A 57671-nucleotide genomic window follows, 5' to 3' on the forward strand; every position below is an offset into this window, starting at 1 on the left:
CCCGACGGGTTCGGGCTCCGGGGCGACGGGCTTCCGGCGCCACGGCACATGCCGCCTCGCCTTCGCCACGCCCCCGGGCTCAGCCCCGTCCCCGTCCCCGTCCTCGTCCTCGTCCACGGACCCCGCCTCGGGCTCGACCAAGGACCCGGCCCCGGCCCCGGCCCCGGCCCCGGCCCCGGACACAGGCTGCGAAACGGCCCCGCCCCCCGGCCCGCCCGCAGACGCGAGCGCGGCAACAGGCGCGGACACGCCCCGGCGCCCACGCCACCACCCCACGACCAACGCCACCGGCAGCCCCACCACACCCACCCACGCCGTCGCCGCGAGCCCGGTCAGCCAGCCGACCGGCCCGAAGGTGGCAAGGACCTCCACGCCGAGCGCACCGCCCGCCGCCACCCCGAGCACGGCGAGAGCCACTCCGCACAGCGCGGCCGCGACGGCGGTCCCGTAGGCCATGCGCCCGCGCGACCACGCGGACCGCTCGCCCCCGATCACCACGAACCAGGCCACGGCGACCGCCGCCACGCCGGGCACCGCCCCGACCGCCCAGGTCAGCGGCGTTCCCTCGCCCTCCGGTGGCACCGCCGCGAGCAGCGGTACGGCCGGCAGCAGCGGACCGGCCGTGCTCCCCAGCGGCCCCACGACGTGCCCGGCCCCGACGGCGAACCCGGGTCCCAGCGCGTACGCGGCGCCCCAGACCGCCGCGTTCGGGACCAGGGCGAGGCAGAGCAGCAGGACTCCGACGCGTCCCGTCCACGCCGCCGTGAGCTGGGTGAACGCCTCCCGCGCCGCGCCCCCGTGCCAGACGAGCCCGACGGCCACCAGGAGCGCTCCCCCGGCGATCAGGACGAGCACTCCGGCGGCCGCGGCCCGCGCGGCGACGGGGAGGATCTCCCGTACGAGCACCTGCGGCAGCACCTCCAGTGACCTGCGCAGCGCTTGCGGCAGGGGCCCGTACGGCCTGCCGTGCGCGGTCCACACCCCGGCCCCGGACGCCGCCACGGTGACCAGGACGAGATGGGCGGCGCAGCTGATCCAGGAGGGCCGCAGTTCGCCGCCGGAGGCGTAGAGCGCGGCGGCGGCGCCGATCAGCAGGTAGCCGAGCGCGACCCCGCCCCACACCCCGGCGGCGGGCGCGGGCGGCGCGTCGGCCTCTTCCTCCGGGGGCTCGGCCGCGTCCCGCCCCGCCCGGAAGACCAGCCACACCGGCAGCGCGAGCAGCAGCAGCGGACTCAGGCCGACCGGGGCCGGGGTGCCGGACAGCGTGTCCGTCCTGACGATCTCGGCGCCGTGCGCGAGCAGCCACAGCGCGGCGGCGGTGTGCAGAGCGCCGTCGGGGCCGCTGTCCGGGTAGGGCGAGCTGATCCACATGGCGATGACCAGGACCGCGAAGAGGCCGAGCCCGAGCCCCGCCGCGACGAACCCGCCGAACACTCCGGCGGCGGGCCCCGGCGAGCGTTCCCGCACGCGGGTCAGGAGCACGGGCATCGACGGTCCACGGCCGGTCATCTGCGTCACGGGCCCATGCTGCCAAGGACACCCGCTTTCCCCGCGTAACGCGCGAAGTACGGATGTGTCGCTCAAGATACGCTTATGTACTTTTTGGCGCGAAAGGGTGTGTGGGTTTCGTCATGACGCAGAGCGCCGCCACCCCACTGCCGACGCCGAAGGAGCGCCGCAGGCTCCGCGAGGCGAAGTCCCTGACCCAGGCCCAGCTCGCCGCGAGGATCGGCGTGACGCGCGAGACGCTCCGCGCGTGGGAGTCGGGCCGTACCACGCCCGGGGGAACGAGGCGGGAGAAGTACGCGGAGCTTCTGCTGGCCCCGCTACCGGAACGACCGGCGCCCCGGAAGACGCCCTCGGAGCCCGCCGCGAAGCCCACCGCTGAGCCCGCCGCGAAACCCGCCGCGGGCGGTCCGGCGTCCGCGCCCGAACAGACCGTCACCCGGCCCCCGGCCCAGGCCTTCGACGCCCTGTACGCGTACGCCGCCCCCCTCCTGGTACGCCACACCTATCTGCTCTGCGGCCGTCGGGGCCTCGCCCGCGAGGCGGTCGAGCGGGCGTTCCAGCTGGCCTGGCAGCGCTGGCCCGAGGTCGCCGTCGACCCCGACCCGGCGGGCTGGGTGCGCGCGGCGGCGTACGAGTACGCGATGTCGCCCTGGCACCGGCTGCGCCCCGGTTTCCGCCGTCCGGACGCGCCGCCCGCCGATCCCGCGGACCGCGAGCTCCTCGACGTCCTCCTGAGCCTGCCGCCCGTGTACCGGCGCACGCTGCTGCTCTACGACTGGGTCGGCCTCGATCTTCCGGAGACGGCCGCCGAGACGGAGGCCAGCACACCGGCCGCCGCCAACCGCATCCTGCACGCGCGCGAGGCCGTCGCCGAGCGGCTGCCGGAGCTGGCCGTGCCCGAGCGGCTGCACCGGCGGCTGACCGAGCTGGCGGGCGCGGAGAAGCTGGACGCGCCGAAGCCGACGCTGGTCCGGGAGGTCGGCGAGCGCCGCACCCGGTTCTGGACGCGGGCCGCGATCGCCGTCACCACCCTGATCGTCGGGGCGACGGTGCTGACACTGCGGGTGGCCCCGACGCACTACGAGCCGGTGCCCGCACCCGGCGCACCGATCAGCGGCGTGCCCGCACCGGCCGGCCCGGGACCGCTGTCGGAGCAGGAGCGGGAGTTGCGCGAGCATCTGCGGGCGGAGCTGAGCGGCGGCCCGGAGCGACTCGTGCCCGCCACGGAGTGATCGGTCCCCGCACACATGAGTGGGCCCGCACCGTCACCGGTGCGGGCCCACTCATTCACGTACGCGAAAAACGTACGACCGCCGACTACGAACTACGAAAGCAGCTCGCGCGCCAGCTTCGCCGTCTCGGTCGGGGTCTTGCCGACCTTGACGCCGGCGGCCTCGAGGGCCTCCTTCTTCGCCTGGGCGGTGCCGGACGAACCGGAGACGATGGCACCGGCGTGGCCCATGGTCTTGCCCTCGGGGGCGGTGAAGCCCGCGACGTAGCCGACGACCGGCTTGGTCACGTTGGCCTTGATGAAGTCGGCCGCGCGCTCCTCGGCGTCGCCGCCGATCTCGCCGATCATGACGATGAGGTCGGTCTCGGGGTCGGCCTCGAACGCGGCGAGCGCGTCGATGTGCGTCGTGCCGATGACCGGGTCGCCACCGATGCCGACGGCGGACGAGAAGCCGATGTCACGCAGCTCGTACATCATCTGGTACGTCAGCGTGCCGGACTTCGAGACCAGGCCGATGCGGCCCGGCTTCGTGATGTCGCCCGGGATGATGCCGGCGTTCGACTGGCCCGGCGTGATGAGGCCGGGGCAGTTCGGGCCGATGATGCGGGTCTTGTCGCCCTTGGACTTCGCGTACGCGTAGAACGCGGCGGAGTCGTGGACGGCGATGCCCTCGGTGATGACGACGGCGAGGGGGATCTCGGCGTCGATCGCCTCGACCACGGCGGCCTTGGAGAAGGCCGGGGGCACGAAGAGGACGGAGACGTTGGCGCCCGTCTTCTCGATCGCCTCGGCGACGGAGCCGAAGACGGGGATCGACGTGCCGTCGAAGTCGACCTCGGTGCCGGCCTTGCGCGGGTTCACGCCGCCGACGATGTTCGTGCCGTCGGCCAGCATGAGCTTGGTGTGCTTCATGCCCGTGGCACCGGTCATGCCCTGGACGATGACCTTGCTGTCCTTGTTGAGGAAGATAGCCATGGCTGTTCTGTCCCTCGTCCCTTACTTCGCGGCCGCGAGCTCGGCGGCCTTGTCGGCCGCGCCGTCCATGGTGTCCACGCGCTGCACCAGCGGGTGGTTGGCGTCGGAGAGGATCTTGCGACCCAGCTCGGCGTTGTTGCCGTCGAGACGCACGACGAGGGGCTTCTCGACCTTCTCGCCCTTCTCCTCGAGCAGCGCGAGCGCCTGGACGATGCCGTTGGCGACCTCGTCGCAGGCGGTGATGCCACCGAAGACGTTGACGAAGACGGACTTGACGTCCGAGTCGCCGAGGATGATCTCCAGGCCGTTCGCCATCACCTGGGCGGAGGCGCCGCCACCGATGTCGAGGAAGTTGGCCGGCTTCACGCCGCCGTGCTTCTCACCGGCGTACGCGACGACGTCCAGGGTCGACATGACCAGGCCCGCGCCGTTGCCGATGATGCCGACCTCGCCGTCGAGCTTGACGTAGTTGAGGCCCTTCTCCTTGGCAGCGGCCTCGAGCGGGTCGGCCGCGTCCTTGTCCTGGAGCGCCTCGTGGTCGGGGTGGCGGAAGTCCGCGTTCTCGTCCAGGGACACCTTGCCGTCGAGGGCGAGGATGTCACCGGAGGCGACCTTGGCCAGCGGGTTGACCTCGACGAGGAGGGCGTCCTCCTCGATGAAGGTCTTCCAGAGCGTGACCAGCACGTCGGCGACCTTGTCGGCCACCTCGGCCGGGAACTTCGCGTCCGCGACGATCTGGCGCGCGACCTCGGGGGTCACGCCCTCGTTGGCGTCGATCGGCGTCTTGGCGACGGCCTCCGGGCGGGTGGCCGCCACCTCCTCGATCTCCATGCCGCCCTCGACGGACGCGATGGAGAGGAAGGTGCGGTTGGTGCGGTCCAGGAGGAAGGAGACGTAGTACTCCTCCACGATCTCCGGGGCCGTCTCGGCGATCATCACCTTGTGGACCGTGTGGCCCTTGATGTCCATCCCGAGGATGTTGGTCGCGTGCTGCACGGCCTCGTCGGTCGAGGCGGCCAGCTTCACGCCGCCGGCCTTGCCGCGGCCACCGACCTTCACCTGCGCCTTGACGACGGACTTGCCGCCCAGGCGCTCGGTCGCCTCGCGGGCTGCCTCAGGCGTGTCGATGACTTCACCGGCCAGCACCGGTACACCGTGCTTGGCGAAGAGGTCCCTCGCCTGGTACTCGAACAGGTCCACGCGCGTCCGTCCCTATCAGTGATCTCGCGGTTCGATCTTCCTGCGTGGGCGTGCCGCGATGGGCAACGTGACTCCGCTGTCACAAGGGAGGCGTACGAGGCGTACACAGTGGCCGGGTACGCGGCATGTCCGTCTCGCAGGTTATCGCCGCTCAGCTACGGCTTCTAAATCGCAGATCACACATGAGCGGTGATACCTGTCACAGAGCGCGTCCTTCCGGCCCCTTTTCAGGTGATCGTTCGCGGCCTCACCGCGCGGGGGTACGCACGGTGAGGCCACCCGAGGAGCCCCGGCACGGCAGGCAGGGGCTCCGAACGGGCGGCCCGTCCCCAACGGGTCCGCCCGCACGCCGGAAGTAGGCCAGGTCTCGCCGACGGATTCGGCTGACGGGGCGCTCCGGCGTCGGTCAGATGCCGGGCTGTCTAGCCAGGGGGTACGGGAACGGCGCGATGCCGGTCGGTCACCGGCGCGGCGGTGACGTACGCGACGGCGCCGGGCGGCAGCAGCACGGCCACCCGGCGACTGCCGAACGCGGCGGCGTGCAGATCGCCGTGGCGCGAGCCGCCGCCGTCACCCGCGGACGCGCCGGCCACCGGTACGCCGTCCGGGTGCACCGGGGCACCGGGCGCGGCCGGCCGGGGCGCGGCGATGTGCCGGGAGGCGGAGGAGTGGTGCGGGTGCGCGTCCGCGCGGTTCCGCTGTACGACGCCGGTTCCGGCGGGGTCGTACGCCGTCGGGCCGACGGGCGGGAAGGCGTACGGGTTGCTGCGCGCGGCGCGGTCCTTGGTCACGGGGGTGGAGAAGGCGGCGGAGGCGGCGGAGGCGGCGGAGCCGGTGGAGCCGGTGGTGTTCGCGTCGGCTTCGGCGTCGGGCGCGGCGTCGGTGGATCCGGCGGGCCGGGCCGGGCCGGCCGGGTTGGCGGGGGTCGCCGGTGACGTGGGGGCTGGGGGTGCCGTGGGCGTCGTGGGTTCGGACGGTGCGGGCAGCGGAAGGGTGTCACCCGGCGCGCCCGGCAGCCCGGGGAGCACCGGCGGTCCGTCGGGCAACGGTCGCGGGGCCGCCGACTCAAGCCCGTCCACGACCTGCCCGACCAGCTCACCGACCGGCTCCGTCACGCCCCGCACGGTGTCGCGCACGGTGTCGCGCACGGTGTCGTGCACCGTGTTCCGCACGGTTCTCCGCACAGTTCTCTGCGTGGTGTCGAGGACCGGCAGCAGGACCGAGTCCCGTACGGTCCCGACGACGCCCGTGCTTTCGGGCGCTTCGTCCCGCCCGAGCAGGCCGTGCCGGTCCGGGCCGCCGACGGTCGCCTGCTCTTCCGCCGTGTGCCGAGGGGCGCCCGAGGCGTCCTCCGCGTGAGCCTGGCCGCCGCACAGGAATCCGAGGCCGATCAGCCCGCCCAGCAGCAGCGCCAGTTGCAGCGCGCGGCGTCTCGCCACCGGGCGCGGCAGGCGCTCGGCAGGGGCGGGAGACACGGTCGCATAGATCACGGTGCGCGAATCCTCGCACGGCACTCGGGCGCCTGCGCAAGCCCTGTGTTACCGATGGGTACTCAATTCCGGTTTGCCGCTGCGGCCCCGCTTTCGGCCGCCGCGTCGGGTATGGGCAGCGGGCGCTTCTCGATGGCCGCGGCCATGACCTCGGGGAACAGATCGGGGGTACAGGCGAACGCCGGTGCGCCCAGTGCGGCGAGCGCCGCCGCGTGCTCCCGGTCGTAGGCGGGCGCCCCCTCGTCGGAGAGCGCGAGCAGCGTCACGAACTGCACGCCGGACGCCTTCATCGCGGCGACCCGCTTCAGCATCTCGTCGCGGATGCCGCCCTCGTAGAGGTCGGAGATGAGGACGACGACGGTCTCGGCCGGGCGGGTGATCTGCGACTGGCAGTAGGCGAGCGCGCGGTTGATGTCGGTGCCGCCGCCGAGCTGGGTGCCGAAGAGGACGTCGACCGGGTCGTCGAGCTGGTCGGTGAGGTCCACGACGGCCGTGTCGAAGACGACGAGCCGGGTCTGGATCGACCGCATGGACGCCAGCACCGCGCCGAACACGGAGGCGTACACGACGGACGCGGCCATCGAGCCCGACTGGTCGATGCAGAGGACGACCTCCTTCTTCACGGACTGCGAGGCCCGCCCGTACCCGATGAGCCGCTCGGGCACGATCGTGCGGTACTCCGGCAGGTAGTGCTTGAGGTTGGCCGCGATCGTGCGGTTCCAGTCGATGTCGTGGTGGCGGGGCCGGCTGATGCGGGCGCTGCGGTCGAGGGCGCCGGTGAGGGTGGCGCGGGTGCGCGTCGCGAGCTTCTTCTCCAGCTCCTCGACGACCTTGCGGACCACCGCGCGGGCCGTCTCCTTCGTCGTCTCCGGCATCGCCTTGTTCAGGGAGAGCAAGGTGCCGACGAGGTGCACGTCGGCCTCCACGGCCTCCAGCATCTCCGGTTCGAGCAGCAGCGTGGACAGGCCGAGGCGGTCGATCGCGTCGCGCTGCATGACCTGGACGACGGAGGACGGGAAGTACGTGCGGATGTCTCCGAGCCAGCGTGCGACGGAGGGGGCGGAGGCCCCGAGACCCGCGCTCCTGCTGCCGCCGCCGTTCTGTTGCCGGGTGCCTCCTCCTCCGCCGCCGTACAGGGCGGTGAGGGCGCCGTCCATCGCGGCGTCCCGCCCCGTCAGCCGGCACCCCGTGCCCTCGGCGGCGTCACCGCCCAGCACCAGCCGCCATCGCCGCATCCGCTCGTCACCGGTGGTCGTGGTCTCCGTCATGTCGCCGCCCTTGTCGTGTGCCGCCGGTTCGTCTGCGTGGTGAGGTGTGTGCGCGACCGCGGGTGCGTCGTGGCTGGTCGCGCAGTTCCCCGCGCCCCTGAAGGCACACTCCGTGCGCCCCAGGGGACGGGGGCGGAGCCCGCCGCTGTCTGAGATGGCGCACGGAGTGCGCATCTCAGGGGCGCGGGGAACTGCGCGCTCAGCCCCGACGCGAGCCGCACCCGGCAACGCAAGGGAGCCACCCCACCCGGAAGCCACACCGCAACCGCACCCCCACTCATCCCCCCGCCCCCAACAACATCCGCACCACGGCCCCCACCGCATCCGCCCGCTCCCCATCGAGCTCATCCCCGAACCCGGGCGGCAAGCCCCCCGCGGCGGCCGGGGCCGACGGACCGCGGCGGACCAGTTCGCCGAGCGTGCGCCGCACTCCGGACTCGTAGGCCGAGAACGTCCGGCGGAGAAGGGGCAGCACATCGGTGAAGGCGTCGGCCGGGACGCCGGCCAGCCACGCGTCGACGAGGCCGAGCAGACGCTCGTCGTGGACGAGGAGAAGCCCCCCGCCGGAACCGCCGCCGACGAAGCCCTCGATCCAGGCGGCCGCCTCACCGGGCGGGGTGCCGGGTGAGAGGGCGAGCCCCATGAGCCGGGCCGCGCCCTCGTCCTCCAGGGCGCCTTCGTCGAGCAGGACGCGAGCGCAGCGCCCGCGCACCACCCCGGCCACACTGTCCCGCGCGGCGAGGGTGCTGAGCACGGAGCGCCAGCGGACGCGCAGCTCGGCGTCGTCGAGGAGGCCGATGGCGGAGTGCACCGCGTCGACGTGGCCGCGCATCTCCTCGGCGGCGTCGTTGTCGAGGTTGGCGCAGGCCGGGGGCAGCCCGACGAAGATCCGCCGAGCGAGCCCGGTGGCGACCCCGGCGAGGGCCCCGGTGCCGGTGCCGCGCACGTCGCCGTAGCGCAGGGCGCGGACCAGGGCGGGCAGGGCCTGGGCGAGGTGGCCGACGTCGGCGTCCAGGGCGGCACGGTCGGCGAGGACCCGCATGACGACCGGCAACGCGTCCGGCAGCTCCGCGAGGAGGCACCGCTCGGCGAGCGCCGTCACGTCGGCGAGCGCGGTGGCGGCGACGGCGTCCGCGGCGGCCTTGGCACCGGCCGCGTCGAGAACGGTCGTCCCCCAGATCCCGGCCTCGGCGACCCGGACGGACAGCTCGGGCTCCCACCGCAGCCGCCAGGTCTCGCGGAAGGTGCCGGTGGAGCCGCGGGCCGACCTGGCGGGCTCACCCCAGGGAACGCCGAGCAGCCGGAGCCGGTGCAGCAGACGGCTCCGCGCGACGTCCGTGTCCCCGCGCAGATCGAGGTCGAGCTCCTTCTCCGCGGCAGTGGGCTTGAGCCGCAGACTGCGCTGGAGGCGGCTGAGGTCACGCTGCAACGGCACGGCGGGCGCGGCGTCGGGCACCTCTCCGAGCACGTCACCGACGACGAGCTTGTCGTGGATGAGCGCGAGCGGGACGTCGGACCCCTCGCACAGCACGGCCCGCACCGCGTCGGTGGTCTCCGTGAGCCCGGCCAGCGGCCGTCCGCGCATGGCCGCCAGGCTCTCCGCGAGCCGCACCGCCTCGATGACGTGGGCGGACGACACGATGCGGTCCTCGTCGCGAAGCAGCCCGGCGACCTTGGTCAGCCACCGCTCCACGGGCCGGTCGGGGGCGCTGAACAGATGCCCGTACCAGCCCGGCGACTCGATCCCGGCGCCGTACCCGCCCGCACGGGCGAGCCTGCGGTGGGTCCACGGCACCCAGGTCATGTCGACCTTGGCCTTGGGCAGCCCTTTGAGCAGCGCCCGGTCGGCGGCGACGGTGGTCTTCTGCCGCAGCGCGGGCACGTGCCAGGCCCCGCACACCACGGCGACATCGTCCCCGAACTCCCGTACCGCAGCGCGCACTTGCAGCCGCATATAGGCCTCGCGCACAAGGTCACGCCCGTGTCCGCCGTCCCCGAGCGTCTCCCGCAACGCCCCCATGGCCTCGCCGAGCGCGGCGAAGGCGTCGCCTTCCCGGTGCTCGACGACGTCCTCCCACCACCGCTCCGCGTCGTCGTACCCGGCGGTCTCGGCAAGGACGCGCAGCGGATCGACGCGCATGTCCTCTGCGGCGCCCTCCGCATCCTCCGCGCCCTCCGCACCCTCCTCCTTCTCCTCCGCCTCCTCGCTGTCCCGTATCGCCAGGGTGTGCGCGGCGGGCAGATCGATGAAGCGGACCGGCGCCTGGTGCTCCAGGGCCCAGCGGATGGCGACCCACTCGGGCGAGAACTCGGCGAACGGCCAGAACGCCGACTTCCCCGGCTCGTCGACCACGTGCGCGAGCAGGGCGACCGGCGGCCGCATGTCCTCCTCGGCGGCGAGCGGCACCAGTGCGTCGGCCTCGGGCGGCCCCTCGATGAGCACGACTTGCGGCCCGGCCGCGTCCAGGGCACGGCGCACGGCGCGCGCGGAGCCGGGCCCGTGGTGCCGGACGCCGAGCAGCAGCGGCCCTGTCATGCGCTCACCTCGCGGCAGGCCCGGTAGAAGTCCTTCCACCCGTCTCGCTCGCGGACCACGGCCTCCAGATACTCCTGCCAGACGACCCGGTCGGCCGCCGGATCACGGACGACGGCCCCCAGAATCCCGGCGGCGACGTCCGAGGACCGCAGCACCCCGTCCCCGAAGTGAGTGGACAGCGCGAGCCCGTTGGTGACGACGGAGATCGCCTCAGCCGTGGAGAGAGTCCCGCTGGGCGACTTCACCTTCGTACGCCCGTCCGCGGTGACCCCGTCCCGCAGCTCGCGGAAGACGGTGACGACTCGCCGGATCTCGTCGATGCCGCTAGGCGCACCAGGCAGCCCCAGCCCACGCCCCACCTGCTCGACTCGGCGCGAGACGATGTCGACCTCGTCCTCCACACTCGCCGGCAGCGGCAGCACCACGGTGTTGAACCGCCGCCGCAACGCGCTCGAAAGATCATTGACGCCCCGGTCCCGGTCATTGGCGGTGGCGATCAGATTGAACCCGCGTACGGCCTGCACCTCCTGCCCCAACTCCGGTATCGGCAGCGTCTTCTCGGACAGGATGGTGATGAGCGTGTCCTGTACATCGGCGGGGATCCGGGTCAGCTCCTCGACCCGCGCCGTCATGCCGTCGGCCATGGCCCGCATGACGGGGCTCGGCACCAGCGCGTCCCGGCTGGGCCCGTTGGCCAGCAGCTGCGCGTAGTTCCACCCGTACCGAATGGCTTCTTCGGGCGTGCCGGCCGTGCCCTGCACAAGGAGCGTGGAGTCCCCGCTGACAGCGGCGGCGAGGTGCTCGGACACCCAGGTCTTGGCGGTCCCGGGCACTCCCAGCAGCAGCAGCGCGCGGTCGGTCGCCAGCGTCGTCACGGCGACCTCGACGATGCGCCGGGGCCCCACGTACTTGGGCGTGATCACCGTCCCGTCCGCCAGCGTGCCGCCGAGCAGATACGTGGCGACGGCCCAGGGCGAAAGGCGCCAGCGGGCCGGCCGGGGCCGGTCGTCCTGGGCGGCCAGCGCCGCGAGTTCACCGGCGAACGCGTCCTCGGCGTGCGCCCGCAGCACCTCTCCCCCGGCCTGCTCGCCGGCCCGGTCCTCGACGGAAACGGTCATGGCTTCCCACCCCTCGATTCAGCCCAACTCGAACCATTCACGACGAGCTCCGAACCCCTCGCCGCGCAACTGGTCCCACGGTGCACCACGCCACTGACAATCGCCGTGGAGCCCACCATCACCGCAGGTCAGACGAGTTGCCCGCTGGATTGTCAGTGGCGGGACCTACCGTCGAAGACATGACTCAGCAGGGGGTGCGCTGGACGACGGACCAGGTGCTGGCACTGGCGCCTGACGCCTCGTCACGCAAGGCGGGAAGCAGGCTAGGAGTGGCCGGACCCTGGTCGGAGACCGGGAGTTCGGACGAGGGGCGGTATGGGGACTGTGCAAGGGCAGCGGCAGCAAGCCGTACCAGACGATCGTGGACACAGGCGGGACGGGCCCGGCGTACAAGTGCTCGTGCCCGAGCCGGAAGTTCCCGTGCAAGCACGCACTGGGCCTGCTCCTGCTCTGGGCGGCGGACGAACACCGCGTACCGCCGGCACAGACACCACCGGAGTGGACGGCCCAGTGGCTGGAGTCCCGCAAAAAAAGAGCACAGCCAAAACAACAGCTCTCCGAAACAGACCCCACGCCCACCACAACCACCAACCATGAAGCGGCACGACGCAGGGCGGAACGCCGCGCCGAACGAATCACCGCAGGCGCCACAGAGCTGGAACAACGCCTGACGGACCTGCTCCGCGGCGGGCTGGCACAAGCGGAGCAAGCGGGCTACGCCCTGTGGGAGGAGACGGCGGCCCGCATGGTGGACGCGCAAGCACCGGGCTTGGCAGCACGCGTACGCGAATTGGGCGCGATCCCGGCCTCGGGCCCCGGCTGGCCGATGCGACTTCTGGAGGAATGTGCCCTGCTCCACCTGCTCACTCAGGCCTGGCAGAACCGATCAGCACTCCCCGTGGACCTGGCGACAACGGTCCGCACCCACATAGGCCTGCAGCCACCAACTGCACAGACAACACCTCTACGGGACAACTGGCTGATCTTGTCCCAGTACGACACGACTGACGGCCACCTCACCACTCGCCGCATCTGGCTGCACGGCGAGAGGACACACCACACAGCGCTGCTCCTCTCCTTCGGAGCAGCGGGCCGGGCCCCGTCCCTGGCACTCCCGACGGGCCTGACCCTGGACGCTGACCTCACCCCCCACCCCGGATCAGGAGCCCTCCGCGCAGACCTGGGCACGCGCTACACACCCCCCGCACAGACCACCACCCGCCCAGAAGGCACCCACATGGCCCAAGCCCTGACGGCCTACGGCCGGGCCCTGACGTCGGACCCGTGGCTGGACTCCTGGCCAACAACGCTGACGAACGTCATACCGACCAGGGCGGACGAGGGACAGGCCTGGCAACTGATGGACGCGACGGACAAGTCGGCCCTCCCGGTCCACACCCGCACCCCGTCACCCCCCGACCTCTGGCGCCTGATGGCGCTCTCGGGCGGCGCCCCGCTGACGGTGTTCGGAGAATGCGGCCACAAGGGCTTCACCCCGTTGTCGGCCTGGACACACCAGTCCCCCGAGGTCATACCCCTGCACTGAGGACCGAGTACACCCACGTTCCCGCACACGCACGACGACGGGAGGGGACGTGTCGGTGTGCCCCCGCAGGACACCGCAGGAACCCAGCGCGGGACGACGCGCCTACGGCGGTCAGCGGGCGGCAAGACCGATCCGGCCGAGGAGGCACACCGACACGGCCCCGCCCCACGCCACGACGAGGGGCGCACGACAACGCGGAGGTTGGACCGATGCCCGAACCGACAACAGCCACCCACACCCCCACCCCCACCCTCACCTGGGACGACCTGGTGACGACAGCCCTGCTCGGCACGGACCGCCGCCCGTCCACCACCCCGAAACACCTCCTGGACGAGGCAGCGCTCCAGACCGTACGACGCCGAGCGGGCCTGCTCCCGTCCCAGGCCGCCACCCCGCCCACCCCGGCGGCACCGGACCCGCGCCCCCCGCTGCCGCCCCTGGCCCGCAACCGCCTGGCCCTGCTCCTGACCGACCGCCCGGGCACCGGCACCACCCGCCGCGGCGCCACCCCCGACCTCCTCGAACTGCTCCCCCAGTGGCTGACCACAGCGAACGGCCACGGCTACGCCGCACCCCCCGAACTGCTCCCGGCCCTCCTGGACGCGGCCCGCGGCCGCACGGACCTCCGCCCCGGCGTCCTCACCTTCGCGGGCCCCCGCGCGTTATGGCTGGCCCGCCTCAACCCGGACTGGAAGTTCGCCCTGCGAGCGACCCCGGGCTCCAGCACGACGCTGCCCCCGCCGGACGAGCCCGATCAGATACAACGCCTGTGGCAGGAGGGCCTGTTCGCGGAGCGGGTCGCCCTTCTCGCCGCGGTCCGCGCGCACACCCCCGAAGCGGCCCGCACCCTCCTGGAGAGCACGTGGAGCACGGAGCGCGCCGAGGACCGCCTCATGTTCCTGGACTCACTGCGCACGGGGTTGGCCGACGCGGACGAACCCTTCCTCGAGCGAGCCCTGACGGACCGCAGCCGCAACGTCCGGGCGACGGCCGCAGAACTGCTCTCCGCGCTGCCGCACTCGGCGCTCGCCGGCCGCATGGCGGACAGGGCGCTGTCCTGCGTGGCACTGGACCGTACGACGGGCACGATCGTCGTCGAGGCTCCGCACGAGTGCGACGCGGCGATGGAGCGCGACGGCATGGTGGCCAAACCCCCGGCGGGCCGGGGCGAACGCTCGTGGTGGCTCGGCCAGCTGATCGAGGCCGCGCCGTTGGACCGCTGGCAGGGAAGGCTGGGCGGCCGCACCCCGGAGGAGATCGTGGCGCTGCCGGTGGCGGACGACTGGCGGGGCGAGTTGCACGCGGCGTGGTGCAGAGCGGCGGTGCGCCAGCGCGACATCGGCTGGTCACGGGCGCTGCTCGGCATGCCGACGGCGCCGGACGCGGCGGGCCCGGGCGCGGTGTCACTGGCGGAGCGCGCGAAGCTGCTCGCGGCGCTGCCGGCGGCGGAGCGGGCGGAGTGGGTGGCGGGGTTCATCACGGCGCACGGCCTGTCCGAGGCGTTCCAGCTGCTCGGGGTGTGCGCCACGCCCTGGGCACACACGCTGGGCGGCGCCGTCGTGGACGCGCTGAACATCGCGCGGGACGCGGGCAGTTACCCGTGGAGTTTCAGCGGCGTCATGGGCCTGGCGGAGCGGTGCCTGGACCCGGAGGAGGCCGTACGCCTGGAGGCCCTGACGGCGACGGTGGAGGAGACGGAGGACGCGGCCCCCGGCGCGGGCAGCTACTGGTCGGAGGCGTTCCAGCGCCTCCTGGGCACGCTGCGCCTGCGCCGGACGATGCGAGAGGAGCTGCAACCGCGCAGACCCTGACCGGGAACTGGCTCCCCCTGCCCTCTCGCCCCCTCCCGGCGGCAGGGGCGGGGCTACGCCCCGGCAGGCTGCCGGACGTTGGCCCGGACCCAGTCCACGATGGAGGCGGTGGTGGCGCCGGGGGTGAAGATCTCGGCGACGCCCTGCTCCTTGAGCGGCGGGATGTCGGCCTCGGGGATGATGCCGCCGCCGAAGACCTGGATGTCGGCGGCGTCACGCTCCTTGAGCAGGTCGATGACGCGGGCGAAGAGGGTGTTGTGGGCGCCGGAGAGGATGGAGAGACCGATGGCGTCGGCGTCCTCCTGGATGGCGGTGTCCACGATCTGCTCGGGCGTCTGGTGCAGCCCGGTGTAGATGACCTCCATACCGGCGTCGCGCAGCGCCCGCGCGATCACCTTGGCCCCGCGATCGTGGCCGTCGAGCCCCGGCTTCGCGACGACCACGCGGATCGGACCGGCTGCCACACCCATCACTGCCTCCATGAAGTGACTGACCCCGAGCCCTGGTAACCGCTTGGTACCCGGGCCGACGGGTCCGGATACCCATCCGGGGCACCCGAAGTGAACGAACGTTATCGACAGCATCGCGCAAGCGCCCGTTTCACGGTGCACGGGGAGGGGGAAATCACACAAAGGGACATGTTCATTGCGCGCCGCAACCGTTCCGGTCGGCACATCGTCTTTTCCGGGACAGGCGCGAGGGGAGTCGCTCCGAGGTCGCCGCGCCATCGCGCCGCCATCCGTACGACACGCCCGCGGGAATCACTTCGCCCGGCTCCCCATCGAGTGCACACGGGGGACAGAGGCGCCCTCCGCGTTGCCGACGGGAGGCTGACCCATGCAGGTCACGAGGTATTCGCCCTTTCGCCCGCTCTGCCGGGTGCTGCCGGTAAGACTGGCCGGCCTTTCGATCGCCCTGCTGAAGGCGACCGCGCTCGAGCTGGCGATCCTCGCGGGCCATCTGCTCCTCTACCCCTCGGGCATCCTCCCGGAACGAAGGCACCCGGAACCCCTCGCCCCACTCGACCCGCAGCACGTGACACCCCCGGACGAGGACGCCCCGCAGACCGAAGCGGACGGCACAGGAGGCGGCGGCGACATAGCGGACCAGGACATGACCGGCCTGGCGGACGCACCACGGCTCCCCGCCGAGGCCAGGCCCCCGGTCCTCCTCCTGCACGGCTTCATCGACAACCGCTCCGTCTTCGTCCTGCTGCGCCGCAGCCTGGCCCAGCACGGCAGGCACCAGGTCGAGTCGCTCAACTACTCACCGCTGACCTGCGACATAAGGACGGCGGCGGCGCTCCTCGCCCGGCACGTGGAGGAGTTGTGCGAGCGGACGGGCCAGGAGCGGATCGACGTGGTGGGCCACAGCCTGGGCGGACTGATAGCGCGTTATTACGTGCAGCGGCTGGGCGGCGACGAGCGGATCCGCACGCTCGTCACGCTGGGTACGCCGCACGCGGGCACGCGGGTCGCACCGCTGGCGGACGCGCACCCGATCGTGCGGCAGATGCGCCCCGGCTCGTCGGTGATCGAGGAGTTGAAGAGGCCCGCGCCGGGCTGCCGTACGCGGTTCGTGAGCTTCTGGAGCGACCTCGACCAGTTGATGGTGCCGCTGGAGACGGCGTGCGTGGACCACGGGGACCTGCTCGCGCAGAACGTACGCGTGACGGGCATCGGGCACCTGGCCCTCCCGGTGCACCCGGCGGTGGCGACGGGCATCCGCCAAGCGCTCGACGCGGACCCGACACGGGAGGGGGGCCGTGCCGCCGACTCGATCGGCGGCCTGACGGTGGCCTGAAGGTGACGCGTTGACGACGCCTCTCCGGGCGGGCAAAACCGACGAATCGTCGAACGGAGCTCGAACTCAGAACCAACACTGCGCCCACAGTTCACCGAAAGGCGGCTGATTGCCCGATTACGCGGGGCATGAAACCTGCCGAAGATTGTCGTGCCCTCGTACCGCCGGGTACAGTCGCCGACACTGCTCTGGCAGCCCCTGTTGTCGAGGCGAAAGAGAAGTTGGTGAACGACCGTCATCCGTCGGCGACCGCGCACTACGCGGCGTTCGACGGGCACTCCACGACCAGCTTCGGCGCCGACCCCCTCTTCGGTGACCTCCCGGGCGACACCTCGTACAACGCGGCGTCGTACGACACGGGTTCCCACGAATCGGGTTTCTACAACACGGGTCAGTGGCCGACCTCCTCGTACGACACATCGACGTACGCCTACGGCACAAGCAGTTACGAAACGGGCAGCTTCGAGACCGGCAGCTTCGAGACGGGAAGCTACGACACGACCGCCATCTGGGCGGTGGGCGAACAGCAGCACACCGGTCAGTGGCCCGCGCAGTCCTACGACACACAGGCGTACGGCACGCAGGTCCACGGCGCGCAGCCGGACGCCACCCAGACCTTCGAGGCGCCGGTCTTCGGGACGACGGCCTACGACACGGGCGCGTACGACGCCACGGCGTGGAACTCGGCGGAGCCCGCCGGGCTCACCGACACCGCCACGCACGCCTACGTACCGGACCAGTACAGCCCCGCCGAGTACCCGCAGGCACACGACCAGACGCACGACCAGACGCACGACGAGCCGGAACCCGCGGCCGAGTCCGCCACGGAGCCAGAGCTTCAGCCGGCCCCGGACCCGGACCCGGACTTGGGCCCCGTCGCCCCGGAGCCGGAGTCCACACCCCGCGCCCGGACCCGCGCGGCGAACCGTTCAGCCACCCGTTCGAGGCGCCGCACCCCCGCCAAGCGCTCCGCGCTGCTGACGATCGCGGTGCCGTCGGTGTGCGTGGTCGGGGTCGCGGGCATCGCGGCGGCGTCGGTGGGCGGCGGCGGGGACGACGGGGGCCAGGCGCAGGCGGCGTCGGCACCGGACGCGACCGCGGTGAAGCCGTCGGTCGCCAACAACCAGCTGGACACGCAGCTGAAGGATCTCTCCGCGGACGCGGGCGACTTCGCCGACCGGGCGAGCCGCACGCAGGAGCGGATCGACCTGAAGGCGAAGCAGGAGCAGGACCGCAAGAACGCGGCCGAGGAGGCCGCGCGCAAGGAGGCGGCGCGCCCCAAGTTCGCGATGCCGGTGAAACGGCACGGGCTGAGCGCCTACTTCGGGCAGGCCGGCATCAACTGGATGTCCGTGCACAGCGGCATCGACTTCCCCGTCTGGTACGGGACGCCGGTGATGGCGGCGACCGACGGGACCGTGCGGACGCAGGTCAACTCCGCGTACGGGAACATGGCGATAGTCACCGCGAAGGACGGTACGGAGACGTGGTACTGCCACCTCTCCTCCTACACCGTGACGAACGGGCCGGTGAAGGCCGGTGACGTGATCGCGCACTCGGGCGACTCCGGCAACTCCACCGGACCGCACCTGCACTTCGAGGTGCGGCCGAACGGCGGCGCGGCGATCGACCCCCTGCCGTGGCTGCGCAGCCACGGCGTGAACCCGACGTAAAAACGGTCAAAGACCTTCACGACCGTCAAAGACCACCAGGAACCGTCAAAGACCGCCAGAGACCGTCAGAGATCGCTCACAACTTCTCGACCGGCGCGTACCGCAGCAGCAGCCGCTTCGGCTTGGGGTCGCCGAAGTCGATCGTCGCCTCCGCGTTGCCGCCCGAGCCGCCGACGCCGACGACCGTGCCGAGGCCGAACTGGTCGTGCGTGACACGGTCACCGACGGCCAGGGAGACGACCGGCTTCTCGTTGGCGCGGCGGGTGGCGAACGCCGGTGTCGTACGGGAGCGCGACGAGGACAGCGACGCGGCGATGCCGCCACCGATCCCCTTCGTCGAGGGCGCGGGCGCGGAGCCGCCCTTGCGCTTCCACTCCAGGTGCGTGTCCGGGATCTCCTCCAGGAAGCGCGAGGGCGGGTTGTACGAGGGCTGGCCCCAGGCGCTGCGCATGGAGGAGCGCGTCAGGTACAGCCGCTCCCGCGCGCGCGTGATGCCGACGTAGGCGAGGCGGCGCTCCTCCTCCAGCTCCTTGGTCTGGCCGAGGGAGCGCATGTGCGGGAAGACGCCGTCCTCCATGCCGGTGAGGAAGACGACGGGGAATTCGAGGCCCTTGGCGGTGTGCAGGGTCATCAGGGTGATGACGCCGCTGCCGTCGTCCTCCTCGTCGGGGATCTGGTCGGAGTCGGCGACGAGTGCGACGCGCTCCAGGAAGGCGGAGAGGTCGGCACCCCCGGTCTCACCCGCGCCCTCGCCGTCACCCGCGCCCTCGCCGTCGCCCGCGCCCTCCGCGTCCGCCTGCGCGGCCTCCTGCTCGAACTCCAGGGCGACGGCCGCGAGTTCCTGGAGGTTCTCGATGCGCGTCTCGTCCTGCGGGTCGGTGGAGGCCTGCAGTTCGGCGAGGTAGCCGGTGCGTTCGAGGACGGCCTCGAGGACCGTGGCCGGTCCGGCGCCGGACTCGACGATGGTCCGCAGGTCCTCCATGAGCGTGTTGAACCGCTTGACGGCGTTGGTCGAGCGGGCCGCCATGCCGTACGCCTCGTCGACGCGGCGCAGCGCCTGCGGGAAGGAGATCTTCTCGCGCTGGGAGAGCGCGTCGATCATGGCTTCGGCGCGGTCGCCGATGCCGCGCTTCGGCACGTTCAGGATGCGGCGCAGGGGGACGGAGTCCTCGGGGTTCGACAGGACCCGGAGGTACGCGAGGACGTCCCTGACCTCCTTGCGCTCGTAGAAGCGGACGCCGCCGACGACCTTGTAGGGCAGGCCGACGCGGATGAAGATCTCTTCGAAGACACGGGACTGCGCGTTGGTCCGGTAGAAGACGGCGACGTCGCCGGCCTTGGCCTCGCCCGCGTCGGTGAGCCGGTCGATCTCCTCGGCGACGAACTGCGCCTCGTCGTGCTCGGTGTCCGCGACGTAGCCGGTGATCTGGGAGCCCGCGCCCGCGTTGGTCCACAGGTTCTTGGGGCGGCGCGACTCGTTGCGCTCGATGACCGCGTTGGCCGCGCCGAGGATCGTCTGGGTGGAGCGGTAGTTCTGCTCCAGGAGGATCGTCGTCGCGTCCGTGTAGTCCTCCTCGAACTGGAGGATGTTGCGGATGGTGGCGCCGCGGAACGCGTAGATCGACTGGTCCGCGTCACCGACGACGCACAGCTCGGCGGGGTCGGCGTCCTCCCCCTCCGTGGGCCCGACCAGCTCGCGCACGAGGGCGTACTGCGCGTGGTTGGTGTCCTGGTACTCGTCGACCAGGACGTGGCGGAAGCGGCGGCGGTAGTGCTCGGCGACGTCGGGGAACGCGCGCAGCAGGTTGACCGTCGTCATGATCAGGTCGTCGAAGTCGAGGGCGTTGGCCTCACGAAGCCGCGACTGGTACATCGCGTACGCCTGGGCGACGGACTTCTCAAAGCCGTCGGCGGCGGTCTTGGCGAAGTCCTCCTCGTCGATCAGCTCGTTCTTCAGATTCGAGATCTTGGCGCTGAAGGACTTCGGCGGGAACTTCTTCGGGTCCAGCTCCAGGTCGCGGCAGACCAGGGCCATGAGCCGCTTGCTGTCGGCGGCGTCGTAGATCGAGAACGACGACGTGAAGCCGAGCTTCTTCGACTCGCAGCGCAGGATGCGCACGCAGGCGCTGTGGAAGGTGGAGACCCACATCGCGTTGGCCCGCGGGCCCACCAGGGACTCGACGCGCTCCTTCATCTCGCCCGCGGCCTTGTTGGTGAAGGTGATCGCGAGGATCTGGCCGGGGTGCACGCCGCGCTCGGCGAGGAGGTAGGCGATGCGGTGGGTGAGGACGCGGGTCTTGCCGGAACCGGCGCCCGCGACGATGAGCAGGGGCGAGCCGCCGTGCACGACGGCCGCCCGCTGGTTCTCGTTCAGCCCCTCGAGCAGCGCCGCCGGGTCGAGCGCCGGGCGGGGCGCGCCGCCGCGGTAGTACGCGTCCCTGGCCGGGGGCGCGTCGAACTTCCCGCCGAACAGGTCGTCCGGGATCGGCTCGGGCTCCGGTCCTTCGTGCTCGCTGTCGGGCGGCGGCGGGGGCCCATCGGTCCGGTTCTGGAGGCCCGCCAGGAAGCTGTCGTCAAAGAGGCTGCTCATCGCCGTACGAGTCTAGGCCGCCCCACTGACACGCCGCCCCCTCCTTCCGGACACCGCGCCCCGCTGTCGTCAACGTCACGGCGAAAGGCGGCTCCACGCGCGCGTGGAGCCACCCGCGTATGCCGAAGGTCACGAAAATGTATCGGGCATATCGAACAACGTCCTTCACAGCAGCAACACGAGTTGGCTACGGTGCTGCGCGGGCCGTCCGTCCCCACGACCGCGAGCGCCGCGGCGAGCGGGCAGCCCCCGCCGAGTCCCGTACGCCGTGAGGCAGGGAACCGGGGACCCACCGACCTTGGGGTGAATCGGCCCGAAGGCCCGTCGTCGATGTCAGCGGCATCGACAGCGGGCAGCAGGCCGTAGGGCAGCCTTCCGTACGCCCGAACCCGACAGCTAACCCGGTAGGCGGACCACGGAAGGAGTCGCCAGCCTTGGCGTCGCACCGCAAGCCGCGCACGCGCTCCCGGATGACCGGTGGCCTGCGCACCACCCCCGCGGTCGGGATCACGACCGCCGCCCTCACCTCGGTCGCCCTGCTCTCGCAGACCGCGCAGGCAGCGCCCGCGCCGGCGAGGCCGAGCCTCGAAGAGGTGCAGAAGAAGGTCGACAGCCTGTACCGGCAGGCCGAGACCGCCACGCAGAAGTACAACGCCGCCAAGGAGCAGGCCGACAGCAAGAAGCGGCAGGTCGACAGGCTCCTCGACGACATCGCGAAGCGGACCGACCAGATGAACACGGCCCGCCAGGAGCTGGGCCGGTTCGCCGCCGAGCAGTACCGGACGGGCGGGATGAGCGACACCGCGACGATGCTCCTCGCGGACGATCCCGAGGACTACTTCGCGCAGGACCGGCTGCTCAGCCGTATGACGGCCGACCAGAAAAAGGCCGTCGACGACTACCAGGAGCAGCAGCGGGCGACCGCGAAGAAACGCACCGAGGCGCAGGAGAACCTGCGTCAGCTCACCTCTTCGCAGACCGATCTCCGGACGTCGAAGCAGAGCGTGCAGTCGAAGCTCTCCGACGCGCGCGAGCTGCTCTCCAAGCTGACCGCGGAGGAGAAGCGGCGGCTCGCCGCGATCGAGAAGAAGAAGCAGGAGGCGGCCCGCAGACAGGCCGCCGAGCTGGCGGCGAAGCAGAAGGCCGAGGAGGAGCGCGAGCGCAAGGCGGCGGAGGAGGCGGCGGCCCAGGAGCAGGCCGACTCGGGCGCCGGGTCCACGGGGGCCACGGGGTCCACGGGATCGGGCTCGACGGGGTCGGACTCCTCCGGCAGCACCTCGTCCGGTTACGCGGCCAAGGCGGCGCAGGCGCTCGCCTTCGCCAAGGCCCAGGAGGGCAAGCCGTACGTGTGGGGGGCCACGGGCCCGGACTCGTACGACTGCTCGGGGCTCACCCAGGCGGCGTGGAAGGCCGCCGGGATCTCGCTGCCGCGCACCACCTGGGACCAGGTGGAGTTCGGCACGACGGTCGCGCTCTCCGACATCCAACCCGGTGACCTGGTCTTCTTCTACGACGACATCAGCCACGTCGGTCTCTACCTCGGCGACGGCATGATGATCCACGCGCCGAAGCCGGGCGCGTACGTCCGCGAGGAGTCGATCTACTACGACGGCACGTCCTCGATCCACAGCGTCGTGCGGCCCGCCTGACACCGGCCGGGCCGGGTTCGGGCGGTGCGGCACCGCCCGGCCCCCGGCCCCGGAGCACGTGCGGGGCTCAGGTCCAGAGCACGGCGATGAAGATGTTGGCGAGGGTGAGCCCGCCGACGGCCGCGAACAGGCCCTTCTCCGCCTTCTCCTCGTCCCGCTTCACGTAGACGATGCCGAGGATGACGACCAGGATCGCCAGCTTCACGCCGATCTTGATGTTGTTCACGGTGTTGTCGTCGGCCTGGTTGAGGCCGACGAGGGCGACACCGGTCACCAGCATGGTCAGGGCGCCGTGCAGCATCGCCTTGTTGAACCGGGCTTCGCCCCGGCCCAGCGCCGTCATCTGCGTGAGGAAGCCGCCGAGCAGCGCGGCGATGCCGATGATGTGCAGGCCGACGAAGAAATGGATGAGTACGTCCATGGTTGCGGAGCCTAATGGGGTGCTTGTCGCGCTCCGACAGCGGGCGGTGCCGGACAGCGGGCTGTCACTCTCCGCCACCACCCGCAACAAAGGGGGCAGTTGCGAACAATGCGCGGCCGACCCGTGACGCCGAGGTTTAGCGTCCTTGCTCAGGTGACCGGCTCCCCACCGCCGCCCGGGCCAGGGGCGGCAGCCGGACACCACCGCCGAGAAGAGGTCCGGCGGCGACCCGCTCCCCCTGTGCGGGTCGCCGCCGGACGTGCGAGCAGGCGGCAGTACGACCGGAAGGACGTGGCACTTCGTGCCGGCAGCGCATCGCAGGCCCCGCAAGCGTTCGCTCAATGGCAGTACGGTCCGCACCGCGGCCACCCTCGCCCTCGCCTCGGCGGCGTCCGTCACCGCCCTCGACGGCGGCGCGGCGCACGCGGAGCCGGACCTCACCCCCGCCCAGGTGAAGACGAAGGTGGACCGGCTCTACCAGGAGGCGGAGGTCGCCACCGAGAAGTACAACGGCGCGAAGGAGCGGGCCGGGCAGGCCCGCGAGCAGGTGTCCGCGCTGCAGGACGAGGCGTCGCGCAGGACCGACTCCCTGAACTCCCAGCGCCGGCGCCTCGGCGCGGTCGCGGCGGCCCAGTACCGCGCGGGCGGCGTGGACCCGTCCGTCCAGCTCCTCCTCTCCTCGAGCCCCGACCGCTACCTCGACCGGGCGTCGATGGCGGACCGCGTCGGCACACGGCAGGCGTCCACGATCGCGCGCGTCCGCAAGGAGCTGCGCGAGATCGACCAGCTGCGCACGCAGGCGGACGGATCGCTCGCCGTGCTCCGCGCCAAGCAGGCGGAGTTGAGGAAGCAGAAGAAGACGGTGACGGGGAAGCTGGCGGAGGCGCGTGCGCTGCTCGCCCGGCTGACACCGGCGGACCGGGCACGGGCGACGGGCGCCTCCGACCGGGCCTCGCGGTCGGACGTCCGGGGTGCGGCGAGCACGGCCGAGGCGGCCGGCTCCCGTGCGGCGGCGGCGATCTCGTTCGCGCGGGGCGCGCTCGGCAGCCCGTACGTATGGGGCGCCACGGGCCCGGACGCGTTCGACTGCTCGGGGCTCACGCAGGCCGCGTACCGGGCGGCGGGCGTCTCGCTGCCGCGCACGACCTACGCGCAGATCGACGCGGGCACGCGCGTACCGCGCTCTCAGCTCCGCCCCGGTGACCTGGTGTTCTTCTACTCCGGGATCAGCCATGTCGGCCTCTACATCGGCGACGGCCAGATGATCCACGCCCCGAACCCGAGTGCGCCGGTGCGGATCGCGCCGATCGACCAGATGCCGTTCGTGGGGGCAACGCGGGTGGCGTGAGGGCGGACCCGCCGCTTCAGCGACTGACGGGCGTCTCCCGCTCCACCCTCGACAGCTTCTCCGGGTTGCGGACGGCGTAGAGCCCCGTGACGAGACCGTCGTCGATGCGGATCGCGAGTGCGGCGACGAGTTCACCGCCGACGCGGAGCTTGAGGCCCGGGGCCCCGTTGATCCGGGTCGGTTCGGCAGAGACACCGGTGGCGGCGAACCTGCCGAGCACCTCCGTCACGTCCGGGACGCCGACGACCGGGGCGAGGGTGGCCTGTACGACGCCGCCGCCGTCGCCGAGGAAGACGACGTCCGGGGCGAGGATGTCGAGCAGGCCCTGCAAATCGCCGGTGTCGACGGCCCGTTGGAACGCGGCGAGGGCACCCCGGGTCTCGGCGGGCGACACGGGGCCGCGCGGCCGTCGTGCCGCGACGTGCGCGCGGGCCCGGTGCGCGATCTGCCGGACGGCGGCCGGGCTCTTGTCGACGGCCTCCGCGATCTCGTCGTAGCCGAGGGCGAACACCTCGCGCAGGACGAAGACCGCGCGCTCGGTCGGCGCCAGGGTCTCCAGGACGAGCAGCATCGCCATCGAGACGCTGTCGGCCAGTTCGACGTCCTCGGCGACGTCGGGCGCGGTGAGCAGCGGCTCCGGGAGCCAGGGCCCCACGTAGGACTCCTTGCGGCGGCCCAGCGTGCGGAGCCGGGTGAGGGCCTGGCGGGTGGTGATCCGCACGAGGTACGCGCGCTGGTTGACGACGGTCGCGAGGTCCACGCCGCTCCAGCGCAGCCAGGTCTCCTGGAGCACGTCCTCGGCGTCGGCGGCGGAGCCGAGCATCTCGTAGGCGACGGTGAAGAGGAGGTTGCGGTGCGCGACGAACGCCTCGGTGGCGGGGTCGGGGGTGGCGGCCATGGGTGCTCCTGTCCTGATCCACGTCTGATCGGCTCGCCCATGGGACTCCGGCCGGGGCCCGGCTGTGACACCCGCGCCACCGACGGCGCGGGTGTTTCAGGACACACGCCCCTGGGCCGGGGCGGATGCGCCAGGAGCAACGAGCACTTCCGCGTTCACGCCGTCACAGCGTCTTCAGCCCCGCCGCCGTAGCCGTGGCCAGCCGTTGCAGATAGCCCTTCGGCAGCCCCGAGTTCCGGACCACCACCGAGCGCCAGTAAAGCGGGCCCGAGATCAGGTCGAGGGCCAGGTTCTCGTCGAGGCCGGGGCGCAGTTCGCCGCGCGTGATCGCCGCCTGCACGATGCCGTTGGCCACTCCGTGCTGGCCCTCGCGGAGCGCCTTCTGCAGGGCTTCGGCGATCTCCGGATTGCGGGCCGCCTCCGCCTGGAGGTCGGGGAGGATCTGGCCGGCGACGGGGTGCTTCAGGGCACGGGACGTGACCTTGTAGAGGAGGAGGAGGTCCTCGTCGAGCGAGCCGGTGTCGGGGGCGGGCAGCCCCTGGACCGCTATCGCGGAGACCAGGTCGAGGACGAGGTGGAGCTTCGAGCGCCAGCGGCGGTAGACCGCCGTCTTCCCGACGCCCGCGCGGCGCGCGATGCCCTCGATGGACATCCGGGCGTAGCCGACGGCGGCGAGTTCCTCGAAGACGGCGGCCCGGATGGCGTCGGTCACGTCCTCGCGGAGGACGGCGGCCCCGGCCGGGGCCCGGCGCCGTGGCGGCGGCGTGGGGGCGGCGGCGTTGGTCGTCATGCGGCCAGCATAGTTCCGTGACGACGAAACGGTTGCGTTCCGACGTCCGGACGGCCTACGCTCACGTCACGACGATACGGGCCCGTCCCGACGTGAACGGCAGGCGAACAGCTGGTGCAGGCGAGCCCGGAAGTCCGGATGCCCCCGCAGGCCAGCAGCCCGGCCCCGACCGAAAGCAGCGGATGTGAGTCAGGTCCTGGAGACACCCCCCGCCCCGGCGACTTCCTCCCCCGGCGGCATCGCGGCGGAGCCGGACGCCGCCGCGCTCGCCGCCCGCTACGGGCTCACCGTCAGCGGCGCCCGCCCCTCGCTCCCCGCCTATGTGCGCCAGCTCTGGCAGCGGCGCCACTTCATCACGGCGTTCTCGACCGCCAAGCTGACCGCGCAGTACAGCCAGGCGAAGCTCGGCCAGGTCTGGCAGGTGGCGACGCCGCTGCTGAACGCGGCGGTCTACTACTTCATCTTCGGCGTCCTCATGGGCACCAGCCACGGCGTGCCGGACTTCGTCCCGTTCCTGGTCACGGGCGTGTTCGTATGGACGTTCACGCAGTCGTCGGTGATGGCGGGCACCCGCGCGATCTCCGGCAGCCTCGGCCTCGTACGGGCGCTGCACTTCCCGCGCGCCTCGCTGCCGATCTCGTACTGCCTGCAACAGCTCCAGCAGCTGCTGTTCTCGATGTGCGCGCTCGTCGTGATCCTGCTCTGCTTCGGCGTCCCGCCGACCGCGTCGTGGCTGCTCGTGATCCCGGCGCTGGTCCTGCAGTTCACCTTCAACACCGGGCTCGCCATGATCATGGCCAGGATCGGCGCGAACACCCCGGACATCGCACAGCTCATGCCGTTCCTGCTGCGGACGTGGATGTACCTGTCCGGCGTCATGTGGAGCCTGGACCACCTGATGAGCAAGACGGACCTGCCGCACTTCGTCACCGTGCTGCTCCGCGCCAATCCGGCCGCCGTCTACATCGACCTGATGCGGTTCGCGCTGATCGACAGCTTCACCGGCGCCCAGCTCCCGCCGCACGTGTGGGGCTGGGCCCTGGGCTGGGCGGTGCTCGTCGGCGCCGGCGGATTCATCTACTTCTGGAAGGCAGAGGAGACGTACGGCCGTGGCTGACAGCACCCGCACACCCGCACCCGCACCCGCACCCGCACCCGCACCCGCACAGGAACCCGTCCCCACCGTCATCGTCGACCACGTCGACATCGTCTACCGCGTCAACGGCACCGGCGCGGGCCGCGGCACCGCCACCGCCGCCCTCAACCGCATCGTCGGCGGCCGGAAGAAGGCCGAGAAGCGGTCCGGCGTACGGACGGTGCACGCGGTCCGCGACGTCTCCTTCACCGCCTACCGCGGCGAGGCCATCGGGCTCATCGGCACCAACGGGTCCGGCAAGTCGACCCTGCTCAAGGCCGTCGCCGGGCTCCTCCCCGCGGAGCGCGGCCGGATCTTCACCGACGGCCAGCCCTCGCTCCTCGGCGTCAACGCGGCCCTGATGAACGACCTCACCGGCGAGCGCAACGTCCGGCTCGGCGGTCTCGCCATGGGGATGAGCCGCGAGCAGGTCCGCGACCGCTACGACGACATCGTCGACTTCTCCGGAATCAACGAGAAGGGCGACTTCATCACCCTGCCCATGCGCACGTACTCCTCCGGCATGGCGGCCCGGCTCCGGTTCTCCATCGCCGCCGCCAAGGACCACGACGTGCTTTTGATCGACGAGGCGCTCGCCACCGGCGACCGCTCGTTCCAGAAGCGCTCCGAGGAACGCATCCGCGAGCTGCGCAAGCACGCGGGCACCGTCTTCCTGGTCAGCCACAGCAACAAGTCGATCCGTGACACCTGCGACCGGGTGCTCTGGCTGGAGCGCGGGGAGCTGCGGATGGACGGGCCGACGGACGAGGTCCTCAAGGAGTACGAAAAGTTCGCTAGGTGATTTATGTCCGCTTAGTGTGCGGGTATGCGTCGGACGCTGGAGATGAACGGGGGCGGCGCGTGAACGCACAGCTGAGCGTCATCGTGTACGGCCGCGACATACAGGGCCTGCTCGGCGGCTGCCTGGACGGCATCACGGGGCAGCTCCCGCCCGGCGCCGAACTGGTCACCGCTGCCGTCGGCGAGGCCGCGCGGGGCGTCGCCGAACGGTACGGCGGCACCGTCGTACCGCTGCCGCAGGGCACCTCCGACTCGGACGCGCGCGCGGCGGGCGCGGAGCGGGCGAGCGGTGACTGGCTCTGGTTCGTGCACGCCAAGGACCGGGTGCCGACGGGGGCGCTGCGGGCCGTGCTCGACCGGTTGGCGGAGCTGCCCGAGGACACCCCCGAGCCGTATGCGGCCCCTGGCCATGACCGTGGCCCTGGCCATGACCGTGGCCCTGGCCATGACCGTGGCCCTGGCCATGACCGTGGCCCCGGCCGTGGCCCCGGCCGTGACCGTGGCCGTGACCGTGGCCGTGACCGTGGCCGCGTCGATGTGATGGTCGGCGACCACATCCGTTCCACCTGGCGCGCCACCCTCGGCGCCGGCGGCGACGCCTGGCGCCTGGCCCGCGTCGGCCGCCGCGACCTGCCCCCGGGCCACGCCCCCGACCTGCTGCGCGCCGCCCCGCTGCTCGGCAACCGGGTCGTGCGCGCCGCGTTCTGGCACGCGCACCACGCCGAACTGACCGGAGCCGAAGAGGCGTCCGCCGAGATGTTCGCCGCCCGCGCCTGCCTCGTCCTCGCCGAGCGGATCGCCTGCCTGGAGCACGTGATCGTCGACGTACGGGAGCTGCGGCCCGAGAGCCTGCCCGCGGTGACGCCCGACGAGCGGTACGGATTCCTGGAGGCGTACGAGGAGTTGCAGCGGCTCATGGCGCGGCTCGGCACCCCGGCCCGGCCGCGCGCCGTCCTGTACGACCTGATGACGACGGAGTCGCTGCGGGTGGTGGCGCGAGCGGCGCTGCCGGACACGGTGGCGCGGGAGTTCTTCCGCCGGGCGTCGGCCGCGGCCGTGCGCTGGCGGCCTGAGGGGTACCGGCGCCCGGCCGGTCTTGAGGGCATCAGGCGCCGCCTCCTGGAGGAGGACGCGTACACGAAGTACCGGGCGTTCCAGAGCGCGAACCGCAAGCGGCGCGACGTGAAGGCGGCGGTGCGCGCCCGCAGGACGCGGATCGGCGCGAAGGTGCGCGACCTGCACTACCAGCGGGCCCTGCGCGAGCCGGTCGATCCCGGCCTGGCCGTCTTCTCCGCGTACTGGGACCGCGGCGTCGCCTGCAACCCGGGCGCCATCGCGGCGAAACTGGCCGAGCTGGCGCCGGACGTGCGTCAGGTGTGGGTCGTGTCGAAGCGGGCGGAGCCGCTGCTGCCGCCGGGCACGGAGCACGTCGTGCCCGGCACCCGCCGCTACGGGGAGGTGATGGCCCGCGCCAAGTACCTCGTCAACAACGTCAACTTCCCGAACGCCGTGGTCAAACGGCCCGGCGCGGTCCACCTCCAGACCCACCACGGCACCCCGCTGAAGAAGATGGGGCTCGACCAGCTCGACTACCCGACCGCGTCGAAGGGGCTCGACTTCGACGCGCTGCTCGCCCGCGTCGACAAGTGGGACTTCAGCGTCAGCTCCAACAGCCACTCGACCCGCATGTGGGAGCACGCCTATCCGTCCGGCTACGTCTCCCTGGACCACGGCTACCCGCGCAACGACGTGTACTACAGCGCCCGCGCCGCCGACATCCGCGCCGTCCGCGACCGCCTCGGCATCGCGCCGGGCCGCCGCGCCGTCCTCTACGCGCCGACGCACCGCGACTACGAGGCGCGCTGGACCCCGCGCCTCGACCTCGCCGCGCTCACGGAACACCTCGGCGACGGCACGGTCCTGCTCGTGCGCGGCCACTACTTCTACGGCGGCGCCGCCTCCCCGCTCGCCACGCTCCGCCGCAGCGGCCGCGTCATCGACGTCTCGGCGTACGACCCGGTCGAGGAGGTGGCGCTGGCCTCGGACGCGCTGATCACGGACTACTCGTCGATCATGTTCGACTACGCCAACCTGGACCGGCCGGTCATCGCCTACGCCGACGACTGGGAGACGTACGCGAGCACGCGCGGCGTCTACTTCGACCTGATGGCCGAGCCGCCGGGCCATGTCGCGCGCACGCAGGCCGAGTTGACGGAGATCCTCGCCACCGACGCCTGGCGCGACGAGGTGTCCGCGAGGGCGCGCGCGCACTTCCGGCGCCGGTTCTGCGAGTACGACGACGGGCTCGCCGCCGAGCGGGTCGTGCGCCGCGTCTTCCTCGGCGAACCGGAGGAGGCGCTGCCGCCGGTCGTGCCGGTCGAGAACCGCACGCCCGCGCCGACGCCCGAGGAGGCGGATTCCTGATGGCAGCCACCCCCGATGAGACGGTCCCCCCTGATGTGACGGCCACCCCCGATGCGACGGTCGCCCCCGATGCGACGGCGATCCCCGATGCGACGGTCGCCCCCGATGCGACGGCCATCCCCGATGCGACGGTCGCCCCCGATGCGACGGCCATCCCCGATGCGACGGTCGCCCCCGATGTGACGGTCACGGTGATCGTCTTCAACGACGCGGAGCGCCTTCCGCGCGCGGTCGCCTCGCTCCAGGCGCAGACCCACGCGAACATCGAGATCGTCATCAGCGACGACCACTCCACGGACGACACGCCGCGCGTGGCACGGGAGTTGGCGGCGTCCGACCCCCGCATCACCTATCTGCGCCTGCCCGAGAACTCGGGCGGGTGCAGCGCGCCGCGCAACCGGGCCCTCGACATCGCCCGCGCGCCGTACGCGATGTTCCTCGACAGCGACGACGAGCTGCCGCCGCGCGCGGTGGAGGTGCTGCTTGCGGCGCACCGCGAGGACCCGTCGATCGACTTCGCGATGGGCGTGGTCGAACGGGTCCGCGTCGACACGGGGCGCACCTCGGTCTGGATGCCGCACCTCGTCGCCGAGCGCCGCACGGTCGACGGCATCGAGGCCGAGCCCGGCTTCCTCTTCGAGCACCTGTCGACCAGCAAGATGTACGCCCGCGCCTTCCTCGACCGGCACGGCCTGCGCTTCCCCGAGGGCATCCACTACGAGGACCAGCTCTTCTCCGCGCAGGCATACTGCCTGGCCAAGTCCTTCGCGGTCGTGCCCGAGCCGGTGTACCGCTGGTACATCGCCCCGTACGCGGCTGAGTCCGCCGCCTCCATCTCCAACCAGCGGCACAAACTGAGCAACGTCCGCGACCGCGTCCACGTCCAGGAGCTCATCGACGCCTTCCTCGACGAGAGCGGCCACAGCGCGGCGCTCCGCGAGGCCAAGGACTACAAGTTCCTCAAGCACGACTTCCGTATGTACGCGAACGATCTGCCGTACCGCGACGCGGAGTGGCTGACGGGCTTCGCCGAGATCGTGAACCCGTACCTGGCCGGGCTCGCGCCCGGGGCGTACGCCCGTCTCCCGCGCGCCGAACGCATCGTCCTGCAACTGGTCCGCGACGGCCGTCTCGCCGACGCGCGGCTCGCCGCCCGCGGGCTCGGCCAGGGGGTCGCCCCGCGTACGGCGGTCGCGGACCCGGTCACCGGGGTTCTCTACTGGGGTTCGGACATCCCGGCGACGGAGGCCGCCCGCCGCGAGATGTCGCTGACCGACCTGGCTTTGGACGCCCGGCCGTTCCCCCGCGCCCTGTTCCGCCACGAGATCGTGCGCCTCGAACGGGGCCCTGGCCCGGCGTCGGTGCTGCTGCGGGTGCGCACCTACGACCCCGGTTTGCGCCTGCCGGTCGGCCCGCAGATCGCGTCCCTCGTCGTCTCCCCCGGCCGCAGACGCCTGACCGTCCGGTTCCGGCTCGACCCGGTGCGGCCCGGCGTCTTCGAGGGCCAGGTCCTTCTCGATCTGGCCGCGGCGGACCTCCCCCGTCAAGGCTTCGACGGCGTCCGCCACCCGGTGCTCCAGCTCCAGGCCCCGGAAGGCCTGCGCAACACGGGCCTGCTCCTCGCCCCGCTCGACTTCCCCGCGTTCACGGCAGAGCTCCCGCACCACCTGGTGACCGTGGAGCCCGAGGGGCGCGGGGCGGGCCGCATGCAGATCAGGTGGCGGACGACGGGGCTGACGGCGAGGGTCGTGCGACCGGTGGCACGCAGGGTGTCGAGCACGTCGCTGGCCCGGCGGGTACGTTGGGCGATCCGGCTGGTCCGGTTGTAGGGCGGGGCCCTTGGGGGCGGGGGCCTCGCGGGCGGGGCAGGCGATACAGCCGCCTCCTGCGGCCCCGCCGGTTGCAAGGCGGGTGTTGTGAGGCGGGGCTTTGGGGGCGGGTGCCTCGCGGGCGGGGCAGGCGATACAGCCGCCTCCTCCGCCCCCGGCCGGGCCAGGCGAAAAGCCTCCTCCTCCCACCCCGGCCCTCAGACGCGAGGCACCCGGTACAAGGTCTGGCCGCGCGGACCCGCCGCCGCCTTCTCCAGCCCCGCCCCGCCCTCCTCCCGGACCTCCCCCGGGTACGCCACCACCCACCCCACCCCGTACCGCCGCAGCACCTCCGCCCGCCGCCGCTCCGACGTGTCCGGCGCGAAGTACGTGCGGACCGCCGCCAGCCGTTCCTCCTCGTCGGCCAGGAAGAAGTCCGGGTAGCCGGGGGCCACCGTGTACGGGCCGTAGGCCGGGATCTGGCGGGCCGGCCACTTCTTGGCCAGGACCACGTCCCCGTACTTCACCCACGGCGTGATCCAGTGGTACCCGGCCCACGGCTCCCGGTACCTGTCGGCGACGACGGACGGCAGCGCCGAGCGCGGCAGGACGTAGCCGAGCACCCCGCACTGCGCCCACGCCCCGACGCACAGCGCCCCGGCGACGACCCAGCCGAGCGCCACCCGCACCGCCCGGCGCGGCGCGCAGAAGACCTCCAGACCCGCCGCGACCTGCGCGGGGATCAGCACCGCGGGCAGCACCCGGCCCCACGACCAGTGCCCGCCGACGCCGCCCGCCGCGAACACCAGGGCCCCGAGCACGCAGAACAGCACCAGCGGATCGCGCCGGTCACGCCACCAGCGGAGCGCGAGCGCGGCCCCGCCGACCAGCGCGACGAGCCAGAAGCGCCCGGGCAGACTCCGGTACAGGGAGCGGTGGATCTCCTCCAGGCCGCCGACGCCGAACAGGCCGAAGAAGGAGTAGTACGGCCAGAGCGCGAGCAGCCCCAGGCCCAGTGCCAGTCCGGCAGCGAGGCGGAGCCACACCGTCCGGCCGGGCCACGGGCGCGCCCCGAGCACCATCGCCAGCGCCCCGAGCGACGCGACCACCCCGGTGAACTGGTGGCTCAGCAGGATCACCGCCCACAGCACACCGGCCCACAGGAAGTGCGGCCAGGCAGTCGCCCGGCGCAGCAGCGCCCACAGCCAGAAGGCGGCGCCCAGCGCGAACGTACTCGGGTAGGAGACGGTCAGCGCGAGGGAGTTGAGGCCGAGGAACCCGCTCCAGTTGAACAGGGTCGTGCCCCACAGCAGCACCAGGGAGAGCAGGACGACGGCGACCACGGCGGCCCGCCGCCACCGCCCGGCCGCGCCCGCCTCCAGGAACGTACCGGTGAACGACCACACCCCCGACACCAGCACCGCGAGCGACACGAGCGCCGCGCCGCGCAGCACCACGAACACCCCGAGCCCGGTCACCTTCGCGGCGCAGCCGAGCAGCAGCGTCCAGGGCGTGTAGTACGGGCTCGGCGCGTCGGCCGCGACCAGCGGGTCGCCCGGGTCGAGCAGGTCGTGCCGCAGACGTTCGATCGTGGCGGCGTGCACGCCCAGGTCACCGGCCCACGGCAGCCGTACGACGACCGCGACGAGGAGCACGAGGAGCAGCAGCGCCGCGCCCCGCGCCGCCGCGCTACCGGCGACGCGCACTCGCGCGGAGCTTCCACGGCATCGCGACGGACTCCAGCTGCACCATCAGGTTCATCTTGGACTCGCCGACCGTACGGTCCTCGAAGTGGATCGGCACCTCCATCACCTCGAAGCCGCGCCGCACCGCCCGGTACTTCATCTCGACCTGGAAGCTGTAGCCCGCGCTGTCCACGGAGGCCAGGTCGATGGCGCGCAGCGCGTCCTCGCGCCACAGGTTGAAGCCGCCGGTGATGTCGCGGACGCGGGTGCCGAGGATGGTGCCCGCGTAGGCGTTGGCCCAGCGGGAGAGCAGCCGGCGGTGCGCGCCCCAGGCGTCGGAGAGGGTGCCGCCCTGGACGTAGCGGCTGCCGAGGGTGACGGCCGCGCCCGTCGAGAGGGCGACGCCGAGGAGCTGCGGGACCTTGGCGACGGGGTGGCTGCCGTCGGCGTCCATCTGGAGCACGTAGCGCGCGCCGTCCGCGACGGCCTGCCCCATGCCCGCGGCGTACGCGCGCCCCAGGCCCTCCTTGCCCGCCCGGTGCAGGACGCCGATGCGCTCGGGGCCGAACCGGCGCGCGTACGCGTCGGCGATCTCGCCGGTCCCGTCGGGGCTGGAGTCGTCGACGACGAGCAGCCGCAGCCCGGGCAGCCCGAGATCCATCAGCGCGTCGGCCATCCGGGGCAGGTTCCCCGCCTCGTTGTAGGTCGGCATGACGACGGTCAGCGGTGTCGCGGCCCAGTCGGCCGGCAGCGCGGCGGCCCGGCTCTCCGGCTGCGTGTCGGCCCCGGACGGCCCCGACGGGATCAACGGCATCGGCTCTCCCTGTGAACTGCGCCTTCGCACCTGCGCGCCTCCGCACATTTCCGCATCAGCACATCTGCTTACCTGTCGGACAATCAGCTCTACTTTAGATGGATTGCCCTATTTTGTGGCGTATCACGCAGTGTCCGCCCCGGTCGCGTCGCCCACCCGTAAGATACGGGGCCGAACTCGGCGGAAGGCAGGGGCAGATGGGCGGCGCCGCGGCGGACGGCAACGGCAACCGGCTCGGCCCGCTGCGCCCCGGCGTCCCGCGCGAGGTCGCCGGCTACCCCCTGCACGCCAGGATCGGGCAGGGCGGCATGGGCACCGTCTACCTCACGTGCACGCGGGGCGGCCGGCCCGTCGCCCTCAAGCTGGTCCGGCCCGAGTACGCGGACGACGCGGCGTTCCGCGAGCGGTTCGCCCGCGAAGTCGCGGCGGCGCGCCGGATCGCCGGGCCGCACCTCGTACCGGTCCTCGACCACGACGCGACCGCCCGCCGCCCCTGGCTCGCCACCCGCTACATACCGGGACTCCCGCTCGACGCCGCCCTGGCCGCGCACGGCCCGCTCCCGCTGCCCGCGGTCCTCCAGCTCACGGCCGCCGCCGCGCGGGCGCTCTCCGCCGTGCACGCGGCGGGCGTGGTCCACCGCGACCTGAAGCCCGCCAACCTCGTCCTGGCCGCAGACGGTCCCTGGCTGCTGGACTTCGGCATCGCCCGCGCCGTCGGCGCCGCCACCCTCACCACGGCGGGCCGCCTGCTCGGCACCCCGCGCTACATGTCCCCTGAACACGCACTCGGCCGCAAGGCCACGCCCGCCTCCGACATCTTCGCGCTCGGTGTCCTCGCCGCCGAGGCGGCGACCGGCCGCCACCCGTACGGCCGGGGCAACGCCCTCGCCGTCGCCGCGCGCATCGCGGGCACGGACCGCGAACCGCCCGCCCTGGCCGGTGTCCCGCGCCCGCTGCGCGACATCGTCGGCGCGTGCCTCGCCGCCGCGCCCGAGGCACGCCCGTCGCCGTCGGCGCTCACGGTCCTGTGCGCGGGCGCGGCCCGCAAAGACGTCACCGACTTCACGGACTGGCTGCCCCCGGGGCTCGTCGCACCCGTCTCCCTGGCCGACGCGGAGACCGTACGGGCGCTGCCGCCCACCGCGCCGCTCACGCTGAAGGACATCCGCGCCCGCCGGCGCGGGCAAACCGGTTCGGACGGCAACTCCCCCGTCACGTAGGATCGTTCCCCTTTCACACGTCACATCGGGGGATGCGTCATGACGTCCGGCACCGGGACGATACTCAGCCCGCTCGGCCCGCAGGACCCGCGCCAGACCTCCGGCTACCGGCTGGTGGCCCGGGTCGGCGAGGGCGGTATGGGCACCGTCTACCTCTCCTACACGCGCGGCAACCAGCCCGTCGCCCTCAAGGTCATCCGCCGCGAGTACGGGCAGGACCCCGACTTCCGCCGCCGCTTCGAGCAGGAGGTCCGGGCGGCCCGCCGCGTCCAGGGCTACCATCTCGTCCCGGTCGTCGACCACGACACCTCGGGCGAACTCCCGTGGCTGGCGTCAACGTTCATCCCCGGCGTCTCCCTGCACGACGCCCTCACCACCCTCGGCCCGCTTCCCGTCGACGCCACGCTGCAGCTCGTCGGCTGCGCGGCCCGCGCCCTCACCGCCATCCACGCGGCGGGGGTGATCCACCGCGACCTGAAGCCCAGCAACATCATGCTGAGCGGCACCGGCCCGTACGTCATCGACTTCGGCATCGCCCGCGCCGCCGACGCCACCCAGCTCACCCAGTCCGGCGCCCTCATCGGCACCCCGCAGTACATGTCGCCCGAACACGCGCTCGGCGACCCGGTCGGCCCCGCCACCGACGTGTTCTCGCTCGGCCTGATCGCCGCGGTCGCCGCGACCGGCCGCCATCCGTACGGGGACGGCGGCGCCATCACCGTCGCCGCGCAGATCGCCAACACGGCGCACCGCCCGCCGCGGCTCGACGGCCACGATCCGAAGCTGCGGCCCCTCCTTGAGCGCATGCTCACCGCGGACCCGGCCGAGCGCATCGGCACGGAGGAGCTGGCCGCGCTCTGCCAGGAGGCGTCCGGGCGTTCGCTGAGCGACTTCGAGGGGTGGCTGCCCGCGCCGTTCGCCACGGAGATCGCGCGGCGCGAGCAGGAGGCGCTGGCACCGCCCGCCCCGGCGCAGCCCACGGGCCCGGCGGTCGCCTACACCCCCACGCTCCAGCCGACGCCCGCCCCGAAGAAGCGCGGCGGGCGGGCCGCCCTGATCGCCACGGCCCTGGTGGTCGCGGTCGCCGCCGGCGCGGGCACGGCGGTGTACCTCCTCGGCAAGGACGACAACGGCGGCGGCACCAACGCGCACGGCGGCCGGTCCTCCCAGCCCGTGAATCCGCCCACCCACAAGAACACGAAAAGCGCGGACCCGACCCCGACGACGGACGACAAGGCGGACGACGCCGGGTACACGGCCGTCGTCGAGGCCCGCCCCTTCGCCCTGCGCTCACCCGGCGGAGCGCACGTCATCGGGGTCGATCTGGACGTGCCCAAGGTCAAGAGCCCCGGCGACATCTCGGGCGGCGACGACCTCGAACTGAGCGAAGTGTCGGGCGGCAGCTGGGAGTTCAAGACGCCCATGGGCAAGAGCGCGGGCACCACCGCCGCCCAGTGCCTGGAGGGCTCCCAGTCCGATGTCCTGCCGAGCCAGATCGACGCGGAGGATCTGCGCGAGACGCTGCCCGTCGGCACCGTGCTGTGCACGCAGACCGACGAGAAGCAGCTCGCCATGCTGGAGATCACCGGCATCAGCGGTCCGGACGCGGACCACGACCTGCCCGACGTCAGCACCGAGCTGACGCTCTGGAAGCGGGCATAAGGGGGGCGCCCCGGGCCGGAACACATCCGGCCCGGGGCGCCCTCTTCCACGTAACCGCTACGAGTGCACCCGCAGCAGCGTCCGCATCGTCCGCATGGCCACCGACAGGTTCGCCAGGTCGAAGGCGTCCGAGCCCTGGATCTCCTCCAGGGTCGTGCGCGCGCGGCCCAGGATCGGCGCGTTCTTCTCCTCCCACGCCTTGAACCGCTCCTCCGGCGTCGACGCCCCGTTCCCGACGGCCAGCACGTCCGCCGTCAGGGCGGCGTGCGCCGCGTAGAGGTCCTCGCGGATGGAGGCGCGGGCCATCGACTGCCAGCGGTCGGCCCGCGGGAGTTCGATGATGCGGTCCATGAGCTGGGTGATGGAGAGCCGGTCGGCGAGGTCGTAGTAGACCTCGGCGACGTCCGTCGCCTCCTTGCCCGTACGGTCCGCGATCTGCACGATGTCGAGCGTCGGGAAAGCGGACGAGAACCCGGCGACCTGACCGGCCAGCGCCTCCGGGACACCGCCACCCGTCAGCTCGTCGCAGATCGACTGGTACCACTCGGCGTCCGCGCCCTTGAGCATCTTCGGCATGGCGGCCCACACCTCGGCGACACGGTCCTTGAAGAAGGAGATCGTCTCGGCGAGCTGGAGCGGCTGCGGCCGGTTGTTGAGCAGCCAGCGCGTGCCGCGCTCGACGAGGCGGCGCGAGTGCAGCCGGATCCGGGTCTGGACGTCGGCGGCGACGACATTGTCGAGCGCCTCCACCGCGTCCCACACCTGGCCGAGCCCGAAGATCTCGCGTGCGGCGAGCTGCGCCCGCACGATCTCCTCCAGGGACGCCCCGGTCTCCTCGCGGAGGCGGTGCAGGAACGTCGAACCGCCGGTGTTCACCGTGTCGTTGACGAGGACCGTCGTGATGATCTCGCGGCGCAGCGGATGCGCGTCGATCGCGTCGGCGTACTTGTCGCGCAGCGCCTCCGGGAAGTAGGCGTGCAGCAGACGGCGCAGGTACTCGTCGTCGGGCAGGGTGGTGTGGATCAGCTCCTCGGCCGCCGTGATCTTCGTGTAGGCGAGGAGGACGGCCAGCTCGGGCTGGGAGAGCCCGCGCCCGGAGTTGAGGAGCTCCTTGATCTGCCGGTCGTTGGGCAGGAACTCCAGGGACCGGTCGAGGTGGCCCTGCTTGCCGAGGCGGCGCATGAACCGCTGGTGGGCGTGGAGCAGGGACGGCGACTGAGCGACGGCGTTGGCGAGCGCCACGTTCTGCGCGTAGTTGTTGCGCAGGACCAGGTGCCCGACCTCGTCGGTCATCGCGGCGAGCAGCTTGTTGCGCTGCTTCACCGTCAGGTCGCCCTCCGACACGAGACCGTTGAGCAGGACCTTGATGTTGACCTCGACGTCGGAGGTGTTGACGCCCGCGCTGTTGTCGATGGCGTCCGTGTTGACCTTGCCGCCGGTCCGGGCGAACTCGATGCGGCCGAGCTGGGTCGCGCCGAGGTTGCCGCCCTCGCCGATGACCTGGGCGCGCACGTCCTGGCCGTCGACGCGGATGGCGTCGTTGGCCTTGTCGCCGACGTCCGCGTTGGACTCCGCCGAGGACTTCACGTACGTCCCGATGCCGCCGTTCCACAGCAGGTCCACCGGGGCCTGGAGGATCGCCTTCATCAGCTCGGCCGGGGTCATCTTCGCCTGGCGGCCCTCGATGCCGAGCGCGTCGCGGATGTGCTGGTTGAGCTGGATCGCCTTGGCGGAGCGCGGGAAGACGCCGCCGCCCTGCGAGATCAGCTCCTTGTCGTAGTCGGCCCATGACGAGCGCGGCAGCTCGAACATGCGGCGCCGCTCGGCGTAGGAGGTCTCCGCGTCCGGCTTCGGGTCGATGAAGATGTGCCGGTGGTCGAAGGCGGCGACCAGGCGGATGTGCTCGCTGAGCAGCATGCCGTTGCCGAACACGTCACCGGACATGTCGCCGACGCCGACGACCGTGAAGTCCTGGGACTGCGTGTCGACGCCCAGCTCGCGGAAGTGCCGCTTCACGGACTCCCAGGCGCCGCGCGCGGTGATGCCCATCGCCTTGTGGTCGTACCCGGCGGAGCCGCCGGAGGCGAACGCGTCACCGAGCCAGAAGTTGTAGCTGCCCGCGACCTCGTTGGCGATGTCGGAGAAGGTCGCCGTGCCCTTGTCGGCCGCGACGACGAGGTAGGTGTCGTCCTCGTCGTGGCGCACGACGTCGTTCGGGGGGACGACCTCGCCGGCCACCAGGTTGTCGGTGATGTCGAGCAGCGCCGAGATGAACGTCTTGTAGCTGCGGATGCCCTCGGCCATCCACGCGTCCCGGTCCACGCCCGGGTCCGGGAGCTGCTTGGCGACGAAACCACCCTTCGCGCCGACCGGCACGATGACGGTGTTCTTCACCATCTGCGCCTTGACCAGCCCGAGGATCTCGGTGCGGAAGTCCTCGCGCCGGTCCGACCAGCGCAGACCGCCGCGCGCGACCTTGCCGAAGCGCAGGTGCACGCCCTCGACGCGCGGCGAGTACACCCAGATCTCGTACGCGGGCCGCGGCGCGGGCAGGTCCGGGATGGCCTGCGGGTCGAACTTCATGGAGACGTACGCGTGCGGCTGGCCGCCGCCCGCCTCCTGGAAGAAGTTGGTGCGCAGCGTCGCCTTGATGACGGTGAGGAAGGAGCGCAGGATGCGGTCCTCGTCGAGCGAGGCCACCTGGTCGAGGGCGCCGTCCAGCTCTTCGAGCAGGCCGTCCGTCAGCTCGGTCCCGGCGCGCTGGCGGTCCGGCGACATCCGCGCCTCGAAGAGGGAGACGAGCAGCCGGGTCGTGTGGACGTTGGTGCGGAGGGTGTCCTCCATGTAGTCCTGGCTGAACGTGGAGCCGGCCTGGCGCAGGTACTTGGCGTACGCGCGCAGCACCATCGCCTGGCGCCAGTTCAGCCCGGCGCGCAACACGAGGCTGTTGAACCCGTCGTTCTCGGCGAGCCCGGTCCAGGTCGCGGCGAACGCCTCCTGGAACCGCTCGCGGCCGTCGGCGCCGAGGTCGTCGGCGCCGCCGTTCGCGGGCTTCGGCATCCGCAGCCCGAAGTCGTAGATCCACGCGGTCGTCTTGTCACTGCACCGCAGCTCGTACGGGCGCTCGTCGGTGACCTCGACGCCCAGGCGCTGGAGCACCGGCAGGACCTCGGAGAGCGAGACGGGCGCCCCGGTCCGGAAGATCTTGAAGCGGCGCTCGCCGGGCGCGGCGCCGACCGGCTCGTACAGCGACAGCGCGAAGTCCTTGCCGCCCTGCTTGAGCTGTTCCAGGTGGACGAGGTCGGCGACGGCCGCGCGCGGCGAGTGGTCCGCCTTGTAGCCCTCGGGGAACGAGCCCGCGTAGCGGCGAAGCAGTTCGGCGGCGCGCTCCTCACCGCACTCGGCGTTCAGCGCCTCGGCGAAACCGTCGGCCCAGGAGCGGGCGGCGTCGACGAGCCGCGCCTCGATGCGGTCCTTGTCGGCGTCGGAGAGCTGCGGCAGCTCGGTGCCGGGCGCGACGCGGACGACGAAGTGCAGCCGGGAGAGGATCGACTCCGTGTTCCAGGCGGTGAAGTCGACGCTGGTCCCGGCCAGCTCCTCCTTGAGGATGTCGATGATCCGCAGCCGGACGCCGGTGGTGTAGCGGTCGCGCGGCAGGTAGACGAGGGCCGAGTAGTAGCGCCCGTACTCGTCCTGGCGCAGGTAGAGCCGGAGCCGGCGGCGCTCCTGGAGGTAGAGGACCGAGGTGACGATGGAGCGCAGCTCGTCGGCCGGGGTCTGGAACAGCTCGTCGCGCGGGTACGTCTCCAGGATCTGGAGCAGGTCGCGGCCGTCGTGGCTGTTGGGCGAGAAGCCCGCGCCCTTGAGGACCTCGGCGACCTTGCGGCGGATCACGGGGACGCGGCGCACCGACTCGGTGTACGCGGCGGAGGAGAACAGGCCGAGGAAGCGGCGCTCGCCGACGACATTGCCGTCGGCGTCGAACTTCTTCACGCCGACGTAGTCGAGGTAGGACGGGCGGTGCACGGTGGCGCGGCTGTTGGCCTTGGTGAGGACCAGGAGGCGGTGCTCGCGGGCCTTGGCGCGGGCGTCGGCGGGCAGCCGGTTGAAGGACGGGGAGACCGGGTGGTGGTCCTCGCCCTCGTGCTGCGGGTCGGCGCGCAGGATGCCGAGGCCGGTGCCGGGCACGGCGGCCAGGGAGTCCTCGTCGGTGAGGGTGTACTCGCGGTAGCCGAGGAAGGTGAAGTGGTTGTCGGCCAGCCAGCGCAGCAGCTCACGCGCCTCGCTGACCTCCTGCTCGGCCAGGTCGCCCGCGGTGGGCTCGGCGGGCAGCTCCTCGGCGATGCGCAGCGCGGCGTCGCGCATCTTCTCCCAGTCCTCGACGCACTCGCGCACGTCGGACAGGACACGCAGCAGGTCGGCGGTGATCTGCTTGAGGTCCTCGCGGTCGCTCTCGCGGTCCGTCTCGACGTGGATCCACGACTCGGTGAGCACGTCGTGGCCCTCGGCGGTGGAACCGGCGGGCAGCACTTCCTGGAGCTTGCCGGTGACGTCGCGGCGGACGACGACCTGCGGGTGGATGACGACGTGGATGCCGCGGCCCTGCCGCGACAGCTCGTTGGTCACCGAGTCCACGAGGAACGGCATGTCGTCGGTGACGACCTCGACGACCGAGTGGCTGCACGTCCAGCCGTTCTCCTCGACGGTCGGGGTGTGCACCTTCACGTTGGCCGTGCCCTGCGGACGGTTCTCCGCGAGCCGGTAGTGGGAGTACGCGGCACCGAAGACGTCGACCGGGTCGCGGTCGGCCAGATCCTCGGGCGCCGTGTGCAGGTAGTAGCGCCGGAGGAACGCGAGCACGGTCTCCTGGTCCAGGGGACCGCCCGCGCCCTCGCCCGCCGCCCCGGTCGGTAGGTGCCCCCCTACCGGGCTGTTCTCAGCTACCCGGGCGGCCCGTGCGAGCAGCTCGGCCTTGGCTTCGTCCAGCTTGGTCTGCATTGTCCTCTGGCTCCTGTCGCGCGCCATTGCGTGACGTAGACGTTCCGATGATGAAGCGATCGACGCAACGCCGTGACGCGGGGTGTCCGGTCAGCCTCGACGTTATGCCGGATTGGAAGAAGAGCGGACGGTAATGCGCCATTTTCAACGAACTGGCCATCCGCCGGAAATGATCAGCGGCTGCGCGCCGGGCCCGGTCGCGGTGGCGAACCGTGTCTTCCCGGCGCGGGCAGGGGGCGACGATGCCCCCGCGAGATATCGCGCTGATCACCGCACCAGGCTATCGCTCTCCGCGGGGGACCCGTCATGAGCTGTATGTGTACAAAACCTACGGTCGAACTTTGACACTCTGCACAGAAGCGCGGCCCTTCCCGTGCCAGGGCCCGCCCCCTTGCCAGGAGTGCGGGGCGGCGGCACGTTGGGCACGACGGCGGATACCCGACCGTCGAGGGGAGGGTGTGACCAATGGCACCACCAACGGCACCATCAAGGGCACCGAGGATCCTGATCGTGACCGGCGACGCGGCGGAGTCCCTGGAGGTCCTCTACCCGTACCAACGGCTGCGCGAAGAGGGCTACGACGTCCGCATCGCGGCCCCCGCGCGCAAACGCCTGCGGTTCGTCGTGCACGACTTCGAGCCCGGGTTCGACACCTACACGGAGAAGCCCGGCTACACCTGGGAGGCCGACCTGGCCTTCGCGGACGTCGAGCCGGGCGCGTACGCGGCCCTGGTGATCCCGGGCGGCCGGGCCCCGGAGTACCTGCGCGGCGACGGCGAACTCCGCAAGATCGTCAAAGCCTTCTTCGACTCCGACAAGCCCATCGCCCAGATCTGCCACGGCCCGCTCCTGACCGCCGCGGTCGACGGCCTGCGGGGCCGCCGCGTGACGGCGTACCCGGCGCTCGAACCCGACCTGCAGGCGGCGGGCGCCACGTTCCAGGACGCGGAGGTGGTCGTCGACGGCACCCTCGTCTCGTCCCGCGCCTGGACGGACCACGCCGCCTGGATGCGGGAGTTCCTCACGGTGCTGCGGGCGAAGGCGCCGGTGGGCGCCTGACGCGCGCGTACGGGATGAGCAGCCCGCGGGGTCACGGCGGGCCGGCTGCCCCGCCGACAGGGCAGCCGGTCCAAGCATCGCGGGACACCCGCGCGCCATGCATCGGTATGCGGGAAGACAGGTATACGCAAATTCGACGCAACCCCGCCGTCCGTATACCTAGACCTGCGCGTCCGTGCCGGTGCTGAAGCGGTTCACGCCGACGCGTCCGTGCCGGTGGTGACGTGGTTCAGGCCGCAACGACCAGCCGTTCCGCCTCGCGCACCGCCTCCGCCAGCGTGTCCACGACCGGCGCGCCCACCCCTTCGAGGCTGGCCCGGCTGTGCGAACCGCCGGTCCAGAGCACCGCGTGCGCACCCGCGCCGAGCGCGGCGACCGCGTCGTCGGCCGCGTCCCCGATCACCACGGTCCGCTCCGGCGCCACACCTTGCAGCGCGCTCAGGTGCCGCACCATGTGCTCGGCCTTGCTGCCGCCGGACGGGCCGGTCCGCCCGTCGACCCGCACGAACCGCTCGGTGATGCCCAACTGCCGGACCAGCGGCACCAGTTCCTCGTGCCCGTACATGCTGAGGATGGACTGGCTGCGGCCCGCGTCCTGCCATCCGGCGAGCAGCGGCTCCACCCCGTCGGCGAGCCCGCACGCCACGGAGTGCAGCACGTAGTGCCGGTGGAAGGCGTCGTCCATCAGGACCCACTCGGCGTGCGTGGGCATCCGCCCCATCAGCCGTTCGTAGAACTTGGGCACCGGCACGCAGTACAGCGCCCGGTACTTCTCCAGCGTGATCGGGGGCAGCCCGATCTCCGCGAAGGCGGCGTTGGTGGCGCGGATGATCGCCTCGTTGTCGTGGAACAGGGTGCCGTTCCAGTCCCAGACGATGTGCGCGGCAGGTATGTGTCTCCCCATTCCTAGAACCTACCCGCCGTGTCCGGCGGGGCCGCGGGCTCGGCGGTCAGGGGCTCAGTCGTCGCGGCCCACGAGATTCGGGATCTCCTGGGTGGCGAACCACAGCAGCTCGTGGTCCTCGGCCCCGTCGACGATGAACTGCGCGTCGTCGTCCCCGTGATCGGCGGCGCCGAGCGCGGCGGCGGCGGCGGTGACGTCGGCCTCGGCGTCGTCGGCGTCGACGTGCACGGCGGCGGCCTTGGCGAGGCGCACGGTCTCGCGGACGGTGACCTCACCCAGCGAGGCGGGGTCGAGCCCGGTGTCGGGGTCGGTGACGGCGGCCTTGTCCGGCACGTCCACGGCGACGACGACCCGCCGCCGCGCCGCTTCCGGCTCCCCGGCGATCAGCCGCAGCGAGGCGAGCGCGGCGCGGTTCAGGGCCGCGTACTCCAGCTCCTCGATGTCGTCGGAGAGGTACCACTCGCGCAGCGCGGGCGTCACGGCGTAGGCGGTGAGCGGCGCGGGCCCGAGCTCGCCCGTCTTGTACGCCTCTGCGAGTCGGGGCAGGGACAGAGGTACGTACACGCGCATGGCCGGCCGCTTTCGTCGTCATCAAGGTCGCAGGGGCCTCCAGGATACGTACGGGAGTCCCCCTTCGGGCTGCGGGCCGCTTCGCCCGCCCGCGTCAAGGGGCGGCGGGCCGGGTCGACGGCCGCAACGCCGCGACCAGCTCTCCCCTCACCCGGATAGGTGAACCGACCGCGGCCTCCGGGTGCGCCGCCGCGCCTCTTGCAGCGCTCTCGCCGAGCCCCGTACAAGGTCCCACAGACAGGGTTACCGACTGGTATCCGGCGAGGCGTACGGCGATCGGCATACGGAGGCGACGTGCAGAAGGTCATGTTCCGGCAGGGTCCCCGGGGAACGGCCCGGCCCCCTTCCCGCCCGCCGGCCCGCCGGGACTCCCGTCGCCCGGCACCCGCCCGCCGCGTACCGCCGGAGGCACCCCCGCACCCCACCGAGATGTTCACCCAGCGCCTGCTCCTGGTCCTGGCCGGCACGAGGCCCCCGCACTGGTTCGCCCGCTACACCGCCGACCGCGCCTACGACGACCTGCTGTGGCTGGTGGCCCGCCGCCCGCTCGGCACCGGGGGCCTTCGCCCGGCCATCCACGACGTCGGCTACTTCGTCGCGGCGACCGACACCTACGAGGTCTTCGCCCGCATCACCGCCGGACGGCGCCTGCACGCGCTGGCCTTCCGCATGCACCTGTCGGCCGACAACCGCTGGCGCGTCACAGCGGTGGAGCTCGGCGCCCGCCCGCCACGGGACGGCGGGTGACACGGCGAAGGGCCGGGCGCACGGCGCCCGGCCCTTCGCGGAACGACCCCGGGCTACTTCTTGCGACGGCGGCCCTTGGCCTGCTTGCGCCGCTCGGCCCGCGTCAGACCGTCCGCCTCGGAGCGCGTCGGCCCGTCCTCGGTGACGAAGTCGCCCTCGTCGACACCGCCCTCGGCGTTCGGCGCCTGGAAGTGCAGGCGGTCCGGGCGCTGCGGGGCGTCGAGGCCCTTGGCGCGGATCTCCGGGCGCGAACCGGCCTGCGCCGGAACCGCGTCCTCCTTGTCGAGCGACGTGGCGGGCGCCGCGTCCTCGACCGGGACCTCCTCGACCTGCTGCTCGACCTGGACCTCCAGGTTGAACAGGTAGCCGACGGACTCCTCCTTGATGCCCTCCATCATGGCGGTGAACATGTCGAAGCCCTCGCGCTGGTACTCGACCAGCGGGTCCTTCTGCGCCATGGCGCGCAGGCCGATGCCCTCCTGGAGGTAGTCCATCTCGTAGAGGTGCTCGCGCCACTTGCGGTCGAGCACGGAGAGGACGACCCGGCGCTCCAGCTCACGCATGATCTCGGAGCCGAGCTGCTCCTCGCGCTGCTCGTACTGCGCGTGGATGTCGTCCTTGACGGCCTCGGCGATGAACTCGGCGGTCAGACCGGCGCGGTCACCGGCCTCCTCCTCCAGCTCCTCGACCGTGACCTTGATCGGGTAGAGCTGCTTGAAGGCGCCCCACAGCCGGTCGAGGTCCCACTCCTCGGCGAAGCCCTCGGCGGTCTCGGCCTGGATGTAGGCGTCGATCGTGTCGTCCATGAAGTGCTGCACCTGCTCGTGCAGGTCCTCGCCCTCCAGGACGCGGCGGCGCTCGCCGTAGATGACCTCGCGCTGGCGGTTGAGCACCTCGTCGTACTTCAGGACGTTCTTGCGCGTCTCGAAGTTCTGCTGCTCGACCTGCGACTGCGCGGAGGCGATCGCGCGCGTGACCATCTTGTTCTCGATCGGCACGTCGTCCGGCACGTTCGCCATCGACATGACGCGCTCGACCATCTGCGCCTTGAACAGGCGCATCAGGTCGTCGCCGAGGGAGAGGTAGAAGCGGGACTCGCCGGGGTCGCCCTGACGGCCGGAACGACCGCGCAGCTGGTTGTCGATACGCCGCGACTCGTGGCGCTCGGTGCCGAGGACGTAGAGCCCGCCGAGCTCCTTGACCTCCTCGAACTCCGCCTTGACGGCCTGCTCGGCCTTCTCCAGGGCGGCGGGCAGGGCAGCGGCCCACTCCTCGACGTGCTCGACGGGGTCGAGGCCCGCCTGGCGCAGCTCGGCCTCGGCGAGGTCGTCGGGGTTGCCGCCGAGCTTGATGTCGGTACCGCGGCCCGCCATGTTCGTCGCGACGGTGACGGCGCCCTTGCGGCCCGCCTGGGCGACGATCGTCGCCTCCCGGTCGTGCTGCTTGGCGTTGAGCACCTCGTGCTGGACACCGCGCTTGGAGAGCTGCTGCGAGAGGTACTCGGACTTCTCGACCGACGTCGTGCCGACGAGGATCGGCTGGCCCTTCTCGTGCTTCTCCGCGATGTCGTCGACGACCGCGTCGAACTTGGCGACCTCGGTGCGGTAGATCAGGTCGGCCTGGTCCTTGCGGACCATCGGCTTGTTGGTCGGGATCGGGACGACGCCGAGCTTGTAGATCTGGTGGAACTCGGCGGCCTCGGTCATCGCCGTACCGGTCATGCCGGAGAGCTTGTCGTAGAGGCGGAAGAAGTTCTGCAGGGTGATCGTGGCGAGCGTCTGGTTCTCGTCCTTGATGTCCACCCCTTCCTTCGCCTCGATCGCCTGGTGCATGCCCTCGTTGTAGCGGCGGCCGGCGAGGATACGGCCGGTGTGCTCGTCGACGATCATGACTTCGCCGTCGATGACGACGTAGTCCTTGTCCTTCTTGAACAGTTCCTTCGCCTTGATGGCGTTGTTCAGGTAGCCGACGAGCGGGGTGTTCACCGACTCGTAGAGGTTGTCGATGCCCAGCCAGTCCTCGACCTTGGCGACACCGGACTCGTGGATGGCGACGGTGCGCTTCTTCTCGTCGACCTCGTAGTCGCCGGTCTCCTCGATGCCCTTCAGCTGGTTGCCCGCCTCGCCCTTCTTCAGGCGCGTGACGAGCTTCGCGAAGTCGCCGTACCACTTGGTGGCCTGGTCGGCGGGGCCGGAGATGATCAGCGGCGTACGGGCCTCGTCGACGAGGATGGAGTCGACCTCGTCGACCACCGCGAAGTTGTGGCCGCGCTGGACCAGCTCGTCCTTCGACCACGCCATGTTGTCGCGCAGGTAGTCGAAGCCGAACTCGTTGTTCGTGCCGTACGTGATGTCGCAGTTGTACTGCTCGCGGCGCTGCGCCGGCGTCATGTTCGCCAGGATGCAGCCGACGGTCAGGCCGAGGAACTTGTGGACGCGGCCCATCATCTCGGAGTCGCGCTCGGCCAGGTAGTCGTTGACCGTGATCAGGTGGACGCCCTTGCCGGACAGCGCGTTCAGGTACGTCGGCAGGGTGCCGACCAGGGTCTTGCCCTCACCGGTCTTCATCTCCGCCACGTAGCCGAGGTGGAGGGCGGCGCCACCCATCAACTGCACGTCGTAGGGGCGCTGGCCGAGGACGCGGCGGGCGGCCTCGCGCACGGTCGCGAACGCCTCGGGCAGCAGGTCGTCGAGGGTCTCGCCGTCCGCGAGCCGCTCCTTGTACTCGTCCGTGAGGGCGCGCAGCTCGGCGTCGGAGAGGCTCTCGAAGTCCTCTTCGATGGAGTTGACCTGGTCCGCGATGCGGTGCAGCTTGCGCAGGATCTTGCCTTCGCCTGCACGCATGATCTTCTGGAGGACGGACACGCGGTTGGTCTCCTTGCCGGTCGGGCCTGGCACGGTCGGTTACTCAAGCGACAGCCTGAGCAACGGCCATCGTATGCGAGGACCCCACCGCGCCGGGAGGTCTGCCATGAGGTCCAACGGACGGGAGCCTTCGAAGGTGCCGCTCCGGGAGCCGAAAAGTCGTGGCGCCCGGCCGCGGCCCCGAGCAGAATCGGGCGATGGACCCCGTGAAGCTGACCACCGCCCGCCTGCACTTGCGCACCTTCGAGCCCGCCGACATCGACGCGGTGTGCGCGGCGGTCCAGGACCCCGAGATCCAGCGCTGGGTGCCGGTTCCCTCGCCCTACGCGCGCGGGGACGCCGAATACTTCGTCCAGCGCGTGGTCGCCGACGGCTGGCGCACCGACACGGAGTACACCTTCGCCGTCCGCACCGAGGAGGACGGACCGGTCCTCGGCGCCATCTCGGTGCACCACCCGCGCGCGGGCACCTGGGAGATCGGCTTCTGGACGGCCAAGGAGCACCGCGGCCGCGGCTACATGACGGAGGCCACCCTCGCCCTGGCCCGCTGGGCCTTCACCGACGTCGGCTGTACGCGCCTGGAGTGGCGGGCCGAAGTGGGCAACACGGGCTCGCGCATGGTCGCCGAGAAGGCCGGCTTCACCATGGAGGGCACCCTGCGCGCGGGCCTGCGCAACAAGGACGTCGTACGCGACTGCTGGATCGCCGCGCTGCTCCCGTCCGACCTGGGGCTGCCCTGCCCGGTGCCGTACCTGCCGGCCCGCGCCTGAAAGCGGTCGTGGCGGCCTGACTGTCAGTGGCCGGGCCTATCGTTTCCGGCATGACGACCTTGCCGCGTCCCGCCGCCGATCTGTCCGCCGACGAAGCCCGCCGCATCGCGCTGCGCGCCCAGGGCTTCCTCGGCGCCCCGGACCGCAAGGGCGGGGTCCGCGGGGTCCTGCGCCACCTGGGCGCGGTGCAGCTCGACACGATCTCGGTCCTCGCCCGCTCCCACGAGCTGATCCCGTACGCGCGCCTGGGCGCGGTCGGCAGGACCGCCGTCGAGGCGGCGTACTGGAGCGACCGCCACGCCTTCGAGTACTGGTCGCACGCCGCCTGCGTCCTGCCGATCGAGGAGTGGCCGCACTTCGCGTTCCGCCGCCGCGCCTACCGCGCCCGCCCGCACTGGCACCACGACCTGCCCGACGGGGCGTACGAGCAGGTCGTCAAGCAGCTCCGCACCGAAGGCCCGCTCACCGCCACGGAGTTGGGCGGCGCGAAGAACAAGGGCGAGTGGTGGGACTGGTCCGAGTCGAAGATCGCCGTCGAGCGCGCGCTGATGTACGGCGAGGTGGTGTGCGTGGAGCGCCGCTCCTGGAAGCGGGTCTACGACCTGGCGGAGCGCGCCGTCCCCGCCGAACTGCTCCATGACGAGCTGGACGACCGGGAGTGCGTGCGCCGTCTGGTCCGGCAGGCGGGCGAGGCGCTCGGCGTCGGCACGCGCGCGGACATCGCCGACTACCACCGCCTCAAGAGCGAGCAGTTCGACGCGGTGATCGCGGACACCGGCCTGGTCCCGGTGGCGGTCCAGGGCTGGACCAAGCCCGCGTGGGCCGATCCGGCGGCGCTGGCCTCCGTGCCGCGCGGCCGCCACCGCACGACGCTCCTGTCGCCCTTCGACTCCCTGGTCTGGGAGCGGGCGCGCACGGAGCGGATCTTCGGCTTCGCGCACCGCCTGGAGGCGTACGTCCCCAAGCCGAAGCGGGTGCACGGCTACTTCGCGATGCCGGTGCTCGCCGGAGGCCGCCTGGTGGGCCGCGTCGACCCCGCGCGCGAGGGCTCCACCCTGGTCGCCCGGCAGGTCTCCCTGGACGGCCCGAAGGCGGTCGCAGGGGTCGCCGAGGCGCTGCGCGAGGCGGCGAGCTGGGTCGGCTGCGACAGCGTACGGGTGGAGCGCATGGACGTGCCTGAGCTGAAGCAGGCCCTGATCAAAGCGCTGGACTAACGGATCTGGACCAACAGATCTGGACTAACGGATCTCGAGGATCTTCTCGCGCATCGCGTAGACCACGGCCTCCATCCTGGAGTGCAGCTGCAGCTTCTCCAGGATGTTGCGCACATGGTTCTTCACGGTGTTCTCGGAGATGAACAGCTCCTTGGCGATGTCCCGGTTGTTCATGCCGGTCGCGACGAGCTTCAGCACTTCGAGTTCCCGGTCGGTCAGCCGGGGCGCGGGCACGAGCCTGCGCTCGTCGGTGCGCTGGATCATCGACTTGAACTCGGTGAGCAGTTTCGACGCCATCGAGGGGCTGATCTGCGACTGCCCGTCGGCGACCGCGCGAATGGCCGTGGCCACCTCGTCGGTGGAGATCTCCTTCAGCAGATAACCGGTCGCACCGGCCTTGATCGCGTCGTAGAGATCGGCTTCCTCGTCGCTGATCGTCAGCATGATGATCTTCGCGCTGGGTGCCACCTCCTTGATGGAGGTGCACGCCTCGATCCCGCCCCGCTTGGGCATCCGCACGTCCATCAGGACGATGTCCGGCAGCAGGTCGGCCGCCTTGTCCACCGCCTCCGCGCCGTCCCCGGCCTCGCCGACGACCTGGATGTCCTCCTCGGCGGCGAGGACGATCTCGAGGCCGCGCCGGAACAGCGCGTGGTCGTCGACCACAAGGACCCGGATGGGCTCCTTGCGCGGGGAGCCCGCGTCCGGTCCCATGCCGGCGCCGTCGTCGGCAGCGCCGGCGCCCTCGCCCCGCATCGGTCCGAAGCTGTCCGCCATCGTTCCTCCCCCTGAAGGCCGTGGCCTGTCGTCCTGTGCCGCGCCAACCGGAGGCGCCGACAAGCCGGTTGACCCGGCCCAGCCATGATTTCATGCCCCGGCGTCCGCGCGACGACGGTGCGGCGCACTGAGGGGTCGCACAAAGGTGCCCCCGGGGGCGCATGCGCGCTCCAGGGGCACCCGATGAGCGGGTTTTCGGACAACTGTGCCCGGGTGGGCCGGCTGTCCGGACGGGCTCAGCCGCCGATGGCGTCACCCGCGTCGGCGCCGCGCGTCTCCGCGTCGGTCACCATGGGGTCGGTGCTGAGGTGGATGACGCCGTAGTCGTAGGCGTGGCGGCGGTAGACGACGCTCGGTTCCTTGGTCTCGGAGTCGACGAACAGATAGAAGTCGTGCCCGACCAGCTCCATCTCGTAGAGCGCCTGGTCGAGCGTCATGGGCGCCGCCACGTGCGTCTTCTCGCGCACGATGAGCGGGCCCTCGCCCTGGACCTCGAGCGACCCCATCTTGGTGGTGGGTACGCCGTCGGTCTCGGCCTCGTCCCGGACGACCGAACCGTCCCCGTTCAACGTCGCCGCGCCCGGGACCACCTCGGCCACCTCGGCCGCCGAGATCCGCTTGGTGCCGCGCCGCGTCGACCGCTTGCTGTGCTCCTTGCGCAGCCGCGCGTCCAGCTTGTCGGTGGCGAGGTCGAGCGCCGCGTACGGGTCGCTCGCCGCGGCTTCGGCCCGGATCACCGGGCCGCGCGTGCGCAGCGTGATCTCCACGCGGTCGCACCGGTCGGCCTGTCGGGGGTTGGGCTCCTTGGACACCTCTACGTCGAGGCTGATCACCTTGCCGTCGAGCTTCTGGATCTTGTCCAGCTTCAGCTTCTCGGCCACGTGCTTGCGGAACCGCTCCGGTACCTCGGTCTTGCGGCCCTTGACGACGATGTCCACGCAGAACTCCGTTCCCGGATCGCTCCGCTCTGGTCGGCGGAGCTACTCCCTCTTGCACCAGGCTCCGGCCATATCCGGAGCCTCGGACTCGGTGACTTCCACCTCCTCCTCCCCCGCGGACAAGATCTCCACCCCACCGTTCCGGGTGATTGCGGAATCCTTGTGCAAACCCACGGGACGGCAATCCGATATGCGAGGCACAGAGGCTGTCTTTCTCGCCAAGTTCCTCACATCCGAACATATCTCGCCCGGACGGATGTCGTCACCCTCTACTGACGCGTACCTCCATTCAGTGGAAATAACCCTCCTGCGACCTGCAATGACGCAGATTCTCGGTCACTTCCGGTTTATTTCGAAGGAATCCGGAGAGGCGGCGATCACCGCCCCCAGGACCTCGTCCGCGCCCGTCATTCGAGAACCCGTCACGCGGTGTTCCCGCGCGCCTGCGACCTCCCCGTTACCCGATACCGGATGCGTCAATGCGCGCAAGGCGCGGTGCGCCTCGGCCAGGGACGCGCCGGTCGTCATGAGGTCGTCGACCACCACAATCCGGCCAACTTCGCGCAGAAGCCCGTCCGCCCCGGCCGCCACCTCCAGCGCACCGGTCACGTTCGCGAGCCGCTCCCGGGCGTCGAGCCCGGCCTGATCGGCCACCGCACGCCGCTGCCGCAGCAGACCCAGCACTCTCGCCGGAGCCCCGGCCCGCCGCAGCTCGGCCGCCGCGACGTACGCGATGCGCCGCATGGGGTCGTGCCCACGGGCCCGTACGGCACGGGGCGCGGAGGGTACGGGGACGAGCGCGAGGGTCCTTCCGTCGGCCCTGGGCGCCCCCTGCCGGACCGCGCCCGCCAGCGCGGCGCCGAGCGGCCCCGCGAGCCCCAGCGCCCCGCGCTCCTTGTGCGCGAGCAGCACGGCCCGCACGGCGCCCTCGTACGGCGCGGCCGCGTGCACGACGGGCAGCCCGGGCGCCTCGGAGCGGGGCCGTACCCGGCCGGGCACAGCACCGCTCAACGCCGCCGAACACCCCGCGCACAGCGACGTACGAGACCTGCCGCAGCCCGCGCACAGAGCCGGCAGCACCAGATCGGAGAGGTCCTGCCACCACCCCCGCATACCCCCACTCTGCCCTCCGGCCAGGGCCACCACCAGCCCTGTGGACAACGGCCTGTGGACAACCGGCCTGGTCTGACAGGCAGGAGCTCCGGGCCGGGTTATCCGGGGTAGACCGGCGCCGTCCCGTCCTTGAGCACCGACTGCCACGCCGCGCCCGGCGGCAGCCGGACGATGCCGTCGTCCGAGTGGGCGAGCAGCGGCAGCCGGTCGTCCTCGGAGGCGGCGATCTCGCTGACGCGGGTCAGACCGGGCAGCGCCTGCCCCGTCGGCGTCGAGCCGTCGCACTGCACGTACCGCATCTGCTGGAGCTCACCGGCCTCCCGGCCGACGACCAGGAGGCGGCTGCCGCCCGCCCAGGACACGGCGGTGACGTCCTCCATCTCCGGCGCGGCGATGCGCAGGTCGGCGACGGAGAACTCGACGCCCCCCTCCCCGTCGGAATGCCGTTCGACGCGCCCGATCCGCAGCGACGTCGCGCCCTTTTCCTTCACCAGGAGCGCGATCCGCGCACCGTCGGCGGACGCCTTGACCGCCTCGATCCGGGCGCCGTCGGCGAGCCCGTCCGTGGAGACCTCCTGCATCTTGTCGCCGAGGCCCTGCCCGAACACGAGCAGCCGCGCGTGATCCGGGTCCCGGTCGGCCACCCACAGGTCGCCGCGCCCGTCCCAGCTGGGCTTCGACAGGCCGTCCTTCACCGAGGCGGCCTGGCTGCGCACCAGCGGGTCCCCGAGCGAGGCGCTGGAGACGAACGAGGCCACGTACAGCGACCGCCCGTCGCCCGACACGCCCGCGCCGCGCTCCTGGTCCCGCGAGACCGCCACGGACCGCAGCGACTGCACGCCCTCGCCCAGCGGCCCCGGCACCCGCGCGGGCTCCCGGTCGGAGCTGCTGCTGCCCGCCATGCGGACGAGCCGCCCCTTGCCGTCCAGGAAGTACTGGTTGTCCATGACGGGGGAGCGCCGGGGCGCCACGAAGGCGTCCGCCTCCGACTCGTTCAGCGCGCACATGAACCGGCCGTCCGCACGCTTCAGCTCGACCTCGCTCACGCTCGACGACGACAGGTCCCGCAGGGAATACAGGAGCTGGGCCGCCATCTCCTTGCACTTGGTCGGCGTGACCGCCTCGGCCTGCGTGTTCAGCGGCACGGTCAGCTTGTTCGCGTCGTCCGGCGCGAGGGACTCGAAGCCCTTCTTGAGGCCCGCCCCCGTCGGGAACGCCGTCCGCACGGCGGGGTCCAGCCACCGCGTCGGCCCGGCGAGGACCTCCTTGACCGTCTCGGTCAGCGGATCCGTCCACTGCCGTACGAAGACGGGGTCGGCGACGAGCTGCTTCTGCGGGGCCGCGTCCTCGGAGACCGAATCCACGGCGTAGTAGTACTTGTTGACGGACTGGTAGACCCGCTGGAAGTCGGACTCTCCGAGCACGACTCCGGTCGGCAGGTCGTCGATCCGCCACTGCTTGCCCTTGGCGGTCTTGACCAGGGACAGATGCAGACTCTGCCCGTACTCGCCGGAGTCCGGCTGGTAGGCCTGCTGCTTGTCGACCGTCGCGACCCGCTGACCGATCAGCTTGAAGGTCTGCCCCTCGTCGCCGCCGTCCTGCTGGCTGGCGGGCCGCGCGCTCGGCCCGTCGGCGAGCACGACGGTCTCCTGCCCCGGCCGCCACTCCTTGGCCGCCTTCGGCGTCAGATACTTGCGCGCCATCGCGTACGAGGGATCATCGCTGGTCAGCGCCTCAAGGAAGCCGTCGACGACGCTGTTGGGGCTGGCCCCGTCCCGCGGCGGCAACGCGAACACGCGTACCTGCGAGTCCGGCCGCTGCGACGCCTCCACGGACTCGAGCCCGCCCTTGTCCGGCATGGACGCGCACCCGGCGAGCACCACCACCGCGCACCCGACGAACGCGCCGGACCGCATGCCGCGCCTACGGCCCGGCCCCCGCACCTCACGCACGCCCACCGCTGCCCCCTTCGCCACGCTCGCCCGACTCCGCGGTCCGGTCCCGGCGCCCGCCCACCGCCACGTCGTCCGACGGCGCACCGGGACGCGACGGCGCCTCGGACCGGTCCGGCCCGGGCACCGCACGCTCGTCCGGCTGCCGCGGCACGCTCGGCGCACCGTCCCCGTTGCTCGCGCCGCCACGGGGCACCACCCGCGCACCGCTCCCCGGCAGCGCCGTCGGGTCCGCGGGGACCGAGGTCTGCGAGAAGCGCGGCGCCATCTGCGTCTGCATCTGGCCGTTGGCCGGTCCGGCCGGCGGCGTCTGCGCCGGGACCGTCGCCAGCTTGCGGCCCGAGGCCGCGCCCTCCGTGTCGCCGGGCGCACGGCCGCGCCGCGAGTCCTCCGGCTCCAGCGGTATCGGCGACCCGCGCAGCGGCTCGTCCGCCGTCCGCGGCAGGGTCAGCCGGAACTGCGAGCCGCCGCCGGGCTCGCCCCACGCCTGCAGCCAGCCGCCGTGCAGCCGCGCGTCCTCCAGGGCGATCGACAGGCCGAGGCCCGTACCGCCCGTCGTACGCGCGCGTGCCGGGTCGGCCCGCCAGAACCGGCTGAACACGCGCGTCGCCTCGCCCGGCTTGAGCCCGACCCCGTAGTCGCGCACCGCCACGGCGACCGCGCCACCCGCGGCGGCGAGCCGCACCACGACGTCCTTGCCCTCGCCGTGCTCCACGGCGTTCACGACCAGGTTGCGCAGGACGCGCTCCACCCGGCGCGCGTCCGCCTCGGCCACCACCGGCAGCTCGTCGCCGACGACGCGTATGTGCGTGCCCTTGCGCTCGGCGAGCGGCTCGGCGCCGCCGACGACCCGGCGCACGACCTCCCGCAGATCTATCGGCTCCGCCTCAAGGGCAGCCGCCCCGGCGTCGAACCGGCTGATCTCCAGCAGGTCCGCAAGGAGCGACTCGAACCGGTCGAGCTGGTCGGCGAGCAGCTCCGCGGAGCGCGCGGTCACCGGATCGAAATCGACCCGCGCCTCATGGATGACATCGGCGGCCATCCGTACGGTCGTCAGCGGCGTGCGCAGCTCATGGCTGACGTCGGAGACGAACCGCCGCTGCATCCGCGACAGGTCCTCAAGCTGCTGGATCTTGAGATGAAGGTTCTGCGCCATCTTGTTGAAGGCCTCGCCGAGGCGCGCGATGTCGTCCTCGCCGGTCACCTTCATACGTTCCTGGAGGCGGCCCGCGGAGAGCCGCTCGGCCACTCCGGCGGCCATCCGCACGGGCGTGACGACCTGGCGCACGACGAGCCAGGCGATGGCCCCGAGCAGCACGACCACGAACAGCCCGGCCGTCGCCAGAGTGCCCTTCACGAGGCCGAGGGACTTCTCCTCCTGCGTCAGCGGGAAGAGGTAGTACAGCTGGTAGCCGTGGCCCTGCGGGTCGGCGAGCCGCTTGCCGATGACGAGGCCCGGCTGGGTCTCACCGTCCCGGTAGATGATGCGCGTGTACTCCTGCGAAGCGCCGGTCATGCGATCGACCCGCGCGCGCAGGTCGTCGGGCACGCTGCGGTCCGGCTCCACGTCCCCGGAGGCGCGCGGCCCGCGGCCGCTCCCGCTGCCCGCGTCGTCGGGGCTGAGCGTCACCACGTCGTAGGCGCCCTTGCCGCCGCTGGAGAGCTGCGTGACAAGGTCGCTCAGCCACACGTTCGGATTGAGCGTCGTGCGGCTGTCGGCGGCCGCGCCGTCCCGCACCCCGGTGGCCGACGTGTCCGCCCGGTCCTTGGCCGCGCGGAACCCGCCCTCGGCCTGGCTCTGCGACGCCTTGACCTTGGCGTCGAGCAGGCCGTTGCGCACCGAGCCGATGACGACGATGCCGAGCAGCAGCACGACACCGAGCGACATCAGCAACGTCGTGACGACGACCTTCAGCTGGATGTTGCGCCGCCACAGCCGCATCGCGGGCAGCAGCGGCCGCCGCACCCAGCGGGTGAACAGACGCAGCACCGGACTGCCGTTCATCCCGCCCTGGAGCAGCAGCCCGCCGTCCATGACGCGGCGCAGCCGGGAGCCACGCCCGGCCGCCTGTCCCACAGGCCGCTCCGGGCGGGACCCCGGCTTGCCGGGCGCCGAAGCGGCACTGTTCCGGGACATGTCAGCTCGGTCCGGCCTTGTAACCGACGCCACGGACGGTCACCACGATCTCCGGCCGCTCGGGGTCCTTCTCGACCTTCGAGCGCAGCCGCTGCACATGCACGTTGACCAGGCGGGTGTCCGCCGCGTGCCGGTAGCCCCAGACCTGCTCGAGGAGCACCTCACGCGTGAAGACCTGCCAGGGCTTCCGCGCAAGAGCGACCAGCAAATCGAACTCCAGCGG

At 72.0% G+C, this 57671-nt stretch carries 40 protein-coding genes, 1 pseudogene and 1 riboswitch (2 of these 42 running past the window's edge); of the genes and pseudogenes, 17 read left to right on the forward strand and 24 right to left on the reverse strand.

Annotated elements, in window-relative coordinates; all coding sequences use genetic code 11:
• Positions 1-1509, reverse strand: the 5' portion of a protein-coding gene (locus N5I75_RS24600; RefSeq protein ID WP_476680748.1) for a cell division protein PerM. It extends 204 nt beyond the left edge of the window; 1509 of the gene's 1713 nt are visible here — the first part of the coding sequence; it begins with the start codon at positions 1507-1509; the stop codon falls past the left edge of the window.
• A 122-nt stretch (positions 1510-1631) separates the two neighbouring features.
• Here N5I75_RS24600 and N5I75_RS24605 point away from each other — a divergent pair, with 122 nt between their 5' ends.
• A complete protein-coding gene (locus N5I75_RS24605; protein ID WP_476680638.1) occupies positions 1632-2741 on the forward strand; it encodes a helix-turn-helix domain-containing protein in 1110 nt (369 codons plus the stop codon).
• A 92-nt stretch (positions 2742-2833) separates the two neighbouring features.
• Here the strand turns inward: N5I75_RS24605 and sucD are convergent, their stop codons facing one another.
• The 6 genes from sucD to N5I75_RS24635 all read right to left on the reverse strand — a co-directional run bounded on the left by sucD (position 2834) and on the right by N5I75_RS24635 (position 11327).
• The gene (gene sucD, locus N5I75_RS24610; RefSeq protein ID WP_394431257.1) at positions 2834-3715 is read right to left on the reverse strand and encodes a succinate--CoA ligase subunit alpha; all 882 of its coding nucleotides are present in this window, start codon (positions 3713-3715) and stop codon (positions 2834-2836) included.
• A 21-nt stretch (positions 3716-3736) separates the two neighbouring features.
• Positions 3737-4915, reverse strand: a complete 1179-nt coding sequence (gene sucC / locus N5I75_RS24615; RefSeq protein ID WP_476680640.1) for an ADP-forming succinate--CoA ligase subunit beta — start codon at positions 4913-4915, stop codon at positions 3737-3739.
• Positions 4916-5337: 422 nt separating this feature from the next.
• On the reverse strand, positions 5338-6405 hold the full coding sequence (locus N5I75_RS24620; RefSeq protein ID WP_476680642.1) for a hypothetical protein: 1068 nt from the start codon (positions 6403-6405) through the stop codon (positions 5338-5340).
• A gap of 62 nt (positions 6406-6467) precedes the next feature.
• Positions 6468-7673 carry a VWA domain-containing protein gene (locus N5I75_RS24625; protein WP_476680644.1) on the reverse strand — a complete coding sequence of 402 codons (1206 nt, stop codon included), beginning with the start codon at positions 7671-7673 and terminating at the stop codon, positions 6468-6470.
• A 277-nt stretch (positions 7674-7950) separates the two neighbouring features.
• Positions 7951-10209 carry a DUF5682 family protein gene (locus N5I75_RS24630; protein ID WP_476680646.1) on the reverse strand — a complete coding sequence of 753 codons (2259 nt, stop codon included), beginning with the start codon at positions 10207-10209 and terminating at the stop codon, positions 7951-7953.
• A complete protein-coding gene (locus N5I75_RS24635) occupies positions 10206-11327 on the reverse strand; it encodes an ATP-binding protein (RefSeq protein WP_476680648.1) in 1122 nt (373 codons plus the stop codon). The genes N5I75_RS24630 and N5I75_RS24635 overlap by 4 nt, the downstream gene beginning before the upstream one ends.
• Before the next feature lie 179 nt (positions 11328-11506).
• On the opposite strand from N5I75_RS24635, the pseudogene N5I75_RS24640 reads away from it, so the two are divergent.
• Together N5I75_RS24640 and N5I75_RS24645 are read left to right on the forward strand one after the other, a co-directional pair.
• Positions 11507-12873 (forward strand): annotated as a pseudogene (locus N5I75_RS24640) (SWIM zinc finger family protein).
• 209 nt (positions 12874-13082) lie between these two features.
• Positions 13083-14684, forward strand: coding sequence for a DUF5691 domain-containing protein (locus N5I75_RS24645; RefSeq protein WP_476680650.1), 1602 nt, complete (start codon positions 13083-13085; stop codon positions 14682-14684).
• 53 nt (positions 14685-14737) lie between these two features.
• Here the strand turns inward: N5I75_RS24645 and N5I75_RS24650 are convergent, their stop codons facing one another.
• A complete protein-coding gene (locus tag N5I75_RS24650; protein ID WP_476680652.1) occupies positions 14738-15154 on the reverse strand; it encodes a cobalamin B12-binding domain-containing protein in 417 nt (138 codons plus the stop codon).
• A gap of 367 nt (positions 15155-15521) precedes the next feature.
• On the opposite strand from N5I75_RS24650, the gene N5I75_RS24655 reads away from it, so the two are divergent.
• The gene (locus tag N5I75_RS24655; protein WP_476680654.1) at positions 15522-16487 is read left to right on the forward strand and encodes a lipase family alpha/beta hydrolase; all 966 of its coding nucleotides are present in this window, start codon (positions 15522-15524) and stop codon (positions 16485-16487) included.
• A 224-nt stretch (positions 16488-16711) separates the two neighbouring features.
• Positions 16712-18160, forward strand: coding sequence for a peptidoglycan DD-metalloendopeptidase family protein (locus N5I75_RS24660; RefSeq protein WP_476680656.1), 1449 nt, complete (start codon positions 16712-16714; stop codon positions 18158-18160).
• Between the two features lie 76 nt (positions 18161-18236).
• On the opposite strand, the gene pcrA is transcribed toward N5I75_RS24660, so the two are convergent.
• Positions 18237-20750, reverse strand: a complete 2514-nt coding sequence (gene pcrA / locus N5I75_RS24665; protein WP_476680658.1) for a DNA helicase PcrA — start codon at positions 20748-20750, stop codon at positions 18237-18239.
• Between the two features lie 240 nt (positions 20751-20990).
• A riboswitch (cyclic di-AMP (ydaO/yuaA leader) is annotated at positions 20991-21176 on the forward strand.
• A gap of 8 nt (positions 21177-21184) precedes the next feature.
• Here pcrA and N5I75_RS24670 point away from each other — a divergent pair.
• A complete protein-coding gene (locus N5I75_RS24670; protein ID WP_476680660.1) occupies positions 21185-22399 on the forward strand; it encodes a C40 family peptidase in 1215 nt (404 codons plus the stop codon).
• Positions 22400-22466: 67 nt separating this feature from the next.
• On the opposite strand, the gene N5I75_RS24675 is transcribed toward N5I75_RS24670, so the two are convergent.
• Positions 22467-22820, reverse strand: coding sequence for a hypothetical protein (locus tag N5I75_RS24675; protein ID WP_476680662.1), 354 nt, complete (start codon positions 22818-22820; stop codon positions 22467-22469).
• 301 nt (positions 22821-23121) lie between these two features.
• Between N5I75_RS24675 and N5I75_RS24680 the strand changes: the two genes are divergently transcribed.
• On the forward strand, positions 23122-24168 hold the full coding sequence (locus tag N5I75_RS24680; protein WP_476680664.1) for a C40 family peptidase: 1047 nt from the start codon (positions 23122-23124) through the stop codon (positions 24166-24168).
• A 16-nt stretch (positions 24169-24184) separates the two neighbouring features.
• Here N5I75_RS24680 and N5I75_RS24685 read toward each other — a convergent pair whose 3' ends face one another.
• Entirely contained in the window at positions 24185-25066 is an 882-nt protein-coding gene (locus tag N5I75_RS24685) for an RNA polymerase sigma-70 factor (RefSeq protein ID WP_476680666.1), read from the reverse strand.
• A 163-nt stretch (positions 25067-25229) separates the two neighbouring features.
• Positions 25230-25856, reverse strand: a complete 627-nt coding sequence (locus N5I75_RS24690) for a TetR/AcrR family transcriptional regulator (protein ID WP_476680668.1) — start codon at positions 25854-25856, stop codon at positions 25230-25232.
• Positions 25857-26040: 184 nt separating this feature from the next.
• On the opposite strand from N5I75_RS24690, the gene N5I75_RS24695 reads away from it, so the two are divergent.
• The 4 genes from N5I75_RS24695 to N5I75_RS24710 are packed head-to-tail and all read left to right on the forward strand — an operon-like array spanning position 26041 to position 32045.
• Positions 26041-26973, forward strand: coding sequence for an ABC transporter permease (locus N5I75_RS24695; protein WP_476680670.1), 933 nt, complete (start codon positions 26041-26043; stop codon positions 26971-26973).
• Positions 26966-27793: an ABC transporter ATP-binding protein gene (locus N5I75_RS24700; RefSeq protein ID WP_476680672.1), complete on the forward strand. Its 828-nt coding sequence runs from the start codon at positions 26966-26968 to the stop codon at positions 27791-27793. The genes N5I75_RS24695 and N5I75_RS24700 overlap by 8 nt, the downstream gene beginning before the upstream one ends.
• A 59-nt stretch (positions 27794-27852) precedes the next feature.
• On the forward strand, positions 27853-30216 hold the full coding sequence (locus N5I75_RS24705; protein WP_476680674.1) for a bifunctional glycosyltransferase/CDP-glycerol:glycerophosphate glycerophosphotransferase: 2364 nt from the start codon (positions 27853-27855) through the stop codon (positions 30214-30216).
• A complete protein-coding gene (locus tag N5I75_RS24710; protein WP_476680676.1) occupies positions 30216-32045 on the forward strand; it encodes a glycosyltransferase family 2 protein in 1830 nt (609 codons plus the stop codon). The genes N5I75_RS24705 and N5I75_RS24710 overlap by 1 nt, the downstream gene beginning before the upstream one ends.
• 197 nt (positions 32046-32242) lie before the next feature.
• Here the strand turns inward: N5I75_RS24710 and N5I75_RS24715 are convergent, their stop codons facing one another.
• Both N5I75_RS24715 and N5I75_RS24720 read right to left on the reverse strand, forming a co-directional pair.
• Complete coding sequence (locus N5I75_RS24715) at positions 32243-33730, reverse strand: hypothetical protein (protein ID WP_476680678.1); 1488 nt, start codon at positions 33728-33730, stop codon at positions 32243-32245.
• Complete coding sequence (locus N5I75_RS24720; RefSeq protein ID WP_476680680.1) at positions 33714-34523, reverse strand: polyprenol monophosphomannose synthase; 810 nt, start codon at positions 34521-34523, stop codon at positions 33714-33716. Before N5I75_RS24720 ends, N5I75_RS24715 begins: the two co-directional genes overlap by 17 nt.
• A 197-nt stretch (positions 34524-34720) precedes the next feature.
• Here N5I75_RS24720 and N5I75_RS24725 point away from each other — a divergent pair, with 197 nt between their 5' ends.
• Together N5I75_RS24725 and N5I75_RS24730 are read left to right on the forward strand one after the other, a co-directional pair.
• Entirely contained in the window at positions 34721-35743 is a 1023-nt protein-coding gene (locus N5I75_RS24725) for a serine/threonine-protein kinase (protein ID WP_476680682.1), read from the forward strand.
• Positions 35744-35782: 39 nt separating this feature from the next.
• On the forward strand, positions 35783-37405 hold the full coding sequence (locus N5I75_RS24730) for a serine/threonine-protein kinase (RefSeq protein ID WP_476680684.1): 1623 nt from the start codon (positions 35783-35785) through the stop codon (positions 37403-37405).
• Positions 37406-37462: 57 nt separating this feature from the next.
• Here N5I75_RS24730 and N5I75_RS24735 read toward each other — a convergent pair whose 3' ends face one another.
• Positions 37463-42403, reverse strand: a complete 4941-nt coding sequence (locus tag N5I75_RS24735) for an NAD-glutamate dehydrogenase (protein WP_476680686.1) — start codon at positions 42401-42403, stop codon at positions 37463-37465.
• A gap of 465 nt (positions 42404-42868) precedes the next feature.
• On the opposite strand from N5I75_RS24735, the gene N5I75_RS24740 reads away from it, so the two are divergent.
• On the forward strand, positions 42869-43462 hold the full coding sequence (locus tag N5I75_RS24740) for a DJ-1/PfpI family protein (protein ID WP_476680688.1): 594 nt from the start codon (positions 42869-42871) through the stop codon (positions 43460-43462).
• Between the two features lie 229 nt (positions 43463-43691).
• Here the strand turns inward: N5I75_RS24740 and N5I75_RS24745 are convergent, their stop codons facing one another.
• Both N5I75_RS24745 and N5I75_RS24750 read right to left on the reverse strand, forming a co-directional pair.
• Positions 43692-44366, reverse strand: coding sequence for an HAD family hydrolase (locus tag N5I75_RS24745; RefSeq protein ID WP_476680690.1), 675 nt, complete (start codon positions 44364-44366; stop codon positions 43692-43694).
• Between the two features lie 54 nt (positions 44367-44420).
• Positions 44421-44936, reverse strand: a complete 516-nt coding sequence (locus tag N5I75_RS24750; protein ID WP_476680692.1) for a DUF6912 family protein — start codon at positions 44934-44936, stop codon at positions 44421-44423.
• 429 nt (positions 44937-45365) lie between these two features.
• On the opposite strand from N5I75_RS24750, the gene N5I75_RS24755 reads away from it, so the two are divergent.
• Positions 45366-45683, forward strand: coding sequence for an Rv3235 family protein (locus N5I75_RS24755; protein ID WP_476680694.1), 318 nt, complete (start codon positions 45366-45368; stop codon positions 45681-45683).
• 53 nt (positions 45684-45736) lie between these two features.
• Here the strand turns inward: N5I75_RS24755 and secA are convergent, their stop codons facing one another.
• The gene (secA, locus tag N5I75_RS24760) at positions 45737-48547 is read right to left on the reverse strand and encodes a preprotein translocase subunit SecA (RefSeq protein WP_476680696.1); all 2811 of its coding nucleotides are present in this window, start codon (positions 48545-48547) and stop codon (positions 45737-45739) included.
• A gap of 197 nt (positions 48548-48744) precedes the next feature.
• On the opposite strand from secA, the gene N5I75_RS24765 reads away from it, so the two are divergent.
• Together N5I75_RS24765 and N5I75_RS24770 are read left to right on the forward strand one after the other, a co-directional pair.
• Complete coding sequence (locus N5I75_RS24765; RefSeq protein WP_476680698.1) at positions 48745-49317, forward strand: GNAT family N-acetyltransferase; 573 nt, start codon at positions 48745-48747, stop codon at positions 49315-49317.
• Between the two features lie 50 nt (positions 49318-49367).
• Entirely contained in the window at positions 49368-50531 is a 1164-nt protein-coding gene (locus tag N5I75_RS24770; protein WP_476680700.1) for a winged helix-turn-helix domain-containing protein, read from the forward strand.
• Between the two features lie 24 nt (positions 50532-50555).
• On the opposite strand, the gene N5I75_RS24775 is transcribed toward N5I75_RS24770, so the two are convergent.
• From N5I75_RS24775 to mtrA, 6 genes are all read right to left on the reverse strand, one after another.
• Entirely contained in the window at positions 50556-51308 is a 753-nt protein-coding gene (locus tag N5I75_RS24775; protein ID WP_476680702.1) for a response regulator, read from the reverse strand.
• Positions 51309-51544: 236 nt separating this feature from the next.
• Entirely contained in the window at positions 51545-52246 is a 702-nt protein-coding gene (hpf, locus tag N5I75_RS24780; protein ID WP_476680704.1) for a ribosome hibernation-promoting factor, HPF/YfiA family, read from the reverse strand.
• Positions 52247-52582: 336 nt separating this feature from the next.
• Positions 52583-53359: a ComF family protein gene (locus N5I75_RS24785; RefSeq protein ID WP_476680706.1), complete on the reverse strand. Its 777-nt coding sequence runs from the start codon at positions 53357-53359 to the stop codon at positions 52583-52585.
• Between the two features lie 98 nt (positions 53360-53457).
• The gene (locus tag N5I75_RS24790; RefSeq protein ID WP_476680708.1) at positions 53458-55317 is read right to left on the reverse strand and encodes an LpqB family beta-propeller domain-containing protein; all 1860 of its coding nucleotides are present in this window, start codon (positions 55315-55317) and stop codon (positions 53458-53460) included.
• Positions 55304-57448: an MtrAB system histidine kinase MtrB gene (gene mtrB / locus N5I75_RS24795; protein WP_476680710.1), complete on the reverse strand. Its 2145-nt coding sequence runs from the start codon at positions 57446-57448 to the stop codon at positions 55304-55306. The genes N5I75_RS24790 and mtrB overlap by 14 nt, the downstream gene beginning before the upstream one ends.
• 1 nt (position 57449) lies before the next feature.
• On the reverse strand, positions 57450-57671 hold the final stretch of the coding sequence (mtrA, locus tag N5I75_RS24800) for a two-component system response regulator MtrA (protein WP_199836122.1). 468 nt of this gene lie beyond the right edge of the window; only the last 222 of its 690 coding nucleotides appear in the window; its start codon lies beyond the right edge, outside the window — the gene reads right to left on this strand; it ends in the stop codon at positions 57450-57452.

Source organism: Streptomyces sp. R818 (assembly GCF_056172735.1).

Excerpts from the sequence above, each read along its gene's own strand:
- N5I75_RS24625 (WP_476680644.1), bottom strand. The coding sequence starts at position 7,673 with ATGACGGAGACCACGACCACCGGTGACGAGCGGATGCGGCGATGGCGG.
- N5I75_RS24645 (WP_476680650.1), top strand. The coding sequence starts at position 13,083 with ATGCCCGAACCGACAACAGCCACCCACACCCCCACCCCCACCCTCACC.
- pcrA (WP_476680658.1), bottom strand. The coding sequence starts at position 20,750 with ATGAGCAGCCTCTTTGACGACAGCTTCCTGGCGGGCCTCCAGAACCGG.
- N5I75_RS24755 (WP_476680694.1), top strand. The coding sequence starts at position 45,366 with ATGTTCACCCAGCGCCTGCTCCTGGTCCTGGCCGGCACGAGGCCCCCG.
- N5I75_RS24650 (WP_476680652.1), bottom strand. The coding sequence starts at position 15,154 with ATGGGTGTGGCAGCCGGTCCGATCCGCGTGGTCGTCGCGAAGCCGGGG.
- N5I75_RS24775 (WP_476680702.1), bottom strand. The coding sequence starts at position 51,308 with ATGGCGGACAGCTTCGGACCGATGCGGGGCGAGGGCGCCGGCGCTGCC.
- N5I75_RS24605 (WP_476680638.1), top strand. The coding sequence starts at position 1,632 with ATGACGCAGAGCGCCGCCACCCCACTGCCGACGCCGAAGGAGCGCCGC.
- N5I75_RS24745 (WP_476680690.1), bottom strand. The coding sequence starts at position 44,366 with ATGGGGAGACACATACCTGCCGCGCACATCGTCTGGGACTGGAACGGC.
- N5I75_RS24720 (WP_476680680.1), bottom strand. The coding sequence starts at position 34,523 with ATGCCGTTGATCCCGTCGGGGCCGTCCGGGGCCGACACGCAGCCGGAG.
- N5I75_RS24630 (WP_476680646.1), bottom strand. The coding sequence starts at position 10,209 with ATGACAGGGCCGCTGCTGCTCGGCGTCCGGCACCACGGGCCCGGCTCC.
- N5I75_RS24740 (WP_476680688.1), top strand. The coding sequence starts at position 42,869 with ATGGCACCACCAACGGCACCATCAAGGGCACCGAGGATCCTGATCGTG.
- N5I75_RS24675 (WP_476680662.1), bottom strand. The coding sequence starts at position 22,820 with ATGGACGTACTCATCCATTTCTTCGTCGGCCTGCACATCATCGGCATC.
- mtrB (WP_476680710.1), bottom strand. The coding sequence starts at position 57,448 with ATGTCCCGGAACAGTGCCGCTTCGGCGCCCGGCAAGCCGGGGTCCCGC.
- N5I75_RS24655 (WP_476680654.1), top strand. The coding sequence starts at position 15,522 with ATGCAGGTCACGAGGTATTCGCCCTTTCGCCCGCTCTGCCGGGTGCTG.
- N5I75_RS24635 (WP_476680648.1), bottom strand. The coding sequence starts at position 11,327 with ATGACCGTTTCCGTCGAGGACCGGGCCGGCGAGCAGGCCGGGGGAGAG.
- N5I75_RS24685 (WP_476680666.1), bottom strand. The coding sequence starts at position 25,066 with ATGGCCGCCACCCCCGACCCCGCCACCGAGGCGTTCGTCGCGCACCGC.
- N5I75_RS24725 (WP_476680682.1), top strand. The coding sequence starts at position 34,721 with ATGGGCGGCGCCGCGGCGGACGGCAACGGCAACCGGCTCGGCCCGCTG.
- N5I75_RS24765 (WP_476680698.1), top strand. The coding sequence starts at position 48,745 with ATGGACCCCGTGAAGCTGACCACCGCCCGCCTGCACTTGCGCACCTTC.
- N5I75_RS24785 (WP_476680706.1), bottom strand. The coding sequence starts at position 53,359 with ATGCGGGGGTGGTGGCAGGACCTCTCCGATCTGGTGCTGCCGGCTCTG.
- N5I75_RS24750 (WP_476680692.1), bottom strand. The coding sequence starts at position 44,936 with ATGCGCGTGTACGTACCTCTGTCCCTGCCCCGACTCGCAGAGGCGTAC.
- sucD (WP_394431257.1), bottom strand. The coding sequence starts at position 3,715 with ATGGCTATCTTCCTCAACAAGGACAGCAAGGTCATCGTCCAGGGCATG.
- N5I75_RS24730 (WP_476680684.1), top strand. The coding sequence starts at position 35,783 with ATGACGTCCGGCACCGGGACGATACTCAGCCCGCTCGGCCCGCAGGAC.
- N5I75_RS24710 (WP_476680676.1), top strand. The coding sequence starts at position 30,216 with ATGGCAGCCACCCCCGATGAGACGGTCCCCCCTGATGTGACGGCCACC.
- N5I75_RS24735 (WP_476680686.1), bottom strand. The coding sequence starts at position 42,403 with ATGCAGACCAAGCTGGACGAAGCCAAGGCCGAGCTGCTCGCACGGGCC.
- N5I75_RS24690 (WP_476680668.1), bottom strand. The coding sequence starts at position 25,856 with ATGACGACCAACGCCGCCGCCCCCACGCCGCCGCCACGGCGCCGGGCC.
- N5I75_RS24770 (WP_476680700.1), top strand. The coding sequence starts at position 49,368 with ATGACGACCTTGCCGCGTCCCGCCGCCGATCTGTCCGCCGACGAAGCC.